The organism is Sutterella sp. KLE1602 (assembly GCF_001578585.1).
GTDB classification, from domain to species: Bacteria; Pseudomonadota; Gammaproteobacteria; order Burkholderiales; family Burkholderiaceae_F; genus Sutterella; species Sutterella wadsworthensis_A.
The window spans coordinates 1-56,907 of the sequence record NZ_KQ968496.1 but is presented as its reverse complement, the minus strand read 5'-3'; the positions used below and the strand labels follow the sequence as shown (position 1 = coordinate 56,907).

General features: G+C 61.0%; 51 protein-coding genes (1 of these 51 only partly in view). 31 read left to right on the top strand and 20 right to left on the bottom strand.

The genetic code is table 11. The annotated features are described in order from the left end of the window. The 3 genes in view from dapF to HMPREF3036_RS02000 are tightly spaced (at most 25 nt apart) and all read right to left on the bottom strand, a layout consistent with a single transcriptional unit that may run on beyond the window. Positions 1 to 492 carry the 5' portion of a diaminopimelate epimerase gene (gene dapF, locus HMPREF3036_RS02010; RefSeq protein WP_005434026.1) on the bottom strand. Its footprint begins 384 nt before the window's first position, so 492 of the gene's 876 nt are visible here — the first part of the coding sequence; it begins with the start codon at positions 490 to 492; its stop codon lies beyond the left edge, outside the window. 25 nt (positions 493 to 517) lie between these two features. Next, on the bottom strand, positions 518 to 1,396 hold the full coding sequence (locus HMPREF3036_RS02005; protein WP_005434027.1) for a lysophospholipid acyltransferase family protein: 879 nt from the start codon (positions 1,394 to 1,396) through the stop codon (positions 518 to 520). After that, positions 1,393 to 2,334 (bottom strand): lysophospholipid acyltransferase family protein, encoded by a 942-nt coding sequence (locus HMPREF3036_RS02000; protein WP_231853549.1) that lies wholly within the window; start codon positions 2,332 to 2,334, stop codon positions 1,393 to 1,395. The genes HMPREF3036_RS02005 and HMPREF3036_RS02000 overlap by 4 nt, the downstream gene beginning before the upstream one ends. A gap of 626 nt (positions 2,335 to 2,960) precedes the next feature. Between HMPREF3036_RS02000 and metK the strand changes: the two genes are divergently transcribed. Together metK and HMPREF3036_RS01990 are read left to right on the top strand one after the other, a co-directional pair. Next, positions 2,961 to 4,142, top strand: a complete 1,182-nt coding sequence (gene metK / locus HMPREF3036_RS01995; RefSeq protein ID WP_005434033.1) for a methionine adenosyltransferase — start codon at positions 2,961 to 2,963, stop codon at positions 4,140 to 4,142. Positions 4,143 to 4,292: 150 nt separating this feature from the next. Beyond that, positions 4,293 to 5,591 (top strand): tryptophan--tRNA ligase, encoded by a 1,299-nt coding sequence (locus HMPREF3036_RS01990; RefSeq protein WP_062331117.1) that lies wholly within the window; start codon positions 4,293 to 4,295, stop codon positions 5,589 to 5,591. 43 nt (positions 5,592 to 5,634) lie between these two features. Here the strand turns inward: HMPREF3036_RS01990 and HMPREF3036_RS01985 are convergent, their stop codons facing one another. Next, complete coding sequence (locus HMPREF3036_RS01985) at positions 5,635 to 6,222, bottom strand: 5-formyltetrahydrofolate cyclo-ligase (protein WP_062331114.1); 588 nt, start codon at positions 6,220 to 6,222, stop codon at positions 5,635 to 5,637. 47 nt (positions 6,223 to 6,269) lie between these two features. Between HMPREF3036_RS01985 and HMPREF3036_RS01980 the strand changes: the two genes are divergently transcribed. Both HMPREF3036_RS01980 and HMPREF3036_RS01975 read left to right on the top strand, forming a co-directional pair. After that, positions 6,270 to 8,315, top strand: coding sequence for a lytic transglycosylase domain-containing protein (locus HMPREF3036_RS01980; protein ID WP_062331111.1), 2,046 nt, complete (start codon positions 6,270 to 6,272; stop codon positions 8,313 to 8,315). Between the two features lie 32 nt (positions 8,316 to 8,347). After that, the gene (locus HMPREF3036_RS01975) at positions 8,348 to 9,481 is read left to right on the top strand and encodes a CCA tRNA nucleotidyltransferase (protein WP_062331108.1); all 1,134 of its coding nucleotides are present in this window, start codon (positions 8,348 to 8,350) and stop codon (positions 9,479 to 9,481) included. Here HMPREF3036_RS01975 and HMPREF3036_RS01970 read toward each other — a convergent pair. Next, the gene (locus tag HMPREF3036_RS01970; RefSeq protein ID WP_005434053.1) at positions 9,440 to 9,631 is read right to left on the bottom strand and encodes a DUF2905 domain-containing protein; all 192 of its coding nucleotides are present in this window, start codon (positions 9,629 to 9,631) and stop codon (positions 9,440 to 9,442) included. The genes HMPREF3036_RS01975 and HMPREF3036_RS01970 overlap by 42 nt on opposite strands. A 51-nt stretch (positions 9,632 to 9,682) precedes the next feature. Here HMPREF3036_RS01970 and HMPREF3036_RS01965 point away from each other — a divergent pair, with 51 nt between their 5' ends. From HMPREF3036_RS01965 to HMPREF3036_RS01955, 3 genes are all read left to right on the top strand, one after another. Next, positions 9,683 to 10,084, top strand: coding sequence for a dihydroneopterin aldolase (locus tag HMPREF3036_RS01965; RefSeq protein ID WP_005434055.1), 402 nt, complete (start codon positions 9,683 to 9,685; stop codon positions 10,082 to 10,084). Positions 10,085 to 10,088: 4 nt separating this feature from the next. After that, the gene (ttcA, locus tag HMPREF3036_RS01960) at positions 10,089 to 11,036 is read left to right on the top strand and encodes a tRNA 2-thiocytidine(32) synthetase TtcA (RefSeq protein ID WP_038006336.1); all 948 of its coding nucleotides are present in this window, start codon (positions 10,089 to 10,091) and stop codon (positions 11,034 to 11,036) included. A 108-nt stretch (positions 11,037 to 11,144) separates the two neighbouring features. Then, entirely contained in the window at positions 11,145 to 11,591 is a 447-nt protein-coding gene (locus tag HMPREF3036_RS01955; protein ID WP_005434060.1) for a CBS domain-containing protein, read from the top strand. Between the two features lie 255 nt (positions 11,592 to 11,846). Here HMPREF3036_RS01955 and rsmI read toward each other — a convergent pair whose 3' ends face one another. Further along, entirely contained in the window at positions 11,847 to 12,746 is a 900-nt protein-coding gene (gene rsmI, locus HMPREF3036_RS01950) for a 16S rRNA (cytidine(1402)-2'-O)-methyltransferase (RefSeq protein WP_005434062.1), read from the bottom strand. Between the two features lie 196 nt (positions 12,747 to 12,942). On the opposite strand from rsmI, the gene HMPREF3036_RS01945 reads away from it, so the two are divergent. The 8 genes from HMPREF3036_RS01945 to hydF all read left to right on the top strand — a co-directional run bounded on the left by HMPREF3036_RS01945 (position 12,943) and on the right by hydF (position 23,686). After that, complete coding sequence (locus HMPREF3036_RS01945) at positions 12,943 to 14,199, top strand: penicillin-binding protein activator (protein WP_231853548.1); 1,257 nt, start codon at positions 12,943 to 12,945, stop codon at positions 14,197 to 14,199. A 16-nt stretch (positions 14,200 to 14,215) separates the two neighbouring features. Next, positions 14,216 to 16,042, top strand: a complete 1,827-nt coding sequence (locus tag HMPREF3036_RS01940; protein WP_062331105.1) for an ATP-binding cassette domain-containing protein — start codon at positions 14,216 to 14,218, stop codon at positions 16,040 to 16,042. 159 nt (positions 16,043 to 16,201) lie between these two features. Then, positions 16,202 to 18,031, top strand: a complete 1,830-nt coding sequence (locus HMPREF3036_RS01935; protein ID WP_062331102.1) for an AMP-dependent synthetase/ligase — start codon at positions 16,202 to 16,204, stop codon at positions 18,029 to 18,031. Positions 18,032 to 18,109: 78 nt separating this feature from the next. Further along, complete coding sequence (locus HMPREF3036_RS01930) at positions 18,110 to 19,462, top strand: coproporphyrinogen III oxidase family protein (RefSeq protein WP_369818380.1); 1,353 nt, start codon at positions 18,110 to 18,112, stop codon at positions 19,460 to 19,462. Positions 19,463 to 19,926: 464 nt separating this feature from the next. Next, positions 19,927 to 21,285 (top strand): [Fe-Fe] hydrogenase large subunit C-terminal domain-containing protein, encoded by a 1,359-nt coding sequence (locus tag HMPREF3036_RS01925; protein WP_005434075.1) that lies wholly within the window; start codon positions 19,927 to 19,929, stop codon positions 21,283 to 21,285. 22 nt (positions 21,286 to 21,307) lie between these two features. Then, positions 21,308 to 21,664 (top strand): iron hydrogenase small subunit, encoded by a 357-nt coding sequence (locus HMPREF3036_RS01920; RefSeq protein ID WP_005434077.1) that lies wholly within the window; start codon positions 21,308 to 21,310, stop codon positions 21,662 to 21,664. Beyond that, positions 21,657 to 22,325 (top strand): cytochrome b/b6 domain-containing protein, encoded by a 669-nt coding sequence (locus tag HMPREF3036_RS01915; RefSeq protein WP_005434078.1) that lies wholly within the window; start codon positions 21,657 to 21,659, stop codon positions 22,323 to 22,325. The genes HMPREF3036_RS01920 and HMPREF3036_RS01915 overlap by 8 nt, the downstream gene beginning before the upstream one ends. Before the next feature lie 128 nt (positions 22,326 to 22,453). Then, entirely contained in the window at positions 22,454 to 23,686 is a 1,233-nt protein-coding gene (hydF, locus tag HMPREF3036_RS01910; RefSeq protein WP_038006338.1) for a [FeFe] hydrogenase H-cluster maturation GTPase HydF, read from the top strand. Positions 23,687 to 23,757: 71 nt separating this feature from the next. Here hydF and HMPREF3036_RS01905 read toward each other — a convergent pair whose 3' ends face one another. The 6 genes from HMPREF3036_RS01905 to HMPREF3036_RS01880 form a co-directional block, all read right to left on the bottom strand. Continuing rightward, positions 23,758 to 25,362: a peptide chain release factor 3 gene (locus tag HMPREF3036_RS01905; RefSeq protein ID WP_005434082.1), complete on the bottom strand. Its 1,605-nt coding sequence runs from the start codon at positions 25,360 to 25,362 to the stop codon at positions 23,758 to 23,760. Between the two features lie 125 nt (positions 25,363 to 25,487). Continuing rightward, positions 25,488 to 27,749 (bottom strand): Tex family protein, encoded by a 2,262-nt coding sequence (locus HMPREF3036_RS01900; RefSeq protein ID WP_005434083.1) that lies wholly within the window; start codon positions 27,747 to 27,749, stop codon positions 25,488 to 25,490. 60 nt (positions 27,750 to 27,809) lie between these two features. Then, positions 27,810 to 28,274, bottom strand: a complete 465-nt coding sequence (locus tag HMPREF3036_RS01895) for an AtaL-like protein (protein WP_062331099.1) — start codon at positions 28,272 to 28,274, stop codon at positions 27,810 to 27,812. A 42-nt stretch (positions 28,275 to 28,316) separates the two neighbouring features. Beyond that, a complete protein-coding gene (locus HMPREF3036_RS01890) occupies positions 28,317 to 29,411 on the bottom strand; it encodes an amino acid ABC transporter permease (protein WP_062331097.1) in 1,095 nt (364 codons plus the stop codon). A gap of 10 nt (positions 29,412 to 29,421) precedes the next feature. Beyond that, the gene (locus tag HMPREF3036_RS01885; protein WP_005434086.1) at positions 29,422 to 30,597 is read right to left on the bottom strand and encodes an amino acid ABC transporter permease; all 1,176 of its coding nucleotides are present in this window, start codon (positions 30,595 to 30,597) and stop codon (positions 29,422 to 29,424) included. 91 nt (positions 30,598 to 30,688) lie between these two features. Next, the gene (locus HMPREF3036_RS01880) at positions 30,689 to 31,711 is read right to left on the bottom strand and encodes an amino acid ABC transporter substrate-binding protein (RefSeq protein WP_005434087.1); all 1,023 of its coding nucleotides are present in this window, start codon (positions 31,709 to 31,711) and stop codon (positions 30,689 to 30,691) included. Positions 31,712 to 32,005: 294 nt separating this feature from the next. On the opposite strand from HMPREF3036_RS01880, the gene HMPREF3036_RS01875 reads away from it, so the two are divergent. Further along, complete coding sequence (locus HMPREF3036_RS01875) at positions 32,006 to 33,337, top strand: polyamine export protein PaeA (protein ID WP_005434088.1); 1,332 nt, start codon at positions 32,006 to 32,008, stop codon at positions 33,335 to 33,337. Between the two features lie 79 nt (positions 33,338 to 33,416). Here HMPREF3036_RS01875 and HMPREF3036_RS01870 read toward each other — a convergent pair whose 3' ends face one another. Together HMPREF3036_RS01870 and HMPREF3036_RS01865 are read right to left on the bottom strand one after the other, a co-directional pair. After that, entirely contained in the window at positions 33,417 to 35,975 is a 2,559-nt protein-coding gene (locus HMPREF3036_RS01870) for a DNA topoisomerase III (RefSeq protein WP_005434089.1), read from the bottom strand. A gap of 165 nt (positions 35,976 to 36,140) precedes the next feature. Beyond that, complete coding sequence (locus tag HMPREF3036_RS01865) at positions 36,141 to 37,037, bottom strand: DNA-processing protein DprA (protein ID WP_005434090.1); 897 nt, start codon at positions 37,035 to 37,037, stop codon at positions 36,141 to 36,143. A 101-nt stretch (positions 37,038 to 37,138) separates the two neighbouring features. Here HMPREF3036_RS01865 and def point away from each other — a divergent pair, with 101 nt between their 5' ends. After that, a complete protein-coding gene (def, locus tag HMPREF3036_RS01860; RefSeq protein ID WP_005434091.1) occupies positions 37,139 to 37,651 on the top strand; it encodes a peptide deformylase in 513 nt (170 codons plus the stop codon). A gap of 21 nt (positions 37,652 to 37,672) precedes the next feature. Here def and HMPREF3036_RS01855 read toward each other — a convergent pair whose 3' ends face one another. Next, positions 37,673 to 38,572 carry an alpha/beta fold hydrolase gene (locus tag HMPREF3036_RS01855; RefSeq protein ID WP_005434092.1) on the bottom strand — a complete coding sequence of 300 codons (900 nt, stop codon included), beginning with the start codon at positions 38,570 to 38,572 and terminating at the stop codon, positions 37,673 to 37,675. Between the two features lie 109 nt (positions 38,573 to 38,681). Here HMPREF3036_RS01855 and fmt point away from each other — a divergent pair, with 109 nt between their 5' ends. From fmt to HMPREF3036_RS01820, 7 genes are read left to right on the top strand one after another with little or no spacing between them, the layout of a single operon-like run. Next, entirely contained in the window at positions 38,682 to 39,638 is a 957-nt protein-coding gene (gene fmt, locus HMPREF3036_RS01850; RefSeq protein WP_005434093.1) for a methionyl-tRNA formyltransferase, read from the top strand. Next, positions 39,635 to 40,975: a 16S rRNA (cytosine(967)-C(5))-methyltransferase RsmB gene (rsmB, locus tag HMPREF3036_RS01845; protein WP_062331095.1), complete on the top strand. Its 1,341-nt coding sequence runs from the start codon at positions 39,635 to 39,637 to the stop codon at positions 40,973 to 40,975. Before fmt ends, rsmB begins: the two co-directional genes overlap by 4 nt. Before the next feature lies 1 nt (position 40,976). After that, positions 40,977 to 41,582 (top strand): DUF4390 domain-containing protein, encoded by a 606-nt coding sequence (locus HMPREF3036_RS01840; protein ID WP_005434095.1) that lies wholly within the window; start codon positions 40,977 to 40,979, stop codon positions 41,580 to 41,582. Between the two features lie 9 nt (positions 41,583 to 41,591). Beyond that, the gene (locus HMPREF3036_RS01835; RefSeq protein WP_062331091.1) at positions 41,592 to 43,853 is read left to right on the top strand and encodes a HAMP domain-containing histidine kinase; all 2,262 of its coding nucleotides are present in this window, start codon (positions 41,592 to 41,594) and stop codon (positions 43,851 to 43,853) included. 8 nt (positions 43,854 to 43,861) lie between these two features. Next, positions 43,862 to 44,770, top strand: coding sequence for a response regulator (locus HMPREF3036_RS01830; RefSeq protein WP_062331088.1), 909 nt, complete (start codon positions 43,862 to 43,864; stop codon positions 44,768 to 44,770). Then, on the top strand, positions 44,767 to 46,176 hold the full coding sequence (gene trkA / locus HMPREF3036_RS01825) for a Trk system potassium transporter TrkA (protein WP_005434098.1): 1,410 nt from the start codon (positions 44,767 to 44,769) through the stop codon (positions 46,174 to 46,176). The genes HMPREF3036_RS01830 and trkA overlap by 4 nt, the downstream gene beginning before the upstream one ends. A gap of 14 nt (positions 46,177 to 46,190) precedes the next feature. Then, the gene (locus tag HMPREF3036_RS01820) at positions 46,191 to 47,663 is read left to right on the top strand and encodes a TrkH family potassium uptake protein (protein ID WP_005434099.1); all 1,473 of its coding nucleotides are present in this window, start codon (positions 46,191 to 46,193) and stop codon (positions 47,661 to 47,663) included. Between the two features lie 33 nt (positions 47,664 to 47,696). Here HMPREF3036_RS01820 and HMPREF3036_RS01815 read toward each other — a convergent pair whose 3' ends face one another. Continuing rightward, entirely contained in the window at positions 47,697 to 48,077 is a 381-nt protein-coding gene (locus tag HMPREF3036_RS01815) for a DUF1840 domain-containing protein (RefSeq protein WP_005434100.1), read from the bottom strand. Between the two features lie 85 nt (positions 48,078 to 48,162). Here HMPREF3036_RS01815 and HMPREF3036_RS01810 point away from each other — a divergent pair, with 85 nt between their 5' ends. From HMPREF3036_RS01810 to HMPREF3036_RS01795, 4 genes are read left to right on the top strand one after another with little or no spacing between them, the layout of a single operon-like run. Beyond that, complete coding sequence (locus HMPREF3036_RS01810) at positions 48,163 to 48,600, top strand: PTS sugar transporter subunit IIA (RefSeq protein ID WP_062331085.1); 438 nt, start codon at positions 48,163 to 48,165, stop codon at positions 48,598 to 48,600. Next, the gene (locus tag HMPREF3036_RS01805) at positions 48,590 to 48,859 is read left to right on the top strand and encodes an HPr family phosphocarrier protein (protein WP_005434102.1); all 270 of its coding nucleotides are present in this window, start codon (positions 48,590 to 48,592) and stop codon (positions 48,857 to 48,859) included. The genes HMPREF3036_RS01810 and HMPREF3036_RS01805 overlap by 11 nt, the downstream gene beginning before the upstream one ends. A gap of 15 nt (positions 48,860 to 48,874) precedes the next feature. Beyond that, positions 48,875 to 50,737, top strand: coding sequence for a phosphoenolpyruvate--protein phosphotransferase (gene ptsP, locus HMPREF3036_RS01800; RefSeq protein ID WP_005434103.1), 1,863 nt, complete (start codon positions 48,875 to 48,877; stop codon positions 50,735 to 50,737). Next, the gene (locus HMPREF3036_RS01795) at positions 50,734 to 51,426 is read left to right on the top strand and encodes a YecA/YgfB family protein (RefSeq protein ID WP_005434104.1); all 693 of its coding nucleotides are present in this window, start codon (positions 50,734 to 50,736) and stop codon (positions 51,424 to 51,426) included. The genes ptsP and HMPREF3036_RS01795 overlap by 4 nt, the downstream gene beginning before the upstream one ends. 9 nt (positions 51,427 to 51,435) lie before the next feature. On the opposite strand, the gene HMPREF3036_RS01790 is transcribed toward HMPREF3036_RS01795, so the two are convergent. From HMPREF3036_RS01790 to HMPREF3036_RS01780, 3 genes are read right to left on the bottom strand one after another with little or no spacing between them, the layout of a single operon-like run. Next, positions 51,436 to 52,773, bottom strand: coding sequence for an AmpG family muropeptide MFS transporter (locus tag HMPREF3036_RS01790; protein ID WP_062331082.1), 1,338 nt, complete (start codon positions 52,771 to 52,773; stop codon positions 51,436 to 51,438). Beyond that, positions 52,774 to 53,463, bottom strand: coding sequence for a 16S rRNA pseudouridine(516) synthase (locus HMPREF3036_RS01785; protein WP_005434106.1), 690 nt, complete (start codon positions 53,461 to 53,463; stop codon positions 52,774 to 52,776). 3 nt (positions 53,464 to 53,466) lie between these two features. Then, positions 53,467 to 54,249 carry an exodeoxyribonuclease III gene (locus HMPREF3036_RS01780; RefSeq protein WP_005434107.1) on the bottom strand — a complete coding sequence of 261 codons (783 nt, stop codon included), beginning with the start codon at positions 54,247 to 54,249 and terminating at the stop codon, positions 53,467 to 53,469. A 114-nt stretch (positions 54,250 to 54,363) separates the two neighbouring features. On the opposite strand from HMPREF3036_RS01780, the gene pyrE reads away from it, so the two are divergent. Further along, a complete protein-coding gene (gene pyrE / locus HMPREF3036_RS01775; RefSeq protein ID WP_038006341.1) occupies positions 54,364 to 55,041 on the top strand; it encodes an orotate phosphoribosyltransferase in 678 nt (225 codons plus the stop codon). A 166-nt stretch (positions 55,042 to 55,207) separates the two neighbouring features. On the opposite strand, the gene HMPREF3036_RS11805 is transcribed toward pyrE, so the two are convergent. Beyond that, positions 55,208 to 55,543 (bottom strand): hypothetical protein, encoded by a 336-nt coding sequence (locus HMPREF3036_RS11805; RefSeq protein WP_156469715.1) that lies wholly within the window; start codon positions 55,541 to 55,543, stop codon positions 55,208 to 55,210. Between HMPREF3036_RS11805 and HMPREF3036_RS01770 the strand changes: the two genes are divergently transcribed. Both HMPREF3036_RS01770 and HMPREF3036_RS01765 read left to right on the top strand, forming a co-directional pair. Then, on the top strand, positions 55,542 to 56,453 hold the full coding sequence (locus HMPREF3036_RS01770) for a LysR family transcriptional regulator (RefSeq protein ID WP_062331079.1): 912 nt from the start codon (positions 55,542 to 55,544) through the stop codon (positions 56,451 to 56,453). The genes HMPREF3036_RS11805 and HMPREF3036_RS01770 overlap by 2 nt on opposite strands. Before the next feature lie 149 nt (positions 56,454 to 56,602). Beyond that, positions 56,603 to 56,896: a hypothetical protein gene (locus HMPREF3036_RS01765; protein WP_062331077.1), complete on the top strand. Its 294-nt coding sequence runs from the start codon at positions 56,603 to 56,605 to the stop codon at positions 56,894 to 56,896. The last annotated feature ends 11 nt before the right edge of the window (positions 56,897 to 56,907 follow it).

Below are 56,907 nucleotides of genomic sequence, written 5' to 3'. Positions count from 1 at the left end.
CGACAAGGCGGAAAACCAGACGTCGGAACAGGAGAGATGCGCATGATAAATCCTCGAGGCACCTTCCGTGCCGGATTCGAGGCCTTCGGGAACAAAGGGCAACACTTCCGGCGCCTTGCGGGCAGGCCCCATGTTCACCGTCACACGGCCATCAGGCCTCACTTCGGGCTCGATGACGGCCTTCATCGTCTCAACGCGAATGCTCGTCTTGTCGGTGAGCCCCTCTTCACGAACAAAGACGGCGAAACAGCGGGCGCCATTGCCGCACTGTTCGACCTCGTCCCCGTCGCAGTTGAAGATGCGATAGCGGAAATCAACACCGGGAAGCCTGGCACGCTCGACCATCAGCACCTGATCAGCCCCAATGCCGAAGCGACGGTCGGCCAGATAGCGGATGAGTGCAGGCGTAGGCTCGATGTCCTGTCGGATGCCGTCAAGCATCACGAAGTCATTGCCGGCACCCTGCATTTTCGTAAACTTCAGCGTTCTCATTTCAGGTATTCTTTTCAGTCGTTTTTTAATAGAGTGACTGCTCGCCCTCAGGTCGAGTCTTGAAGCGGCGGTGGACCCAGAGGTACTGGTCGGGATATGCACGAATCCATTCCTCGAGTTCGGCATTGAGCCTTCGGGTATCCGCTTCGAAGTCGGCCGTCGGGAAGTTCTCCCACGGCTTGGAGATGATGACGTGGTAGCCCTCTTCGGTCATCGTGGCAATGCACCAGAGGACCTTTGCCCTCGTCACTCGCGCAAGACGCGAGACCATCGGCAGCGTGGCTGCCTGTACGCCGAAGAACGGCACGAAAATCGAGTTCTTGATTCCGTGGTCCATGTCGGGCAGGTAATAGAAGGGAAGCCCCTCCTTGATGGCGCGCAACACGGGGCGCAGATCGCTCTCGTTGCTTTTGGCGATGAGGACAGGGTCGGAGAAGCGCTTGCGCCCTGCGAGCACTGCCTCATCCCAGGCAGGATTGCTCTGCTTCTGATAAAGCGACACACCGCGCACGTAGGTGTTGAGCGCAATGCCTGCAGCGTCGAGACCTGCGAAATGCGGTGCCACAACAATGATGGGCTCACCCTTGTTTTCAAGCAGGTTTTCAAGCCCCTCAAAGGTCACGAACTTCTGAATCGTCTCCTTGTCGGATTCCCAAAGCGTGCCGTGATCGACGGCAGCGCGCGCAAGGCGGACATAGACACGATGTGCCAGCGAGCGACGCTCGGACTCGGAAAGCTCGGGAAAGCAGAGCCTCAGGTTCGTCTCGATGACATGGCGACGCTTCGGAATGGCGAGCCAGAGGATTCTGGCAATGACTTTCGCAAGAGCTTCGCGCACGGACATCGGCAGATTCTTCATCGACCGAACCACACGGATCCAGAACTTGGCAAAGAAAACGTTCACTTTTTGTCTCCGGCCTGCTTGGGATGCGCTCCTGCAGGGGTCTTGTAGCGGTTGTAGCTCCAGGCATACTGCTCAGGCATGCGACGAATGACGGCCTCGATCTGGCGGTTCATCGCCTCGGCGTCCTTTTCGGTGTCGCCTGTAAGCGGTTCATCCCACTTCACAGCCTCAATGCGCCAGCCGTCGCCGCTTCTCACGCCCCAGACGAAGAAGCGATCAGCCTTGAACTGATGCGCGACACGCACAGGAAGCGTCATCGTGTAGGCAGGCCTGCCGAAAAAGTCGGCCCAGACGCCCTCCCCCTTGGAAGGAACCTGATCAGGCAACGCACCGAATGTATGTCCCTGCTTCAGGTTGCGGATCATCTTCTTGACACCCGCAATCGTCGTCGGGCAAGCCTGAATGCCGGGAGCCTGACGCGCCTCGCCCACGATCTTTCTGAGAAGACTCACCTTGGGCGGGCGGTAAAGAATGGAAATGCCGCGCCCCGTCCTTGCAAAAAACGTGGCGGCAAACCACACGGGAAGCACCTCAAAGCAACCGACGTGTGGCGTCAGAAAAACAATCGGGCGACCACTGTCAACGGCCTCGCGCACCATTGCCTCGGCTTCCGGCGCGATATGAACACGCTTGAGCACAGTCTCGGCAGGACGGTACCAAACCCAAAGGCTCTCCATGGCCTGTCGGCCCGCATTGCGACCGACTCGTTCATACAGATGAGGATCGTCATAACCAGCCAGCTTCAGATTCTCCATAGCCCGGGCCCTGGTGGCTAGGGACAGCTTGAAGGTCAGGCCTCCGATGCCCGCCCCCACGACCTGCAAAAAACGCAGAGGGAGCTTTGAAAAAAGCTTCAGCAACCAGTCCATGTCTTGCGTCCATTCGAGAGAAGTAATCCAAACAATTAATTTTATCGGATTTAGTCCCAGTCCCGACATGAACCCAATGGGCCTCCACCGCCCATGCAGCCATCATCACCCAGTGCAGACTTTCCATGAAATCAGTGACGACAAGTTCATCTCGCCCGAGGCACGGATGAACATCAACTTCGTCTCACAGGGACTCCGCCGCACGGCGGAACCCGATTCTCAAGCACGTGAACAGGTCGAACCCAAGCACATGAGCCGTCGTCCTTCGACACGATCACGCCACCGGGACTAGGCTGCGAGGCGGTGCCCGATTCCCAAAAACGTGACGGTCTGAACCAAATATAGAGTGCGAAGCTCGCCCGGATGTACCTTGACTGTCGGGAACATACAATCGGGCAACCTCCACGAGGAGAGTATTCCTGCAGGCAGAGAAAAGAACCTGACGACCTTCAGCCAGACAAAAGAAAGCAGATTCACAATAAGGACACGTCACGAACGATGCCACGCTCAGATTCATTCGTGCCTTCAGTGGCACGGAAATCCTGATGGTTGTATTATTCGACGTTCGCCGAGTTAACAAAGACAACTTGCGGGGCGATGACAAATACCGCTAAAGCGTCTTGCGCAATCGACTGGCAGTCGACATACCTCATTGCGTTAGGCGCTGTCCTTCTCATTCCTAATGGAGTATGGCAATGGCCAGCGAATATCTTTTTACTTCCGAATCCGTCAGTGAAGGTCATCCCGACAAGGTCGCGGACCAGATCTCTGACGCCGTCCTCGACGCCTGTCTCGAACAGGATCCCATGAGCCGCGTTGCCGCGGAAACCCTCTGCACCACGGGCCTCGTCGTTCTCGCTGGTGAAATCACCACGGGTGCCAACGTCGATTACATCGGCCTCACCCGCGACGTTCTCAAGCGCATCGGCTATGACAACACCGAATACGGCATCGACCATAAGGGTTGCTCCGTCCTCGTTGGTTACGACAAGCAGTCTCAGGACATCGCTCAGGGTGTCGACAGCGCCGCCGACGACGAACTCAACCTCGGTGCTGGCGACCAGGGCCTGATGTTCGGCTACGCCTGCGACGAAACGCCGACCCTCATGCCCGCACCGATCTACTACGCCCACCGTCTCGTCGAGCGTCAGAGCATTGTGCGCAAGAACGGCTCCTTCCCGACGCTGCGCCCTGACGCCAAGAGCCAGGTGACGCTCCGCTATCGCGACGGCAAGCCGATCGGTTGCGACACGATCGTGCTCTCCACGCAGCATGCCCCTGAAATGTCCGAGGGCAAGCACATGAAGGCTGAGTTCATTGACGAAGTCATTGAAAAGATCATCCGTCCTGTCATGCCTGCCGAATGGCTCAAGGACACCCGCTTCCTCATCAACCCGACCGGCCGCTTCGTGGTTGGCGGTCCGCAGGGTGACTGCGGTCTGACCGGTCGCAAGATCATCGTCGACACGTACGGCGGCTACTGCCCGCACGGCGGCGGCGCCTTCTCTGGCAAGGATCCGACGAAGGTTGACCGCTCCGCAGCCTATGCCTGCCGCTATGTCGCCAAGAACATCGTTGCCGCCGGTCTCGCCTCTCAGTGTCAGGTTCAGGTCGCCTACGCCATCGGCGTTGCCGAACCGATGAACATCACCGTGTTCACGAACGGCACCGGCGTGATCCCCGACGAACAGATCGCCAAGCTCGTGCGCGCTCACTTCGACCTGCGTCCGCGCGGCATCATCCAGATGCTCGACCTGCGCCGTCCGATCTACTCGAAGACCGCCGCCTACGGCCACTTCGGTCGCGAAGAACCGGAATTCACGTGGGAAAAGACCGACAAGGCCGCCACCCTGCGCGATGCCGCTGGTCTCCACTAATCAGCTGACTCCGCAATACTGAAAACCGGCCTGCAGAATTCTGCAGGTCGTTTTTTTATTAGCAGACAAACGCGTATCATTGAAAGACTGCCTTGACGGCGCCCTCCCGAGAGGCGCGTCCGTCCAACCAACCTGATGGAACACACAGACATGAAAAAGCGAGTTCTGACCGGCATCAACACGACCGGCACCCTCCACATCGGCAATTACGTCGGCGCCATTCGCCCGGCCATCCAGGACAGCAAGAATCCGGACGTGCAGAGCTTCTTCTTCATGGCTGACCTTCACGCCCTCATCAAGTGCCAGGACCCTGACCGCATCGAACGCAGCCGCATGCAGATCGCCGCTACGTGGCTTGCCGCAGGCCTCGATCCTGAACGCGTCGTGTTCTATCGACAGAGCGACATTCCTGAAATTCCGCTCCTCAACTGGATGCTGACCTGCTGCACGAGCAAGGGTCAGATGAACCGTGCTCATGCCTACAAGGCTGCAACCGACGCTGCCGTTGCCGCAGGCAAGGATCCTGATGCCGACGTCTCGATGGGCCTGTTCTGCTACCCCATCCTCATGGCCGCCGACATCCTCATGTTCAACGCCAACGAAGTGCCCGTCGGTCACGACCAGATCCAACACCTTGAAATGGCCCGTGACGTCGCCACGCGCTTCAACAATCTCTACGCCAAGCCCGACGAGTCCTTCTTTGTGCTTCCGCAGGCCACGGGCGGCTCTGCCATTGAAGTCCTCCCCGGTCTCGACGGCCGCAAGATGAGCAAGTCCTACAACAACGTGATCCCGCTCTTTGAGGGCGGCCGCAAGGCGCTTGACGAAGCGATCTCCCGCATCGTCACCGACAGCCGTCTGCCCGGTGAGCCCAAGGATCCCGACAGCACCTCGCTCACCGTCATTTACGACGCCTTCGCCACCGAAGAAGAATCCGCCGCCTTCCGTCAGGAACTCCGTGACGGTCTTGGCTGGGGTGAGGCCAAGAAGCGCCTCGCCGACAAGATCGACACCGAAATCGGCCCGATGCGCCAACGCTACGAAGATCTGATGGCTCATCCCGAACAGATCGAGGCCATTCTTCAGCAGGGCGCAGCCCGTGCCCGCGTCTACGCAACGGATCTCATCGCCAAGCTCCGTTACGCTGTCGGCCTGCGCTCCTTCCAGAAACTCGAGACGGCTAGTGCCACCAAGGCTCAAAAGAAGAAGGCGCCTGCCACGCTCTTCAAGCAGTACCGTGAAAGCGACGGCCTCTTCTACTTCAAGCTCACGCACGAAGGCTCCGAACTGCTCGTTTCCGACGGCCTCGAATCCGGCCGCGACGCAGGCCAGTGGGTCGGCCGCCTCAAGAAGGACCCCGCCTCTCTCGCCGAGGCTCCTGTTCACTTCGCTGAAGGCGTTGCCGCCGACAACGTTGTCGCCCTTCTGAAGTCTCTTGCCGAAGACTAAGCTCCGTCCTTGAGCTTCGACGCCTCAAGCGCCGCCGTGCATGTCACAGCGGCGCTGTTGCTTTTAGGATGATCCTTCGCTCCGTTACAACTGCATCAAGCGGCTCGTCAAATGACTCGAAGATCTCTTCGGGCACCCGAAGCTCATCAAAGGCAACTCCAACCGCCAGTGGACGCTGATTGCCGTAGGAGGCCAGATACCTGTCGAAATAGCCTCCGCCATACCCGAGCCGCCTGCACGACTCCGCATAACCCACGCACGGCGCCACAACCATGGCAGGAGGCTTGGAAGCCTCCTCTCCCTGCGGGTACGGAATGCCCGCGCAGTCCTTTCGAAGCTCAGCACCTTCATGCCAAAGCCTGTAGATCATGCAATCCGGACGAGTTTCAGGCAGGTAGATCAGTCCGCCCGTCCGCTTCAGCCAATCCCGAGCAACACTCAGCAATCCGGGCTCCGAACGGATCGGCCAGAAAAGCCCGACGCTTTTGGGACGAGCAAGTTCCAGCATTTCCAAAAACCGCTCTGCAAGCCCGTTGTCGAGCGCAAGAGATTCAAACAATTGTTTCCGTCTCGCCAAAAGAGAAGCGCGGAGGCCTTTCTTGGTTAACATTGCTGTAGTCTCTTCTGTCATTTATACGTCTCCTTCCCTTTGTTCCGCTTTTTACGGAGCTCTTGAAAATGTCGTCTGATGCCTTCAATCCGAAACTTCTGCTTTCAAGCTTGTTCCTGACGGGATATCTTGCCTGCATGACTCCCGGATTTGCAACCGAAGCTCCGCAGACACCGACCGAACAGGAAGCGGCGCTCCTTCTGGCTGCCGATGCAGAAGCCAACAAGCGCTTCAATGAGGCCTGGCAGGCTTACAGGAAGGGCAGGATTGCTACGCTTGAAAACCTTGGCGCCACGCTTGAGGCTCACCCCTTGGGCGACTATCCGAAACTCTGGCAGCTTCTGCTCGAATTCCGTCGCAACAAAGACGATCCGGACACCAACCTGCGCTTCATCAAGTTCATCGAGCGCCATCAGGGGCAGTACCTTGGAGAACAATCCGCATCCGACTATCTGATGACCGCTGCCGATCGAATCAATCCGGTGCTCTTCAATCGCCTCTACAGCCTGCTGCAATGGAACCAGGAAGAGCCGGACATTCTTGCCTGGCACCACTGGTACAACTTCGAGACTACTCCCCGAAAGACGATCGAAGCCTTTGTGCGTGACTCCAAGGTGAAGGGCCGCCCGCTTCGAATGCTGACCGACCGCCTGATAGAACAGAATCCGTCGTGGGCCTGGTCCGCCGTTTTGATCCAGCTGCAGAACCGTCGCTGGCAGGAGGTGCGCTACGTCGTCGAACATGCGCCCGACAAGACCATGCCCGCCTCGGCAAAGACTCTGACCGCGATCCTGAACAATCCGCAGCGCTGGTACAAGAAGAACGCCAAGAACTTCGACAAGCTTCCCGCACGTGTGCAGATCTTCTTCATCATGCGTATGCGAGGCATCGACTTCAAGATGTCGCAGAAGCTCGCAGAAAAGCTCTCTCCCAAGCTCTCCTCTGAATGGCAGAGCTTCCTCTGGGGACAGCTCGCCTACGAAGCCGCCGTCAGCCAGACGGGCGACGGTGCCGCTCTCTTCTCTCGTGCAGGGAATCGCGTCTACAAGAACCCGGTCGTCGTTCAGCCCGACCTGATGGCAGGATGGGCCGCTCGCGCCTACATGCGTGACGGAGACTGGAAAAACGTCGAGAAGGCCATTAGCCGCATGTCCGCCGATGCCCGCGAAAACGAGACCTGGACCTACTGGCTTGCGCGTGCTCATGCCGAACAAGGCCGTCCAGCCAAGGCCAAGCCGCTTTACGAGGCCATCTCGAAAAACCGAACCTTCTACGGAAAGCTTGCCTGTGACGAACTCGGCAAGCCCTATGCAGTTGAAACCTCTTCCGCAGCAGTCACTGAAGAGGAAATCCGTCGCTGGACCTCCGATCCGAGCATCCGAAGAGCCATCGCCTTTTACCAGAACAACTTCTATTTCCTTGGACACGCCGAATGGAACTGGGCTCTACGCAATCAGAAGCCCAGGGAGCTCTATGCCGCCGCAACATTTGCGAAGCAGCAAGGTCTCTTCCACCGCATGATCAACACGGGACAGAAGGCCAGCAAGGACTTCTTTGAACCCGAGCTGCTCTATCCCACGCCTCACAAGGAGCTCATCACGTCGATGAGCGCCCGTCACGGTCTTCCCGACGCCTGGGTCTACGGCCTCATTCGTCAGGAATCCCGCTTCATGTCCGGCGTAAGTTCCGGCGTTGGCGCTCAGGGGCTCATGCAGGTTATGCCGAAAACCGCCAAGTGGCTCATCCGCAAGCTCGATCTCAAAGAACTCAAGGGAAAGCCACTCGTCGATCCCAACACCAACGTTGCACTGGGCACCGCCTACCTGAACATGCTTCGCGAGGACTTCGACGGTAGCTTCGCGCTTTCCAGCGCTGCCTACAACGCAGGTCCCGTCCGTGCGCGCATCTGGCGAAAGACGCTGGAAAAGCCCATGGAGGGCGCCGTCTTCATCGAGTCCATCCCCTATTTCGAAACCCGCGACTACGTAAAGAACGTGCTCTCGAACACATTCATGTATGCTCATCGGCTGAAGGAGGATCTCGGCTCCTTCAAGTCGTTCGTGGGCACGGTGACGCCTTCGGACCCGACGGCCAAGGAGGCCGATCTTCCCTGATCGGGATTTTCTGACCGGACAAGCTTCAACTTATGCAGATTTATACCGTCGGCGGATACGTGCGTGACATGCTTCTTCGTCAGGCGGGCCATGACGTGCCCGCAGGCGGAGACCGTGACTGGGTCGTCGTGGGCTCCACGCCCGAGGAAATGCTTGAAAAGGGCTTCACCCCCGTCGGCGCGGACTTCCCTGTATTTCTTCACCCGAAGACGCATGAGGAATATGCGCTCGCCCGTACTGAGCGAAAAACCGCCCGCGGCTACCATGGGTTTGTATTTCACACAGATCCCGGCGTGACGCTCGAGGAGGACCTCAAGCGGCGTGACCTGACGATCAACGCCATGGCCATGGACGACAGCGGTCGAATCGTCGACCCGTACGGCGGCATGGAGGATCTTCGGAACCACGTTCTTCGTCACGTAAGCGAAGCATTTTCCGAGGATCCCGTCCGCATTCTTCGCGTAGCCCGCTTCAGCGCCAAACTCTGCGACTTCCGCATCGCCGAGGAAACCATGGCGCTCATGACGCTCATGGTCGAGAACGGCGAGGCGGATGCACTGGTGCCCGAACGAATCTGGGCGGAAGTGAGCCGCGGCTTTGCATCGCGCCATCCCCTCAACATGATTGACGCGCTTTCCCGCTGCGGCTTGTGGACGAAGCTCTTTCCTGTAGACCCGGACAACTCCGCCATGCGCGAAGTCCTCTCCAAAGCCGTGTCTGAAGACCTGTGCCTTGATGCGCGCTTTGCCCTCATGACGGCCTTCTGCCGAAATGCAGAAGAAGCTCAGCAAACGGCGGCCAACCTTCGAACCCCCGTCGCCCTGCAGCAGCTTTGCAGCTGCTTCCGCACCTTGCTTCCGCTCTTTGCCGAAGCAGTTGATGCTCAGACTGCAGGGGCTCTGCTTGAGCGCGGTGATGCACTTCGCAGACCTGAACGCATGGCCCTCATGATCCGCATGTGGGAAGTGCTGTCCCCAAAAAACGTGGAGAAACTCCTGAAGGCGTCAGAGCTTTGGTGCGGCGTGAACGCGGGGGCCGTTGCCAAGGCTCAGACCAACCCCAGACTCATTCCCGCCGCCGTGCGTGCCGCCCGCATTGAAGCGCTGCAGCCGCTCTTTGCCGCCTCAGAGAAGACGGGCAACCACGGCCACGATGGCAGTCAGTAAAATCGTGCTCATCAAGGGGATCTCAACCTTGCGGCCCATGACCGTGAAGTTGATGTCCCCGGGAAGGCGTCCAAGCCCCCATCGTCTGAGCGTCGGCACGCACGAGAGCACGACGACAAGCAAGACGAAAATACAGATAATCCATCGCATCAGCGCGTTTCCTTTCAGCTCAAGCTGCCTACAACGGCCGGCCGTTGCACCATGAACAGCCATATTACAGACTTTCTGACCTTCCAATGTCGCAAGATTTTCGTTCGAGGCCTTGTGCTTGACTGCCACATCGGCGCATACGAGCATGAAAAGCACCGCACCCAGAAGGTCACCTTTGAATGCGACGTCTGGATTCCGCTTCAGGACTCCACGAGCAGCTGCGATGAACTTCAGGATGTGCTCAACTACGACCTGATCGTCGGTACCATCTCGGACATCGCACAGTCCGCTCACTTCAACCTGCAAGAAACTCTCGTGGACGCCATTGCCGACAAGCTGGCGACACTGCCCGGCGTACAGTTGCTCCGCGTTTCCTCCGCCAAGACCGAAGCCTACGAACATGTCGACGCCGTCGGCATCGAAGTCTGGCGCCGACGCCCCTCACTCCCTTAAGATCATGAACAACGACAGCAAGAACAGCATCCCCATCATCCCCGTCTCCGACGTCCCCTCTCGTCCTCTCAACGAAGACAACGAGATCTTCCAGAACAGCAAGGACGGCGTCAACATGGGTCCCAGCAACCGCAATAAGAAGTCGGTTGCCGTCAAAAAGCTTGAGAAGCGAATCATCCGCCTCACAGCCCAGGCCATCACCGACTTCGGCATGATTGAGGACGGTGACCGCGTCATGGTCGCCATGAGCGGCGGCAAGGACAGCTTCGTGCTTCTCGATGCCCTCCGGACGCTCCAGAAGCGCGCGCCGATCAAGTTCGATCTCGTTGCCGTCAATGTCGACCAGCACATCCCCAACTTCCCCCGTGAAGCACTCGAGCAGTACTTCAAGGACATCGACGTCGAATACCACATCGAGGATCAGGACACCTACTCCATCATCCAGCGCCTGATCCCTGAAGGCCGCAACGTCTGCTCGCTCTGCGCCCGTCTCCGCCGCGGCATTCTCTACCGCGTCGCAGGCGAAATGAAGTGCAACAAGATCGCCCTCGGCCATCACATGGACGACATTGTCGGCACGCTGCTGCTCAATCTCTTCTACGGCGGCCGCATGAAGGCCATGCCGCCCATTCTGCGAAGCGACGACAAGCGCAACGTCGTCATCCGCCCGCTTGCCTACGTACGCGAAAGCGAAACGGAGAAGTTTGCCAAGATCCGCCAGTACCCCCTCACCTCAAAGGGCATCTGCGGAGCGGGTGAAAACCTCAAGCGTCAGGAAGTGAAGGAACTCATCAAGGCCTGGGACCGTGAGTTCCCCGGCCGCATCTACAACCTCTTCATGAGCCTGCAACGCGTCTCTCCGTCGCACTTGATGGACAAGCGCCTGTACGACTTTCACAACTTTGTCCCACTTCTGCCTGCGGCTTCTGCCGACGAGGGTGAGGACGAATAAATTCAAGCCCTCCTCCAAGCCGAGCACCAACCGTTTGGTTAGAATTTATTCATTACGCAAAGCAGAAAGCGTCCCAGGAAAAAGGTAGAAAACATGAGAACTCGCTCTATGAAAGTCATCGACATGGCCGTGCATGAGGTCGCCACGATCACGGCTGACAAGACCATCTGCGACTGTGCAAGGCAGATGCGCCTTGAGCATGTCGGCAGCCTTGTTGTTGTCAATGACGATCAGACGCCCCTCGGCATGATCACGGACCGCGACATCGCCATCGAAGTCGTCGCCCGCAATCTGGATCCGATGAAGCTCACCGTCCGCGACGTCATGACGACTCCCGTCGTCACTGCGGGCCCCAGCGAAAGCATGGTCGTGGCACTTGCCCGCATGCGTGAATTCGGCGTCCGCCGCCTGCCCATCGTTGATGAGGAAGGCAAGCTCGTCGGCGTGATCTCCAACTCCAATCTCGTCGAAGAGCTCTCCTCGCTGCTCGACAGCCTGGTGCGCAATATTCACTCCTCGAAGACTCGAGAAGTCGCCCTTCGCTCTGACGAATGATGTTCCCGTGGAACATCATCGAAGATGATCCCTGTCGGTTCCGAACGTTGTTCGGAACCGTTTTTTTTTCGATCCAGGATGTTTCACATGGAACAATCCTGCGTGAATCCTGCAGAAGTCTCCCTCTCCTTCATTTTCCATGACGATGTTCCACGTGGAACATTGTCCTGAGAGCAGACCGCAGGCATGAAAAAACGCTCAGCGAAGAATACCTTCACGGACCGTTTCCTTAAGGACGGGGCGAGTTGAAGCCGATCAGTTCTTGTGCTCGCAAAGCCACTGGTAGATTTCATCACGCGGCTTGCCCGTCACCTTGGCGGCGACGGCGGCCAGCTTCGAACTCGGAAGCTCGCTCATCATTGCACGAAGCCATCGGATGTCATCCTCGGAGAGGGCATTGTCCTTTGCGGGCGCCTCGTCCACAAGAATGACGTACTCCCCGCGGGGCTCGTGCAAAGCGGCCCATTCCGCGAGTTCGGCCCCTGTAAGACTGGAGAAGGTCTCGAACTTCTTCGTGATCTCACGTGCCACCACGACTCTGCGCTCGGGCTCCATGGCCGCAGCCAGATCTTCAAGCAGATCCACGACACGATGCGGCGCCTCATAGAGAACAAAGGGCTCAGGACGTGCCAGCCAGTAGGCAAGCGCATTGCGGCGCGCCTTGGACTGCGGCGGGACGAAACCCACGAACGTAAAGCCCGAGCCGTCGAGGCCGGCCCCGGAAAGCGCCGTCACGACGGCGGAGGCGCCGGGAACGGGAATGACGCGGAACCCTGCCTCGCGAACGGCCTTGACCGCACGGGCGCCCGGATCGGACACGCAGGGCGTGCCCGCATCGGTAACGAGCGTCACCTTTTTGCCTTCCTGAAGAAGCTCGATGATCTGCTCGGCACCATGCCTTTCGTTGTGCTCCCTAACCGACAGAAGTTTTACACTAATGCCAAATTTATCCAGAAGCTTGCGGGTTTCGCGTGTATCCTCAGCGGCGACAACATCAGCCAGAGCGAGTATCCAGAGCGCCCGCAGTGTAATATCTCCAAGATTGCCGATAGGCAGCCCGACGATGTAAAGCGTGCTGTCGGGGCAGTTCTGCCCAGGCAGGCCCGCCGCCTGAATCAAAGCGTTAGATGTCCATAAATCATTGAGGGAATTCATCGTGTCCGTCCTTCCATTTGCCCGACAGTTGTTCAGAACTTTAATCATAAGCTTACCGATTGTAAGCGTTGCTGCGACGACTTCGGTTGATGCTACGGATTCCGGGGTGGTCGTCCTTCCTCTGGGCCCTGCATACGCCACCGAAACGGCCGACACCCGGGTTCCTGCCGAACCCGTCGAAAGCACGGCACCCGTCATGACAGAAGGCGAGGCCACCCGCCCCGTCACCATCGCCATGCTGATGCCGTCCGACGAATCTCCGTTCCTTCCCGCCGCACGCATTGTGGGCAACGGTCTGCTTACGGCAAGCCGTGTCAGCGGCCGCAACGCCAACATCATGTTGATCGAAGCGCCTGAAAGCGTTCCCATCAACGAGATGATAGACACCGCCGTCTTCTCCGGCGCCGACGTCGTCGTCGGACCGCTCCAGAAGGATCAGGTGGAACAGCTCTCCAGGGAAAAGAATCTTCCGATTCCCATCGTAACCCTCAACTATGCCGCGACGCCCGACGAAGAGATTTCGCCCAACATGCTGATGCTCTCCGTCGCGACTGACCTTGAAGCCGAGTACATCGCACGTCAGGCTGTGAAGGCGCTGCCTGAAGAGACAGCCGCAGGCCTGCCCCCGAAGGTGCTCATCCTCACGACGGACAAGCCGTGGGAAAAGCGCCTGAGCGAAGCGTACATGAAGGTTCTGAATCTTTCCGGCGTCCAGTATGAGGTCTTCACGGTCACGATGGATAACCTGCAGGATCTCCAGGACAAGTGCCGTCCCGAACTGAGCCAGGAGGAACGCTACAAGTTCAACCGCATGGCTGCAACGGCCGACAGCGAAAGAGCCCGCAAGCAGGTCCACGAGGCGCAGCGTGCCCACGCGGCCGTTGCCGCCCCCCCGTATCACTCCGTCCTGCTCGCACTCGACGCCAGGGATGCCGGTCTGGTTCGCAGTCGTTTACCCTTGCGCACAAGCGTTTGGGCGACATCGACCACCAATCCCGGTGATCCGAAGACAAGTTCGAGCGCTTCTGCGCTTGCCTTTGACCTGAACCACGTTGTTTTTGCAGAATGTCCCTTTATTTTGCGCTATGACAACGAGAGCTTTGAGGCCAAATTTCAGACCGCCCTGCCCTATTCCATGCCCGCCAAGCGTCTCTTCGCACTCGGGCTTGACGCCTATCAGGTTGCTGAAGACTGGGCTCATGGCAGGAAGGCTTTCGAAATCAGCGGCGAAACCGGCCAGCTGACCGTCCACCGCGACCTCAGCGCCCAGGTCGTTCGCACCCCCGCCTCCTTCGAGATCCGCTCAGGCGAGCTGGTCGACACTGCCGTCGATTCCGAAGTCCCGGATGAAACGGCCGCCGAAGGAGAAGTGGAGCCTAACATGGGAGCGCCTGAACCCATCGAGCCCGAAGTGCTTCAGGAAGACGACACGACGCAGAACAGCAATATTTAAATAGAACAAACGGAAAATGCCGCTTATCACCCTGATGAACGCCCACGCCGCCTGGGGCGACCTTCCACTTCTTGACGATGCGGACCTCTCCATCGAACCCGGCGAACGCGTCGGTCTGATCGGCCGCAACGGCACGGGCAAGAGCACCCTGCTCTCCATCCTTGCGGGCCACACGCATCTCGACGACGGCGAACTGCGCGTGCAGGACGGCCTGCGCGTGCTGTACGTCGAGCAGGAGCCCGTCCTGCCTGAGGCAGCCAATGTCAAGGAAAGCCTCATCCTGCGCGGGAAGCTTGACAAGATCGAGGATGAGCGCGAGCACTGGCGTCGTCTGGCCAAGCTGGACGAGTGCCTGATGAAGTTCGAGCTCGATCCCGAGCGCTCGGTCGCCCGCGTGAGCGGCGGCGAGCGCAAGCGTGCGGCTCTGGCGCTCGCCTTTGCCCTCGAGCCAGATCTTCTGCTTCTCGACGAGCCGACGAACCATCTGGACATCGTCGCCATCACGACGCTCGAAAACCTCGTCAACGCGGAATTCCGCACCCAGCGCTCGCTTGTCGTCATCACTCACGACCGTCAGTTCCTCGACAACGTCTCGAGCCGCATCATCGAGCTTGACCGAGGCGTCCTCCGCTCCTATCCCGGCAAGTTTTCCGAATACGAAAGCCGCAAGCAGGAAGAGCTTCAGGCCGAAGAGCTGGCCAACCGCCGCTTCGACAAGTTCTGGGCTCAGGAGGAAGTCTGGATCCGCAAGGGCATCGAAGCACGCCGCACCCGCAATGAGGGCCGCGTGCGACGCCTCGAAGAACTCCGCCGACAGCGTGCCGCCCGCCGCGACCGCATGGGCAGCGTCAACCTCAAGATCGACGCAGGCGAGAAGAGCGGCAAGATCGTCTGCGAAACGACGGACCTCTGCAAGTCCTTTGACGAACGCTCGATCGTCAGCAACCTCAACTTCAAGCTCATGCGCGGCGACCGCCTCGGCCTGATCGGTCACAACGGCGTCGGCAAGAGCACGCTGATCAAGCTCCTGCTCGGCAAGATCGAGCCTGATTCGGGCTCCATCAAGCTCGGCACGAACCTGCAGGTCGCTTATTTCGACCAACTGAGGGAACAACTCGACTTAAGCAAGACCGTCGCCGAAACGATCTCCCCAGGTTCCGAGTGGGTGGAAATCGGCGGCCAGAAGAAGCACATCATCGCCTACATGGGTGACTTCCTTTTCCCGCCGCGACGCGTGAACGTGCCCGTGAGCTCGCTCTCCGGCGGCGAACGCAACCGCCTGCTGCTCGCCCGCCTGTTCGCCCTGCCCGCCAATCTCCTCGTGCTCGACGAGCCGACGAACGACCTCGACATCGACTCTCTGGAGATGCTCGAACAGACGCTTGCGACCTACCCCGGCACGATCATTCTCGTCAGCCATGACCGCCGCTTCCTCGACAACGTCGTGACAGAGGTGCTCGCCCCTGAAGGCAACGGCCTCTGGCGCGAATACGTCGGCGGCTATTCGGACTGGCTTCAGCAACGTCCCGAACCCGTCGAACCTGCCGCACCCGCCGCTCCGCAGCCCAAGGCCGCAGCCAAGCCGCGCCCGCGCGACAACAAGATTCGAATGAGCTACAAGGAAACGCAGGAGCTCGAACGCCTGCCCAAGCTCATTGAAGACCTTGAGGCCGAACAGGCCGCCCTGATGGAGGCGATGAGCGCCCCCGACTACCACACGAAGTCCGTTGAGGAGCTTCGCAAGGACGCCGAACGCGCCAAGGCGATCGAGGATGAAATCGCTTCCAGTTACGAGCGCTGGGAGGCGCTCGAGGAAAAGCGCCAGCTCGCAGAGAATCAATAACGGACGATCCGCTTCGCCGCACGATTGCCAACGCCCCATTAATCTAAGGGTTACCCCTTAAATTAATGGGGCGTTTTCGTGCGTCCGCTTTGATATTTTTAGGGGTGCGATTTTTTTTCAGACCTCACCTGAGAGGCCGTCCATCAGGAGAAAGCCATCGTGCCCGAACAATCGTCTGCCAAGCCGTCCTTTGGCCTTGAGAACTTCACCACGCTCCCCCAGCTTCTGGTCAACAGCGTGGAGCGATACGGCGAGCGGGAGGCCCTCCGACAATTCGACAAGGAAACCAAAAGCTGGCACAGCCTGAGCTACGCCCAGCTGATGGTCCGCGTCATGGAGTGGCGCAGAGCCTACGCCGCCATGAACCTTGAGCGCGGCACCCGCATCGGCATCCTGATGCCCAACAGCATCGACCATGCCTGCGCCGATCAGGCGGCTCTGGCCAACGGCCTCGTTCCCGTGCCCCTGCACGCTATCGACACGCCGGGCGCCAGCGCCTTCATTCTTTCCGACAGCAGGGCGAAGGTCCTCGTCACGAACAAGCTGACGCGCTGGAAGCAGATCAAGGCCGCAGGCGGCGACCTTCAGGACCTGACGGCCGTGATCATCACCGAAAACGAGGTCGACGACGAGACCGGCATGGTCAGAGGCCTCTCCGAGTGGCTTGCCGCAGGCACGCACGTCGTCGAGCTGCCTGAAGGCCCGAAGGAGGACGACCTCGCGGGCATCGTCTACACGTCGGGCACCACGGGCCGCCCCAAGGGCGTCATGCTCACGCACGGCAACATCGTGAGCAACGTGAAGGCCACGCTCGAGTGCGTCTTCCCGCAGGTGGGCGACATCTTCCTCTCCTTTCTGCCGCTTTCTCACACGTTCGAGCGAACGGCAGGCTACTATCTCGCGCTTGCCACGGGCTGCACCATCGCCTACAACCGCTCGGTCCTGCTTCTGGCCGACGATCTCAAGACGATCCGCCCGACGGTGATCATCTCCGTGCCCCGCGTCTACGAGCGCATCTTCGCTCGCGTTCATGACAAGCTCAAGAAGTCCAGGCCTGCGGCCCGCTACCTCTTCGACTGGGCCGTTGAAATCGGCTGGCGCGACTTCTGCCGCCGCAATCATCTTCCCGTGGAGCACACGGGCAGGGCCTGGCTCGACGGCCTGATGCGTCCTCTCGTGCGCAAGGTCTCGTCCACGCTGCTCGACCAATTCGGCGGGAGGCTCCGCATTGCCATTTCCGGCGGCGCCGCCCTCAGCAGCAAGGTCGCCCGCACGTTCTGCGGCCTCGGCCTTCCCATCATTCAGGGCTACGGCATGACGGAAGCGAGCCCGATCATCGCGGGCAACAACCGCACGCTCAATCAGCCCAACACTGTGGGCAAGCCCTTCAACAACGTCGAGGTTCGCCTCGGCGAGGGGGATGAGATCCAGATCAAGGGGCCGAGCATCACTCGCGGCTACTGGAACCGACCCGATGCCACCGCCGACGCCTTTACGGAAGACGGCTGGTTCCGTACGGGCGACGTGGGCGGCTTCAATGAACTCGGCCTTCTGAGCATCAAGGGACGCATCAAGGAAATCATCGTGACGAGTACGGGCGAAAAGGTGCCGCCCGCCGACCTTGAGGCCGCGATCGAAACCGATCCCCTCTTCTCCCAGTGCTACGTCATCGGCGAAAACCGTCCGTACCTGAGCCTCATCACCGTCGTGAATCCCGATGAATGGGCCTCGTTTGCGAAGTCCTGCGGCGTCGATCCCGCCGATCCCGCCAGCCTCGACAATCCTTCCGTGAAGACTGCGGCCCTCAAGCGCGCCAAGACGGCGGCGGGCGAATTCCCGCATTACGCGCTGCCGCGCGCCGTCGTGCTCACGCAGGAGCCTTGGACGATCGAAAACGGCCTCATCACGCCGACTCTCAAGCTCAAACGCGGTCCGCTCTCAAAGAAATTCGCGAACGTCATCGCGCAGCTCTACGCCACGCACGGCTGATCCTGCAGACGGCAGCAGTCGGGAGGCGTGCTTTGCAGGCACGCCTCTTAAGCCTGCGCCCTCCCCGCCTCTTGTACAATGGCGCAACCAAAGTTTTCAGCTATTCCCACACACATGAGCACGACAAGCTACAAACCCCAGCCCAGGGAACTTCTGCCGGAATGGATGATCGGCATGACGGACCGCATCATGGACTTCTACACGAAGCGCTACCTGCACTGCGACCCCGTCATTCTCAAGAATCCGCCACCTCCACAGGACGGACACAAGTACCTGCTGTACGCACACATTCCGTTCTGCCACACCCTGTGCTCGTACTGCACCTTCCACCGCTTCCTCTTCAAGGAGCATGTGGCGCGCGCGTACTTCGTGAATCTTCGCAAGGAAATGGACTACGTCAAGGCCCTCGGCTATGACTTCCATTCCATGTACGTCGGCGGCGGCACGACCACCATCATCGAGGAAGAGCTCATCAAGACGCTCGAGCACGCCCGCAAGCTTTTCCCGTCGATCAAGGAAATTTCCTGCGAAACCGACCCTCAGATCATCACGACGCCGCAGTTCCGCAACCTGAAGGGCCTCGTCGACCGCATGTCGATCGGCGTGCAGAGCTTCAACGACGACCTGCTCAAGCTTTCCGAACGCTATGAGAAGTTCGGCTCAGGCGAACAGATCTTCGAGCGCCTGCAGTATGCCCAGGAACTCTTCCCGACCTGCAACATCGACATGATGTTCGGCTTCCGCGGCCAGACGCTCGACATGCTGCACGAAGACATGGAGAAGATCTGGAAGCTCAATCCGCGTCAGGTCACGACCTACCCGCTCATGGTCACGTCCCAGACCCGCAAGAGCGTGAAGAACGTCATCGCCGCCAGCGGCAACCAGCTTGCCGACCAGTACCGCGTCATTCTCGACACGCTCGGCTCGCGCTACAACCACCTGACGTCCTGGACGTTCGGCCGTACGCACGACGAAGGCTTCGACGAATACGTGGTCGACTATGACGAGTACCTCGGCGTGGGTTCCGGCGCGTTCAGCTTCCTCAACGACAGCCTCTACGTCAATACGTTCAGCCTGCGCCGCTACAACGAGCGAATCGCCGCCGGCAACACGGGCGTGGAACGCCGCCGCCAGTTCGACAAGCACGCGATCCTCCAGTACCGACTGATGCTCGGCTTGTTCTCCCACCGCTTGTCCCGCAAGTACTTCCGCGAAGTGCACGGCGTGAATCTCGACCGTACGCTCATGAAGGAAATGCTCGCGCTGCGCGTGGCGGGCGCCATCAAGGACGACCCGAACGATCCGGACAACATCATCGTGACCGACGGCGGCAAGTTCCTCGGCCTCGTCATGATGAAGGCCTTCTACTCGGCCATGGACAACGTTCGCGCCGAACTGCGCCAGCCCCTGAAGGAAGAGGACTACTCCTGATCCGGCTGAATCGGCCGCCCTCAGAGCCCGATCTTCGCGAATCCCTTTGAACAAAGGCCCCGAAGGATGAAAATCCCTCGGGGCCTTTCTGTTTCAAACGACCGAAAGCTCCACGGCACAGGCCTCTTGAAGGCTTAAATTAGACTGAGTGTAAGCAAGACCGAACGCCGATTGACAAATGTTAACGATTTGCGGTTTTTCCTACGTTTTCGTCAAAAACTACCCTATCAGGATTAGCGACTACTACTTTTAGGTAGATTACATTAGCGGTTAACCCCTTAAAATGCGAAGCGTGTTTCACCGTGAGCGCCCGGGTCTTGCTGTACCCGTCGCTTTCGTTTCAAAAAATTCAGCACGCCCGAAACCGTTCTTGTCATCCCCCGAGCACTGCGTCTCACAGTCTCTGGCAAGGACGTGCAAGGCAAGGAGCTTCCTGAGTTCCGCTGATTCTGGAGAGTTTTTCAATGTCCAACAATACGATCAAGGTTCGTACGTTCAACCCCGGCGCCGGCGCCTACGGGGAGGACGGACCCGCCTACCAGGGTAATCTCCGAAAGGGAGAACTCCGCGGCATCATCCACATCAACAAGGAACACTGCGTCGGCTGCGACACGTGCTCCAAGTTCTGCCCTGTCAACGCCATTGAAGGCGGCCTCGGTGCCAAGCACCACATCATCGAAGACGCCTGCCTTTACTGCGGCCAGTGCCTGATCGCCTGCCCGTTCGACGCCATCGAACAGATGAGCTTTGTCGACCAGGTCGAAAAGGTTCTCGCCGACAAGTCCCGCCTCTGCGTCGCCCATCCGTCTCCCGCCGTCCGCGTCTCCATCTGCGAAGAATTCGGCGGCAAGCCCGGCGAACTCACTACGGAACAGCTTTCCAACGCCCTCGAAGCCGTCGGCTTCCAGGTCTACGACTGCAACAGCACGGCTGACCAGACGATCCTTGAAGAAGGTACGGAATTCGTCAAGAAGGCCCGCTACTGGCTCCTCGGCGAACGCAGCGAAGAAGTGAACGAAATGGCCGAACATCCGTTCCCGCACTTCACGTCCTGCTGCCCGGCTTGGGTCAAGAACATGGAAACGAACCATGCCGACCTGATCCCGCACGTCTCCACCGCCAAGTCCCCGCTCCAGATGGGCGGCGCCCTTGCCAAGACCTGGGGTGCCAAGTTCCTCTGGAAGTGCGACCCGCGCAAGATCTTCTTCGTCTCCGTCACGCCGTGCACGGCCAAGATCTTCGAAGCCGCTCGTCCGGAAATGAACCAGGGCTGGCACTGGGCCAAGGAACAGGGCATGATCCCGGCCGACGCTCCGTCCTATCAGGACATCGACGCCTGCCTTACGGCTCGTGATCTCGCCGAACTCTTCCGTCGCAAGGGCGTCAACCCGCTCAAGATGGACAAGAAGCGCGAACGCGGCACGCTCGAAATCTACACCGGCGCCGGCACGATCTTCGGCGTTTCCGGCGGCGTTATGGAAGCTGCCCTGCGTACGGCCTACTTCGTCCTCTCCGGCGAAGAGCTCAAGAACGCCGACATCGAAATCGTCCGCGGCCACAACAACGCCATCGTTGAAGCCACGATCCCCGTTCCCATCAAGGCCAAGGGCGGCCAGACCGTCGACATCCGCATCTGCGTTGTCAACGGCGCCAACCAGGGTCTCGAGGAAGTCCTCCATCGCGTTCGCCTCGACAAGAACCGCTACCACTTCATCGAAGTGATGAACTGCCCGGGCGGCTGTGTCAACGGCGGCGGCCAACCGGTCCAGCCGGTCGGCACCGCTTGGCTCAACCCGACGCTTCCGCTCCCGCTGCGTGCCTAATTTTTTCGCAAGGAATTAGATAATGTTCTCTGAAAATTACGACTACGCCGAGCGTCCTGCTGCCTTGATCCTGGGTCGCCGCGGTTTTCTTAAGGTCACCGGTCTCTGCGTTGCCGCCGTTGCTGTCTGCGGCTACGCCATCGGCGACCTCGTTGCCCGTCGTGGTGTGATCATCAAGGCCCGTCAGGCTGGTCTCTACAAGGACGACAAGCTCTGCCAGGCTCTCGGTCTGACGTCCTCCCACCAGAACCCGACCGTGATGCAGATCTACAAGGACTTCGGTGCCAAGCCCACCGATCACCACATGCACGAACTGCTCCACACCCATTACTATCCGCGCACGATGCTCGCGTCCCTGACGGAGGCCAACCATGGCTAACAATCGCATTCTTCGTTTCCACGCCCCTGACAAGGTGTTCCACTCGGTCAACGCGATCACGTGGTTCGCCCTTCTCTTCACCGGCGTTTACGTCTACTTCTGCGAACCGGAAGCCGCCTGCGCTGAAGCCACGATGCTCGCTCACCTGATCCTGGGCGTCGTGTTCACGTTCAACCTTCTGGGCTTCATCGTGCTCGCTCCGGACCGTTTTGCCCTCATTCTCCGCGCCTGCCTTGAATGGGACCGCAACACGATCTTCTGGTTCCGCAACTTCGGCGGCTATCCGCGCCGCTTCTTCAAGATCCCGTTCGGCCCGGTGGAAGTTCCGCCGCAGGGTCGCTACAACGGCGGTCAGAAGGCTTCCTACCTCCTGTTCATGGGCATGATTGCCGCCCTGACGGTCACGGGCTGGATGCTCTGGATCGGTGCTCCGCTCCTCGGCAAGGCCGTGTTCCTCTGGACGTTCTACTTCCATGTCTGGGGTTCCATCATCGTCTCCGTGCTGGTCGTCTGCGCCCACATCCCGCTTGCTCTGCTCTCCATGGAGCACTTCAAGGGCATCTGGCGCCTCGGCCCGGGCACCATCTCTGTTGAAGCTGCTGAACATCACGCTCCGCTCTGGTTCGAACGTGACGTCATCCGCACCAACATTGAAAAGTAAAAATCACGCGGATCGCCTGATCTGCAATGTGATATAACGGAAGGCAGTCCTCCGGACTGCTTCTCCGACAAGACCGGATAAGCATGCTTGTCCGGTCTTTTTTTGCCCCTGCGGACTTGAAAAAAATCATGGTTGAAACCCCCAAAGGCCTTCGCCTTCACATCGGCCTCTTCGGCAAGCGCAATGCCGGCAAGAGCTCTCTCATCAACGCACTGACCAACCAGAAGATCTCTATCGTCTCCGAAGTCGCCGGCACCACGACCGACCCCGTTGAAAAGGCGTGCGAACTCGCGCCGATCGGTCCCGTCGTCTTCATCGACACGGCGGGCGTCGACGATGTCGGCGCTCTCGGACTCGCCCGAGTCGAACGCACCAGGGCCGTGCTCGAATGGGTCGACATCGCGCTTGTCGTCGCCAACGCCAGGGACTTCGATGAGTGTGAGAGCGACCTTGTCGAACACCTGCGCAAGCTCGGCACACCCGCCGTCCTCGTCATCAACAAGAGCGACCTCCACCCTGCCGATGAAGCCTTCATGACGCGCATGCGCGCCTACGGCATCCCCGTCGTGCTGACCGACGCTGAAACGAAAGCAGGCATCGCGGACCTCCGCAAGGCCATCATCGACCTCGCCGCAAACCGCATTCCCAAAGACCGCGCCCTCGTGGGCGACCTCGTTCAGGCGGGCGACACCGTCGTTCTCGTCACGCCGATCGACACAGGCGCCCCCAAGGGCCGTCTGATCCTGCCGCAGGTGCAGGCTATCCGCGAGCTTCTCGACGCTCATGCCAAGTGCCTCGTCGTACAGCAAGACCGCGTGGCCGAAAGCATCGCCGAGCTCCGCCACCCGCCCAAGCTCGTCATGGCGGACTCCCAGGTCATCATGGACGTCGCCGCACAGACGCCGGAGGACATTCCGCTCACCACCTTCTCGATCCAGATGGCCTACTCCAAGGCCGACGTCATCGAAATGGCCCGCGGCACCGCCGCGCTTGCCTCGCTTGAAGACGGAGACCGCGTGCTCATCTGCGAAACCTGCAGCCATCACCCGCAGAAGGACGACATCGGCCGCATCAAGATTCCCCGCTGGCTTCGCCAGAAAACGGGCAAGGACCTCCAGATCGAAGTGGCCGTCGGCAAGGACTTCCCCGTCGACCTGACGCCCTACAAGGTCCTCATCCAGTGCGGTGGCTGCGTCGTCACGCGACGCCACATGCTCATGCGTCTGCGCGCCGCACATGCACAGAACGTGCCCATGACGAACTACGGCCTCACCATTTCGTACCTGCAGGGCGTGCTCGAGCGCGTGCTGCTCTGCCACCCCGAAGCCCTCAAGGCCTACAGGGACGCGCTCACGAAGTAAGGCACCGCAGAAAAACAAACGGCATCCGAATGCATTCGGATGCCGTTTTGTTTTTCAAGTGCCTATCAGACTCAGTCGAACGTCTGCTGCATTTCGCGCGTGGTGTGGAACACCACCTGCGGCCAATGCTTCATCGTCGTCTCAAGGTTGTAGATCGACGTGGCAAGGTACACCGTGTTGCCGTTGACGTCGGTCGCAAGACGGGCGTCCTGCTCCTTGCAGAAGTCCTTGCGGGTCTGCTCGTCGGGGAACGAGAGCCAGCGGGCCGTGGAGACGTCGGTCGACTCGTAGATGGCGTCAACCTTGTACTCCGTGGCAAGGCGCTGGGCCACGATTTCAAACTGAAGCTGACCGACGGCACCCAGAAGGATGTTGCCGAACTCGCCGGTGAAGACCTGAATGGCGCCTTCTTCGCCGAGTTCCTGCAGGCCCTTCTGAAGCTGCTTGGCCTTGAACGGGTCTTTGCTTCGGGCGGCGCGGAAGAGTTCCGGCGCAAAGCTCGGGATGCCCGTGAAGCCGAGCTTCTCGCCTTCGGTAAGTGTATCGCCGATGTGGAGCTGGCCGTGGTTGTAGATGCCGATGATGTCGCCTGCAACGGCGTCCGTCATCACGACGCGGTCCTGAGCCATGAAGGTCAGGGCGTTCGGGATCTTCATGTCGCGATTCTCGCGCACGTGGAAGACCTTCATGCCCTGCGAATAGCGGCCCGAGCAGACACGGAAGAACGCAATGCGGTCGCGGTGACGCGGGTCCATATTGGCTTGAATCTTGAAGACGAAGCCCGAGAACGGCGCCTCGGTCGGCTCGATCTTGCGGACGCCGGCATCACGCGGCTGCGGCGGCGGAGCCCACTGCACGAGAGCGTCAAGAACGTCCTGCACGCCGAAGTTGTTCACACCGGAACCGAAGAAGACGGGGCTCTGCTCGCCCGCAAGGAACTTCTCGATGTCGAACGGTTCGGTCGCACCCTGAACGAGTTCGACGGACTCGCGCACGTACGGCATTTCCATCGGGAAGAGACGGTCAAGCTCGGGATTGTCGAGCCCTTCGATCATCTCCTGATCACGCGAGAGACGCTCCTCGCCGGCCGTAAAGCGCACAAGACGGTTCTTCAGCAGCGAGAAGACGCCGCGGAAGGTCTTGCCCATGCCAATGGGCCAGGTGATGGGCACGCACTGGAGCTTGAGCACGTTCTCGATTTCGCCGATCACGTCGAGCGGATCGCGCACTTCGCGGTCGAGCTTGTTGATGAACGTGATGATCGGCGTCTTGCGCATGCGGCAGACTTCGAGAAGCTTGATCGTCTGGGCTTCCACGCCCTTGGCGGCATCGATCACCATCACGGCGGCATCGACGGCGGTCAGCACTCGGTACGTGTCTTCAGAGAAGTCCTCATGGCCCGGGGTGTCGAGCAGGTTGATGACGTGATTGTCATAGTGGAACTGCATCACCGAACTCGTCACGGAAATGCCGCGCTGCTTTTCGACTTCCATCCAGTCGGACGTGGCGTGACGGGCAGCCTTGCGGCCCTTGACGGCGCCGGCCATCTGAATGGCGCCGCCGAACAGAAGGAGCTTTTCCGTGAGCGTCGTCTTGCCGGCGTCAGGATGGGAAATGATGGCAAAGGTGCGGCGCATTTCGACGTCGCTGACCAATGCGGGGTTGGGACTCGTCATAACAGAGAACGTTCTCTTAACGTAAATTCAATGAAAATCGGCTCTTCCGCCGAACTGTTCGACGGAAAAGCCGATCATTTTAACAGAGAGCAGAGGATGCTTCAGCCGAATTGCGGCCAGAACCTCTACCTGCGGAGCTTGGCAAACGCAGCGGCCATGGCGCCCTGCGATGGCGCGGCGGAGCGCGTGTCCCGACGGGCTGCGGGCGCCTGCCTGCGCGCCCCCTCGCTGCGCATGCTGAGGCTGATGCGCTGGCGTGCAAGGTCCACCTCGAGAACCCTGACCTTGACGATGTCGCCCACCTTCACCACATCACGCGGATCGGACACGCGCCGATCGGCTAGATGAGAGATGTGCACAAGACCGTCCTGATGCACGCCGACGTCCACGAAGGCGCCGAAGGCGGCCACGTTGGTCACCACTCCCTCGAGCACCATGCCGGGCTGCAGGTCCTTCATCTCCTTGATGCCGTCGGCGAACTTCGCCGTGCGGAATTCGGGACGGGGATCACGACCGGGCTTCAGAAGTTCGCCAAGAATGTCCGTCACGGTCGGAATGCCGAAGTGTTCGTCCACGAAGTCGCGGGCATGGAGCGAACGAAGCACCGCCGCATTGCCGATCAGCGCCTTGATGTCCAGCCCCGTCTTCTTCAGGATGCGAAGCACAACGGGATAGGCCTCGGGATGCACGGCGGAGGCGTCAAGCGGATCGTCGCCGTCGGGAATGCGAAGGAAGCCCGCCGCCTGCTCGAAGGTCTTGGCGCCCAGCCTGGGCACGGCCAGAAGATCGCGACGGGTGCGGAAGGCGCCGTTGGCGCTGCGGAAGCTGACAATGGCGTTGGCGCGTGCGGGCGAAAGGCCGGCAACGCGGCACAGAAGCGCGGAGCTGGCCGTATTGACGTCGACGCCGACGGCGTTGACGCAGTCCTCGACGACCGCGTCGAGGCGATGCGCCAGCTTCTGTTGGTCAACGTCGTGCTGATACTGACCCACGCCGATCGCCTTGGGCTCGATCTTGACGAGTTCCGCGAGCGGATCCTGCAGACGGCGCGCGATGGAGACGGCGCCGCGGTAGCTCACGTCAAGATCAGGGAACTCGGCCGCAGCGAGCTCGGAAGCCGAATAGACGGACGCTCCCGCCTCGCTCACGACCACGTGCGTGAAGTCAAGCCCCGGATGAAGACGCTTGACCTCCTCGACGAACTCGACCGTCTCGCGGCTTGCCGTGCCGTTGCCGATTGAGACAAGCGTGAGCCGGTGCTGGCGGATGAGTCGTGCAATCGTTGCAACCGCATCCGAACGACGCTCATTGGAGCCGAACGGGAATACAACCGCCGTCGCAAGCAGCTTGCCCGTCTCGTCGATCGCAGCCGTCTTGACGCCCGTGCGAATGCCGGGGTCAAGCCCAAGCACGCGCTTGTGGCCTGCAGGCGCCGCAAGAAGCAGATCGCGCAGATTGGTGCCGAAGACGTCGATGGCCGCGCCCTCGGCAGCCTCGCGCAGCCTGTCAAAAACCTCGGCCTCGAGACTGGCGCGGAGCTTGACGCGCCAGGTCCAGCGGCAGCACTGCCAGAGCCAGGCGTCGGCCGGACGCCTCTGGGTTCCCACGTTGAAGTAGGCGGCCGTGCGCTCCACAGGCTGGTCGGGACGCTCTGCGTCAACTTCGAGACCCAGCGTGAGAACGCCCTCCGCCTGACCTCGGAAGGCGGCGAGCGCCCTGTGAGACGGCATTCTGGCAATCGGCTCGCGATAGTCGAAGTAGTCGCGGAACTTGGCGCCCGTCTCTTCCATCCCTTCGACGACACGGCTCGTCATGGCGCCCTCATTCCAAAGCCAGGCGCGCATGTCGGCGAGCAGCACGGAGTCCTCGCTCATCTTCTCGGCAAGGATGTCGCGGGCGCCGTTGAGCGCAGCCTTGACGTCGGGAACATTCTTCTCGGGGCTGACGAAAGCGACAGCCTCGGTTTCGGGATCCAGTCCGGGGTTCTCGAAAAGCTTGAGCGCCAGCGGCTCGAGCCCCGCCTCACGCGCAATGGCGGCAAGCGTGCGGCGCTTCGGACGGTAAGGGAGATAAAGGTCCTCGAGTCCCTGCTTCGTGTCCGCGGCGACGATCTTCGCCTCAAGCTCGGGCGTGAGCTTGCCCTGGTCGCGAATGCTGCCGAGAATCACCTCGCGACGCTTTTCAAGCTCGCGCAGATAACCAAGGCGTTCCTCGAGAAGTCGAAGCTGCGTGTCGTCGAGGCCGCCCGTCACTTCCTTGCGGTAGCGAGCGACGAAGGGCACCGTGCAGCCGTCGTCAAGCAGGCCGACGGCCGCCGCAACCTGAGCGGGACGCGCCTGAATGTCGGCGGCGATGATCTCGAAAATTATCTGTTCAGTCGTGGTCATGGCTTTCCATGCAAAACAACGGGGACGCCGCGGCGTCCCCGGGAAGCGGATCTCACAATTTTAGGAGAGTTCGCCCTGCGGAATGTTCTTGAGGACCTGCTCGATCAGGGCCCTGTCCTTGGCCTCATAGGCCTGACGGCGCAGCTGTTCGATCATCGGGTTGAGCGCCTCTTCGGGTTCATCGGCTTCATAGATGAAGCGCACGAAAAGGCTGCCCGCCTCGGGCTCCTCGATCTTCATGAGAAAGGTGGATGCGGGCCAGGACTCCCCTGCCTCGACCACGGTCGTCACCGACTCGCCCTCCCTGAGGATCACCTTGTCGCGAAGGCGGAAGCCGCCGCCGAAGCTCACCTCCCGGCCAAGATGCCTCGCCCCCTCAATGAGCCTCTCGCTGAGGAGCTCGCAGCCCTCCATGTGCTCAACAAACCTGTCGGGATGACGGGCGGCCTTCTCAAGACCGTTCCAGAGCTGGTCCCGCGTCACGAACGGCGGGATTTGGATGATGTGTTCATGTACCTTGCGCATGCTGTCTGCCTTTGTTTTTTGATTTTCCGGTTTCGCCGGGGATCACTCGGCGGCGTGTCCGCGGTCCTTTTCGCCCGTCAGATAGACTTCGAGCCACTGGCTGTATCGCGACACGATGAAGCTGAAGAAGAAGTACACGAGGGCGATGAAGACATAGCCCTCAATGAAGTAGCCGCGCCAGAGCGCGTCGCCCAGAGCGAGGCGCAGGCTGCCCGTCAGGTCGTACATCGAGACGACCGTCACCAGAGACGTGTCCATGAAGCACGAGAGCAGGCTGTTGACGAAGGCCGGAATGATGGCCACGAGCGCCTGCGGCAGGATCACCGCCGTATAGACCTGTCGCTGGGAAAGGCCGAGCGAGGCGGCCGCGTCGAACTGGCTGCGGGGAATCGTCTGAAGGCCGCCGCGAACGATCTCCGCCATGTAGGCCGCCTGAAAGAGCGCAATGGCGACGGAGATGCGCCAGAACGGATCAATGCGAACGCCTGCAGGCAGGAGAAGCGGGAAGATGAAGGCGGCAACGAAAAGCACCGTAATGAGCGGCACCCCGCGCACGAGCTCGATGTAGCCCGTGGACACGGAGGCAACGGCCGGCATCTTGCTGCGTCGCCCGAGCGCGAGCAGAATGCCGAGCGGCACGGATGCTCCCATGCCCACCAGCGTAAGCACAATCGTAAGCGGCAGGCCGCCCCACATGTCGGTGGAGATGCTCTCAAGCCCGAACACGCCGCCGAGCATCAGAATGAAGAAGAAGACGACGGCGGCGCTCCAGAGCATGCCGAGCGTGCGCAGATAGGGCTTGCGCCACATGAACGGAAAGGAGCTCACCACAAGCATGGCAAGCACAATCCCCGTTGCAGCGGCGGCACGCCACTGAAGGTGGTACGGATAGCGTCCGAAGATGATGAGGCGCCACTTCTCGGCGACGAAGCCCCAGCAGGCGCCGCTGCTCTGGCCGCAGGCCTGCACGTCCGGCGTCCAGACGGCGTTGACGAGCCCCCAGAGCACGAGCTTGCCGACTATGAACGCAATGACGGCCGATACGACGACGGTGAACAGGGACGCCATGGGCGAATAGAAGTAACGGCGGCGGATGCGCTGGGAAAGGGAGCCGCTGAACGAACTTTCGGTGATCATGCCGGCCTCCTTACTGCGGGGCCCGCATGATGCGGGCGTTGAGCGCATTCATCACAACCGAGATGACGAGATTGAGCGTCAGGTAGACGGCCATGATGATGCAGATGACCTCAAGCGCCTGAGCGCTCACGTTGATCACGGTGTTGCCGATGTTGACGAGGTCGGGATAGCCGACCATCACCGCAAGGGACGAATTCTTGGTGAGGTTCATGTACTGGCTTGCAAGCGGCGGAATCACCAGTCGCATGGACTGCGGGAAGATCACGTAGCTCACGGTCTCGGTCATCGTCATGCCGAGCGCAAGCCCTGCGTCCCACTGGCCTGCCTTGACGGCCAGAACGCCTGCGCGGACGATCTCCGCAATGGAGGCCGACGTGAAGAGCGTGAGGCCGAGCGAGAGCGCGAGGAATTCAGGAGAGATCTGGCTGCCGCCCCTGAGCGCGAAGCGCGTCTGCACGGGATGATCCCATCCCGAGACGACGCCGCAGAGCACCCAGGCGACGATGAAGACGCCTGCGAACACGGCAATGCCGGTCGTGTTGGCCATCAGTCCCGTCATGCGTCTGCGGGCGAAGAAGGCCGATGCGAAGCCGCATGCGGCGCCCGCACCTGCGGCGATCCACATGGCCCATCCGCCCATCAGGGGGGATGCGTACTGAAGGCCGCTCTTCGAGAGGAAGACCCAGTCCCCCACGTGCAGGGCCGTGCGGCCGGCAGGCAGGAGTTCCGTCACGGCTAGATAGACGGCAAGGAGCAGGACCAGAAGCGGAATGTTGCGGTAGAACTCGACGTGCGCCGTGCCCAGAAAGCGGAGCATCGGATGGCGCGAGAGGCGCATGAGGCCCACGACGACGCCGAGCACGGTCGCCGCGATGATGGAGACTGCGGAGACCTTGATCGTGTTGAGCATGCCCACCAGGAAGGCTCTGGACATGTGATCCGTATTGGTGAATGGGATCAGCGCCTCACCGATGTCGAATCCGGCGGGATTGCCGAGGAAGGCAAAGCCGCTGTTGATGTGGCGTTCTGCAAGATTGTCCGCCACGTTCATCGAGACGGCGGCAAGGAAGCCCACGAGGATGAGGATCAGCACGGCCTGAATCGTATATTCGCGGCGCTTTCTGGCCTTCTCGCGCTCCTTCCAAGCAGCGTCGCCGTAGATACCAAAAGATTCCCTGGATAGCATGATTTTTTTTGACTGACAAAAGGCCCCAGAGCGTCCTCTGGAGCCTTCTGTACTAAACAACGGGCTGCCGGTCGGCAGCCGAGGATGCGGATCAGCGGATCGGCATAGCGTACATCAGGCCGCCGTCCGTCCACAAGCGGTTCAGACCGCGGGGCAGGTTGAGCGGTGTCTTCGGACCGAAGAACTCGGTCCAGGACTCGCCGTAGTTGCCGACCTGCTTAATGATACGGTACGACCATTCCTTGTCGAGACCGATCAGCTTACCCATGTCGTCGCTCTGACCAAGCAGGCGCTGGAGGTTCGGATTGGCGCTCGTCTTGCGCAGTTCGTCGGCATTGGCCTTCGTGATGCCGAGTTCTTCGGCCTCGACCATCGTGTTGAAGGACCAGCGGACGATCTGGAACCATTCGTCGTCACCGCGGCGGACGGCCGGGCCGAGAGGCTCCTTGGAGATCACTTCGGAAAGAATCTCGTACTTGGACGGATCCTGAGCGAGCGTACGCATGCCTGCGAGGTCGGACATGTCGGTCGTGTAGACCTGGCAGCGGCCAGACAGGAAGGCGGACTGAGTGGCTTCGGTCGTGTCGAACACCACCGTCTTGTAGCTCATCTTGTGGGAGTTGAAGTAGTCGGCCAGCGTCTTTTCGGAGGACGTGCCGGACTGGACGCAGACCGTGGCGCCGTCAAGCTCCTTGGCGGTCTTGATGCCGAATTCCTTCGGAACGATGAAGCCCTGGCCGTCATAGTAGGACACGGCCACGAATACGGAACCCTGGCTGGCGTCGCGCGTCATCGTCCAAGTGGTGTTGCGGGCGAGCACGTCGATTTCGCCGGACTGCAGGGCGGTGAAGCGTTGCGGAGAGCTGAGCGGAACGTACTTGACCTTGTCGGCGTCGCCGAGAACGGCGGCGGCCACGGAGCGGCAGATGTTGACGTCGAGGCCGCGCCACTTGCCCTGGCTGTCGGCGCTGGAAAAGCCCGGAGCGGACGTGTTGACGCCGCAGAGCACGTGGCCGCGCTTCTTGACGTTGTCAAGCGTGACGCCAGCGACGGCAGGCATGGCAACGGCACCTGCGGCAAGCAGTGCTGCAACGAACAAAAGCTTCATCTTCATTTCGAGTTCCTTCCTTTCGGGATCGAGTTGTTCTGCCTGTGTCCCGGCACTTCGAGGGAAAGTCGCGGCAGGGCTTCGGGCGTCAATGACCTTAAGTTTACAGACACTCCTGCAAACGCCAAGCAAAATTTGTCCCACATCGAATCATGAACAACCCACCTATTTCGTTCTGCCTAGAAACGCATCTCAAAATGTCGCCAAATCACGCGTTCGCTCACAAAAAGCCTGTAAAGCACAGGGTTTGGCAAATCCTCGTGTTACAATGGCAGACTCTTCAAACTCCCGCTCCGACTTATGTCCGTTTACACAGAGCTGTTTTCCCTTTTCATCCTCGTCTGTCTCAGCGCCTTTCTGAGTTGCGCTGAAATCTCCCTCGCCTCCGCCCGCCGCTCCAGACTCAACGTACTTGCGGACGACGGCGACCGCCGCGCCCGACTCGTCCTCGACCTGCAGGAACATCCCGGCCAGTTCTTCTCCGCCATCCAGATCGGCACGAACGCCCTCGCCCTTCTCGGCGGCGTCGTCGGCGAAGCCGCCTTCTCGCCGTTCTTCAAGTGGTGCCTCTCGTTCGTGTTCACCCCCGAACAGATTCACGGCGTCGACTTCGTCATCTCCTTCGTACTCGCCACGCTTCTCTTCGTGATCTTCGCGGACCTGCTCCCGAAGCGCCTTGCCGTCGCCAAGCCCGAGGAAACGGCCATGACCGTCGTCCGTCCGACCTTCGTCATGATCAAGCTCCTGCGCCCGCTCGTCTTCGTGCTTGAAAAGTTCTCCGACGCGCTGATGCGCTCGCTCGGCTTCTCGACGAAGCGTCAGGACACAATCACGTCCGAGGACATTCTCGCGAGCGTCGGCGCCGCCACGGCCGCCGGCGTGCTTGCTCCGCAGGAGGAAGCCGTCATCCAGAACGTGTTCGACCTTGAAAGCCGCCTCGTGCCCTCGGCCATGACGCCGCGCGAGAACATCGTCTTCTTCACGCTCGACGACCCCGAGGAGGAGGTACGCGTCAAGATCTCCTCCGTCCCGTACAACCGCTTCCTCATCTGCGACAAGGACCTCGACCACATCATCGGCTACGTCGACAGCATGCACATCCTGCGACAGGTCCTCAACAACAAGCCGATCTCCTTCAAGGAGCCCGGCGTCGTCCAGACCTGCCCCTTCATTCCGGACAGCCTGACGCTTTCCGAAGTGCTCGACGTCTTCCAGCGCTCCCGCGCCGACTTCGCCGTCATTCTCAACGAGTACGCCCTGGTCGTCGGCGTCATCACGATCAACGACGTGATGAGCACCGTGATGGGCGAGCTCGTCGTCAACGCTGACGAACTTCAGATCGTCGAGCGTGAGGACGGCACGTGGCTTGTCGACGGCTCCACGCCGATCGACGACCTCGAGCATGCGCTCGACATCGACGAGTTCCCCGAGGACACGACCTACGAGACGGTCGCGGGCTTCATGATGTACATGCTGCGCAAGATCCCCAAGAGGACCGACAAGGTCGTCTGGGCTGGCTACACCTTCGAGGTGATCGACGTCGACAACAACAAGATCGACCAGATCCTCGTGACACGCAACAAGCGCCCCGCGCCCGTCGCCGACGCGGAAGAGCCTGCCAAGGCCGACTGAGGCGCCATTCGTTCCGCCTGAAAAGAAAGAGGAGCCCTGATCGGGGCTCCTCTTTCTTTTTCTTCAGACGGGTCCGGACTTATTCGGCCGCCGTCTTCTTTTTGGTCGTCCTACGGGTCGTCTTGCGGGGCTTGGCCTCGGAGTTCTCCTCGCCGGATTCGGTCGCCTCGGCGTCCTTCTTGCTCGGCTGGAACTCAAACGCGATGCTGCCGTTGCCCTTCACGATGAGGAAGGCCTTGAAGGCGCGCTTGCTCTTCTTCGAGATGAAGCCCGAGAGCAACTGCGTGCGCTTGTTGGCAAGGAGTTCCGTGACCTCCTCGGACGTGATGTCGCGGGAAAGGATGGTCTTGCTGATGCGGAACGTGCACTTCTTTTCGCCGCGAATGTTCTTCTCGCACTGGTAGGCTGCGGGCATTTCAAGCACGCGGGCGCCGCAGCACGGGCAGACGCCGACGACGGGAGCGCTTTCGATCTCCTCGTCCGTCACCTCGGCCTTTTCCTCCTCGCCGAAGTCGAACTGCATCTTCCAGAGGCCGTCGGTCTCGTCCTTTTTGAGAATCAGTTCGGCCTCAAACGGGAAGCCGCGCTTGCTGATGAAGCCGGAAAGCGGTCCCACGCGCCCCGTGTTGAGGAGCTCTTCAACCTCAGCCTGTTCGAGCATGCGGCCCGAAGGATGCTTGGCAATCGAGAACTCGCAGCCGGGCGTCGTGCAGGCGAAGCGGCGGTAGTTTTCGACGATCTCGCCGCCGCACTGCGGACAGGGCGCCTCAATGCGGCGCGGATTTTCAAGCGGCACGCTGTTGCCCTCGTACTGCTTGGCCATGTTGACGACATTCTCCGTCAGGCGTCGGATCTCGCGCATGAACTCGTCGCTCTGGAACTTGCCCTCCTCGATGAGGCGCAGCTTTTGCTCCCACTCGGCGGTGAGGCGCGGCTCGCTCAGTTCGGCGATCTTGAGCCCCTTGAGCAGCGTGATGAGCTGGAAGGCCTTAGCCATCGGATGCAGATCGCGCTCCTCACGGCGCATGTACTTCTGCTCAATCAGGCCCTCGATGATCGAGGCGCGGGTGGCAGGTGTGCCCAGGCCCTTGTCGGCCATGGCGCCGCGCAGTTCGTCGTCCTCAAGCTTCTTGCCTGCGGTCTCCATAGCGCTCAGGAGCGTGGCTTCCGTGTAGCGGGCGGGAGCCTTGGTCTGCATGGTGGAAACGACGACGTCCTTCACGGCGGCCGGTTCGCCGGGCTTGACGGGAGTAAGCGCCTCGCGCTGGGTACGGCCCTTGCCGGCCACTTCGAGCCAGCCGGGCTCGGCAAGCACCTTGCCCTCGGTCTTGAACTGGTGGGCGCCGACGGTCGTGATGCGGACCGTCACGTCATACTCGGCCGCAGGATAGAAGACGGCCAGAAAGCGGCGCACGACCAGATCGAAGATCTTCTGCTCGACCTCATTGAGAGTCTTCGGAAGCTGCCCCGTCGGAATGATGGCGAAGTGGTCGCTGATCTTCGTGTTGTCGAAGATGCGCTTGTCCGGACGAACCCAGTTCTGCGTCAGGATCTTGGACGAGAAGGCTGCGTAGTCCGTGAGGCCGCCCAGTGCGTTGAGCGTGTCGCGCACGGTCGGCATGTAGTCTTCGGGAAGCGCGCGGGCGTCGGTTCGCGGATAGGTGAGAACCTTGTGCTTTTCATAGAGCGCCTGCGCGATGGAAAGCGTCGTCTTGGCGGAATAGCCGAAGCGGCTGTTGGCCTCGCGCTGCAGGCTCGTCAGGTCGAAGAGCAGGGGCGAAAGCTGACGGGAACGCTTCGAGGTCTCCTCGATCTTGCCCATGCCGTTGCGGCAGGCCGCGGCAATCCTGCGGGCCTCGTCCTCCGTCCAGAGGCGCTCGGCCTTGCGGTCGGGATCATCCTTGTCCTTGCGGAAGTTCGGGTCGATCCAGATGCCCTCGTATTCGCCCGCGGAGACGCCGAACACGGCGGAAACCTCCCAGTAGCCCTTGGGCACGAAGGCATTGATCTCCTCCTCACGCTTGACGACGATCGCGAGCGTCGGCGTCTGAACACGGCCGACGGTCGTCAGGAAGAAGCCGCCTTCCTTGGAGTTAAAGGCGGTCATGGCGCGCGTGCCGTTGATGCCGACAAGCCAGTCGGCTTCGGATCGGCAGCGGGCGGCGGCCTCAAGGGGCTTCATCTCATCATCGGTGCGCAGATGACGGAAGCCCTCCTGAATGGCGTTCTTCGTCATGGACTGGAGCCAGAGACGCTTGACGGGCTTCTTGCTGCCGCAGGACTGCATGATGTAGCGGAAGATCAGTTCACCCTCGCGTCCCGCGTCGCATGCGTTGATGACTTCGGTCACGGCACGGCTTCGGATCTTCTTCGACAAAGCCTTGAGCTTCTCTTCGGACTTCTTGATCGGCTTGAGATCGAAGTAGGGCGGCAACACGGGAAGGTTCTTGAAGGTCCAGCGGCCGCGCTTGACATCAAACTCTTCGGGCGCAGTAATTTCGAGCAGATGACCGACGGCGGAGCCGATCACCATGTCGTCACGGACCCAGAAGTCGCCGTCGCGCGTGAAGCCCCCGAGAGCTCGCGCAATATCGCCTGCAACGGAAGGCTTCTCAGCAATGACAAGAGATAAGGACATACGATGCATCTCCATGACCGCAGTTATCGTGGAACCGGCGGGCACAGCAAACTGAAAACAAATGAATGGCGGCATGCGCCTGCGTTGGACATCATTATGCAACAGACGCCGCAGGGAATGCCCTCGTGCAAATATTCATAGCGTACCAACTACAGGCAGCCGGACTCAACTCCCTGCCAGACGCAGCTCGGCAAGAATGTCGTCCGAAGACTCGACAAGCCTCGCTCCCTGACGGATCAGCCTGTGACATCCCCTGGCGAAGGGAGAGTGGATGGACCCCGGCACGGCCATGACGTCCCTGCCCCAGTCGGCCGCCGTTCTCGCGAGGCTGAAGAGATGGGAGCCCGTGCCTGCATTGAGCGCCAGAAGCGCCTGCGCGGAGGCCATGCGGCAACACGTCTGCAGCTCCCGCCCCTCGGGCGAGAATCCGAACCCCGGCGCAACGGCGGTCATGATGAGGCCTCCCTTGTCCAGAAGCTCGTGGAGAAGATCTCGTCCCTCGGACGGCCAGACCCTGTCGGGTCCGCAGGGCTGCCAGACGAGCGCCCTGCCGCCTGTGCGGAGCACGCTTGCGAGAAACACCGTCTCCGTTCCGGGAAAGTGCCCCGTCGAGAGCAGAAGCTCGTTGCGGGTTCCGAGCGCCTCGCCGAAAACCTCCGCATTGTACAGAGCCTCCCTGTCGGGGTGCGTGCTGCCGCCCACCGTAAGCACGGGCTTGGCGAGAAGGCCCGCGTCACCGCGGTACCAGAGAAGCACGGGCGCGGCGCCCGCCTCGATCATGAGGCGGGGATAGCGGGGATCGGCCAGCGTGATGAAGCCGACTCCCTTCGTTTCGGACAGCCACGACAGGATGCGTTCCGCCTCTCCGCTCGAATTAACCTCGCGGATCTCGCGCGCCGCCGTCTCGCCGGCAAGCTTCGTCAGGGTTCCCGACGAGGCGTCGAAAAGCGCCTCGACGCCGCCCGTCTGCTGCAGGAGCCTGAGGATCTCAGGCACCGAAAGCACAGTAAGCAGAGAAAGCTTGATCCAACATTCGGCCTCGCGGCCCGTTTCAGGCGTCATGTCCCTTCCCGTGGTGAATCCGCCCGCCCTCTTGAGTCCGGACGGCAGTTCTGATCTAAAATAGACGGTTTTACAAGTTCAACTCTTTCTAGGAGCGTCTCGTGGCTCTTCTGCCCATTATCCAATATCCCGATCCCGTTCTGGCTGCCAAGGCCGAGCCCGTCACCGAGTTCAACGACGAGCTCCGCAAGCTTGCCGCCGACATGGCCGAAACCATGTATGCGGCCCCCGGCGTCGGGCTCGCGGCCAATCAGGTGGGCAGCCTCAAGCGCATCGTGGTCATCGACATCACCGACGAGAAGAACAACCTTCTCGTCCTCGTCAATCCCTACATCAAGTCCCACACGGAGGAGCTTGCCGAATTCGAAGAAGGCTGCCTTTCCCTCAAGGGACTTTATGAAAAGGTGAGCCGCCCCGATGGCGTCACCGTGTGCGCCCAAGACCTTGACGGCAAACCTTTCGAAATCGAGGCCACCGGCCTTCTCGCCGTTTGCCTGCAGCATGAGCTTGACCACCTTGACGGCACGGTCTTCATCGACCATCTCAGCCGCCTCAAGAAGGACCGCGCCAAGACGAAGTTGCGCAAGCTTCGCAAGAACGACAAGCAGGCCTGAGCCTGAGCGGCGCAGGCCGCGTCAGGCAGGATGCCTGTGGCAGTGCTCCGCGATGAGCGCGCCAAGTTCGGGCACCAGAGCCTCGGGGAGCTGATGCCCCATGCCCTCGATCACCTCGAAGCGTGCGTTGGGAATCAGATCTGCGGTCTCCCTGCCTGCCGCAAGCGGCAGAAGCGGATCCGCCGTGCCGTGAATGATCAGCGAGGGCGCCGCCAGACGCCTGAGCTGCCAGGACCTGTCCCCACTCGCCAGAATGGCCAGCAGCTGCCGCGCCGTTCCGTCAGGATCGTAGTGCAGGCTCCCCAGCATGCCCAGCATGCTCTCGAGTTCCTCGCCCGACGGCTTGTACGCCGGCCCTGAAAGGGTGGTGAACACGCGGGCGAAGTAATCCCTCAGTCCTTCCTCCGTATTCAGATTGTCGGGCTTTCTCAGAAGAGTCCAGACCGCATTGAGACGACCGAATCCCGTTCTCGGGTTGCCCGAAGCGGAGGCGATCGACGTGAGCGATGCCACGCGATTGGGGGATTGCACGGCCGCCACCTGTGCGATCATGCCGCCCATGGAGATGCCGACGATGTGCGCCCTGCGTATCGACAGGTGATTGAGGAGGCGCTCCACGTCGAGCGCCATGTCCTCAAGCGCGTAGGCGCTCGTCACCTTTCGGCGCAGAAGCGCCTGCGCCACGGCTGAGGCCACGTTTCTTCCGTCCGCCTTCATGTCCGTGCAGCGGGAGCTCTCCCCGCAGTCGCGGTTGTCGGGCGTGATGACCTGAAAGCCTTCCCGCACAAGGTGTGCGATGAGGCTTGTCGGCCAAGCGGCGCTCGACATGCCAAGGCCCATGATCAGCACGACGGCGGGCGCATCCGAGGCGCCATAGCGCCGGTAGGCCAGCTTGAATCCGTTGTAATAAAGTGCGTCCACGTCGTTTCTCTCTTTGCGCCTCTCTGCCTAAAGTACCGTACACTAGTACCATCATTGTATTTTGACACTTGAAAACGCTCCCCATCCAGCGTCGCCGGAGTCCAAACGTATGAAGATCATTTTTGCAGGCACGCCCGACTTCGCGGCCGTCGCGCTCAAGCACCTCATTGACGCGGGACACGAGATCGCCCTCGTTCTCTCGCAGCCCGACCGCCCGAGCGGCCGCGGCATGAAGCTCACTCCCTCGCCCGTCAAGAAGCTCGCCCTTGAGCACGGCATTCCCGTCATCACGCCGGTCACGCTGAGCCTGAAGAAGGCACCCGAAGAGTCCGCCCGCATTCACGCGGACCTCAAGGCCGTCGGCGCCGACCTGCTCGTCGTGGCCGCATACGGCCTCATTCTTCCGCAGGCTGTTCTCGACTGCGCCAAGGGCATCGGCCGCAACGGCGACATCCGCGCCATCAACATCCACGGCAGCCTTCTGCCCCGCTGGCGCGGCGCCGCGCCCGTTGCGCGCGCCATCGAGTCCGGAGATGCGGAAAGCGGCGTCGTGCTCATGAAGATGGAGCTGGGCCTTGACACGGGTCCGATGATCCGCACCGTGCGCACGCCCATCACGCAGGAGGACACCTCCGACACGCTCATGATGCGCCTGGCCGAACTCGGCGCAGAGCTCCTCGTCGAATCCCTCAGGACGCCGGACGAACTCGACTGGACGCCCCAGCCCGAGGAAGGCGTCACCTATGCCGAGAAGCTTCTGAAGACGGAAGCCGTCATCGACTGGACCCTTCCCGCAAAAGTCCTCGCCAACAAGGTTCGCGCATTCAATCCCTTCCCGGGAACTGTATTCGACAAGGACGGCGTCCCCGTCAAGATCTGGCAGGCCGAAGCGCTCGAGCTCTCTGGTCATCCCGGCGAAGTGCTCGACACGACGAATGGTCTTGTGATCGCCTGCGGCGAAGGCGCTCTTCGCGCCACGGTTCTGCAGAAGCCCGGCAAGCCCAAGATGGCCTTCGGTCCCTTCCTTCAGAGCCTGCCCTTTACCGTTGGTGAGGTCGTCAAGTGAGCATCGCCGCGTCCGCGCCGCACAAGCAGGCGCCTTTTTCCAAAATCGTGAGCGCCGTCGCCTCCGCACGCACGCAGCTGCGCGCAGGCGCCTCGCTCAACTCCGTCATCCGACCTGCGCTTCTCAACGTCCCGCTGGAAAGCCGTCCCGCCGCACAGGCGCTCATCTATGAGAGCGTGCGCCGCTGCGCGAGAACGACCGCACTCGTCGGACTGCTTTGCAGCCGCCAGCCCTCGGCCGAGGTGCTCTCCGTGCTCGAGACCGCCTTCGCCGCCTTCTCGCTCGGCAGGCTCGCAGTCTTCACCGTCGTGTCCGAAACGGTCACGGCGGCCAAGGCGAACCCGCAGACCCGTGCCGCCTCAGGCTTCATCAACGCCGTGCTCCGCCGCTATCTGCGCGAGAAGGATGAACTGGAAAAGAAGATCGCCTCCCGCGACGAGGTCCGCTTCAATGCTCCCGCTTGGTGGATTGGCCGCATCCGCACGATTTATCCAAAGGATGCGGACCGCATTCTGGAGCTGGGCACGCGTCATCCTCCGATGACGCTGCGCGTCAACGTCCGCCTCATGACCGTCGAAGACTATCTTGACCGGCTGAAGGCCGCAGGGCTTGAAGCCCGCCGAGTCGGCCCCGAGGCCATCGAACTCGTCACGCCCGTCCCCGTCGACCGCATTCCCGGCTTTGCCGACGGGCTGAGTTCCGTTCAAGATGCAGGAACGCAGCTTGCTGCGCATCTGTTGCCCGTGAAGGCGGGCGACCGGGTGCTGGACGCCTGCTCGGCTCCCGGCGGCAAGACCGCCCACATTCTCGAGCGCGCGGACTGCGCCATGACTGCGCTGGAGATCGATCCCGCCCGAGCCGTCAAGGTTCGCGAGACTCTCGACCGACTCAAACTCAAGGCCGACATTCGAACGGCTGACGCCGGCGACACGGCAAGCTGGTGGGACGGCAAGCCCTTCGACGCCATTCTGCTTGACGCGCCGTGCACGGCAAGCGGCGTGGTGCGCCGCCAGCCCGACACGCCGTGGCTCCGTCGCCCCGACGACATCAAGAAGCTCGCCTCAGAACAGAAGAGGCTCCTCAAGACGCTCTGGCCCCTGCTCCGCAAGGGCGGCAGGATGCTCTACGCCACGTGCTCGATCTTCCCCGAAGAAGGCACGGGACAGATGAAGGCATTCCTGGCCGCAACGCCCGACGCCCGTCTCGTCCCCCTGTTTGCAGGCAATGACGGCATGCTGACTCTTCTGCCCGAGGAATCGGGAGAATGGCGCTCCGACGCCCAGCTGCCCACCGTGCATGACGGCTTCTTCTATGCCCTTTTGGAAAAGCAAGCCTGACATGTACAAAGCGACCCGACGCCAGACCCTGAAACTTGCGCTGCTCGCGGCGCTCGGCGCTTCGTCCATGACCGCGCCCGAGGCGCGGGCGGCCGACGCGACCTTCATGCGCGCCGCGCTCACGCTTGACGAACCTGGCGAGCGGTCGGGCCTCTTCCTGAGCTCCTCCTTTGAGTTTGACCTGCCTCAGGCGCTCTCCGAGGCGCTTCACAGGGGCATTGCGCTCTATTTCGTTCACGAATTCAGGCTCTACAAGGAGCGGTGGTACTGGATCGACAAGGCCACGATCCGCTGCCGCTTCATGATCCGTCTGGCGTTCGATCCGCTCACGCGCCGTTACCGCCTCTCCTACAACGGGCTTTCGCTCTCCTTCGACACGCTTGAACAGGCCCTGCCCTACATCAAGAACATCAGGCGCTGGCGCGTCGGTCCCTCGAACGCCGTGCGCAATGCGGAGGACTACGCGGCCGAACTGCGCTTCTATCTGGACACGGACAAGCTTCCCAAGCCGATGCAGGTCGTCAACACGGGCAGTAGCGACTGGACGCTCACCAGCGACTGGATAGAACTTCCGATTCCTGCGGAAGTCATCGCTCCCGCGGAGTAAGAGACAGCCATGCCCCGCTGGTTACGCTACAGCACCCTGATCGCCATCTCCTTTGCGAGCATCGCCATGCTCGGGCTGGCGATCAGTCTCTTCAATCCCAAGCTGTTCGACAGGTACTTCCCGTTCCTGCTCGTCCTGAACGCCGTCATCGCCGCCGTCCTTTTTTGCGTCGTGACGACGCTGTGCCTGCGTCTGGCAAGACGCCAGCGCTCAAAGCAGTACGGCTCGCACATGACGGCGAAGCTTGCGCTCACGACGGCCCTCATCAGCGTGGTGCCGACGCTGACTGTCTATGCGATCTCCACGGCCTTCATCAGCCGCTCGCTTCAGGACTCCTTCTCTCCACGCGTGGAGGCCTCGCTCGACGCAGGCGTTCGCATCACGCAGGAGATGCTCGCCAAGCAGGAACAGTCCACGCAGGAGCTGGCACGTGACTTCGCGGATGCACTCGCCGGGACGCCCGACTCCCTGATGCTACACGACCTGCTCAAGCTTCTGGAGCCGCATTCGGGAACCGAGGCTCTTGTCCTCACAAGCACGGGCTCCGCCGTGGCGGCTGCAGGCTCCCGCATCAACGTGCTGATGCCCGACCTGCCCTCGCAGCTCCAGCTCAAGACCGCCAAGACGACGGGCATCTACAGCATCGTCGACGGCGACACGCTTTTCGAGGCTCCTGAAGCGACAGGCGGCTCAAGCGACCTACGCATACGCGTCATCATCCCCATTTCGACGCTGCACGCTCCGTCCCTCTCCGACTTCAAGACCACGGGACTGCTTGCCAAGACCGCCAGCAGCCAGCAGCTCTTCCTGCAACTGACCCAGCCCGTCGACAAGACGATCGGGCTTCATGCGGCCACGCTCGTCGCAGGCTACCGCGAGTACCAGCAGCTGGCCTACAGCCAGAGCTCCATGGCCACGCTTTACGCGCTGACGCTCTCGCTCATCGTCCTGCTTGCCGTCTTCGCGAGCGTTCTCGCTGCGCTGTCCTTTGCACGCAGGACGACGTCGCCCGTCATGCAACTTGCCGAAGGCACCAGACGCGTGGCCACGGGCGACTTCATGCCGATCCGCGAGTTCCAGGGCGGCGACGAAATCAACGTGCTGACCCGCTCCTTCAACTCGATGATCAAGGAAGTGTCCGAAGCCAGACGCGGCCTCGAGCTGCAGCGCCTGCAGGCCGAGCAGGCCCAGGCGTTTCTGGAGCGCGTGCTCGGCAACATTTCGTCGGGCGTCGTGGTCGTGGACCACTGGTACACGGTCGTCACGGCCAATCAGGCGGCACGCCGCATCATGGGCGAGCAGAACGTGATGACGGGCGCCTCCCTTCGCGATACGCTGCCCGAATTCGTTTCGACCCTCGAGGAATATCAGCACAGGGAGAGCATCGGCACGGCCCCCGAACCCCTCGACTTCGAGCTTGAACAGAACGGCGTGACGATTCCGCTCTACCTGAAAACTACGCCCATGCAACTCGGCACCCAGACGGGGTCCGTGCTCGTCTTCGACGACGTGACCGCCCTCATGAAGGCGCAGCGAGCCACCGCCTGGGGCGAGGTCGCCCGCCGCCTTGCGCACGAGATCAAGAATCCGCTCACGCCCATCAGGCTTTCCGCCGAAAGGCTGGCCTGGAAGCTTCACGCCAAGCTGACCGAGGAAAAGGACCTGCAGCTTCTCCAGAGGACGACCAACACCATCATCGAGCAGGTCGACACGCTCAGGCAGATGGTCAACGACTTCAGGGAGTACGCGCGCATGCCCGCCGCATCCCTTGTCCCGCTGAACCTCAACGAGTTCATGGAAACCGTCCTGCAGCTTTACCACGATGCAGGTCACGCCATCAGCTTCGTCCCCGGAGAGGGGCTGCCGGAGATCGACGCGGACCCCGCCCAACTCAGGCAGGTGTTCCACAATTTGATTTCCAACAGCCTCGAGGCCGTGACGGAAGGTGAGCTCGTTCGCATTTCGATCAGAACGGAAGCGCTGGAATCCCAATACCATGCAGGCGCAATCGGCGCTGTTAAACTCTCTATTGAGGATAATGGGCCCGGCTTTACGGATAAAATCCTGAATGCTGCCTTTGACCCCTATGTGACAACCAAGCCGACGGGAACGGGGCTCGGCCTGCCGATCGTGAAGAAGATCCTTGACGACCACGGCGCCGCCATCAAGCTCAAGAACCGCAGCAACGAAGAAACCGGCGAGATTCTCGGCGCATCTGTCGAAATTGTCTTCAAAGTCTCTCGACTAGAGCACAACCCAATTTCCAACTGAGCCACAACATGCATACAGTCTTGATCGTTGACGATGAATACGGTATCCGCGAGCTCCTTTCAGAGATTCTGGAGGACGAGGGCTACCAAGTCCTGACCGCAGAAAATGCCAAAATCGCTCAGAGCCTAGTTGGCAAGCACGACTTCGACCTGATTCTCCTTGACATCTGGATGCCCGACATGGACGGCATTTCCCTGCTCAAGGAGTGGTATTCGCATAACACCGTCAGGTGCCCCATCGTGATGATGTCAGGCCACGGCACCATTGAAACCGCAATGGAGGCCACGCGCTTCGGTGCAATGGACTTCCTCGAGAAGCCGATCTCGATGCAGCAGCTTCTGAAGACGTGCAAGCAGATGATCCAGTTCTGGGAGCACGAAAAGGTTTCGCGTCCCCGCGAAAACGAACAGGCCAAGGCCGCCAGCGTCGCTCTGGCGGGCTGGAAAAAAGCTTCCTGCTCCCCTCTGAATGTTTCGCTCGCCAACCTCAACGACAAGTCCAGGTTCTGCGACCACTTCATTCTCACGGACGTGCCGCTTCGCATCGGTCCTCAGGCCCGCCTGCCGATCATCGACGTTCCCGAACTCCATTTCGAGTTCAACCTCAACCTGCCGCTGCGTGAGCTTCGCGACAGTCTTGAACGCGCCTACATCACCCGCGTCGCCCAGTTCTACGGCGGCTCGGTCACGATGCTTGCCAAGCATGCGGGTCTGGAGCGCACTCACCTCTACCGCAAGATTCGCCAGCTCGGCCTGGAGCTCAAGAAAACCACCAGAAAGGATGAATCCGATCACATAGCGGCTGGCGACACGATGGAAGATCTTTCCGAGGAAACCTCGGACACTCCCGACAACAAGAAGTGCTTCCAGATCCATCAGAAAACCACCGACGTGAATAACGGCTCGGACGACTCATGAAAATCCTTATTGTGGGCGCAGGCCGCATCGGCAGCTCGGTCGCCGAGAGTCTGGTCTCCGAAGCCAACGACATCACCGTCGTTGACCAGGACGCCGAGCGCATCGGATCCCTGCAGTCGAGATTCGACCTGCGCGGCGTCGTGGGCAACGCCACCAGCCCGCAGGTGCTGACCGATGCAGGCGCGGCCGATACGGACATGCTGATCGCCGTCACCTCGAGCGACGAGACGAACCTCGTCGTAACGATGCTCTGCGCCCGCATCTTCAACATTCCGACCCGCATCGCCCGCGTCCGCAACAACGAGCTTCGAGACTATCCCCGCATTTTGGGCGAGGAAGGCTTTGAAGCAACGTCCATCATCTGGCCCGAGCAGGCGCTCGTGAGCTATCTCATCAAGCTCATTGACTTTCCCGAAGCCATTCAGGTTCAGGAATTCGGAGAAGGGCTTGCGAGCCTCATCGCCGTGCGCGCCAAGTCGGGCAGTCCGCTGGTGGGCCGCCCGATCCGTGAACTCTTCACGCATCTGCCTCAGGTTCCCGCACGCATCGTGGCCATCTTCCGCCGCAACCGCCGTCTGGAGGTGAACGCCTCCACCATTGTCGAGGCGGGCGACGAGGTCATCTGTCTGTGCGACACCAGACACGCCAGGCGCGTCATGGCGGAGCTGCGCCATCGCGAGCGCCCCGTGCACAGCATCATGATTGCGGGAAAGCCCAGCTTCACCCTCAATCTCGCGCGCATGCTCAAGACCGGCGAAAACCGTCCGGGCGGCAACTTCGACATCAGGATTCTGGAGAATGACCGCAACGTCGTGAAGCGCCTCTCCCGCGAGCTCGGCGATGCCGCCATGCTGATCGAGGGCGACTTCACCAGCGAGGACGTGCTTGACGCCGCAGGCATCGAGACGTGCGACCTGTTCATTGCAGTGTCCGAAAACGACGAGAACAACATCCTCGGCGCCCTTCTGGCCAAGAAGCTCGGCGCAGGCAAGACCATTGCGCTCGTCAACCGCAAGGCCTACGGCGACCTCATGCAGGGCAGCCAGATCGACATCACGCTGTCGACCACCACCGCCGCGCTCGGCGAGCTGATCCGCCACGTGCGCCGCGGCGACGTGGCGGCCGCCTACAGCCTGAGACGCGGCGCGGCCGAAGCGCTCGAAATCGTCGCCCACGGCGACCGCAGAAGCTCCAAGGTCGTCGGCAGGCGCATCGGCAGCATCTCGCTGCCCGAAGGCTGCGCCATCGGAGCCCTGATCCGCGGCAACGATGAAAACGCGCTCGTACTGATGGGCGACAAGGACACCGTCATCGAGGCGGAGGACCACGTGATCGTCTTCGTGCCCTCCAAGAAGCTCATCCCGAAGATCGAACGACTCTTCACGGTCAATGTCGGCTTCTTCTAAGGAGGCCTGACGCCATGTTCAACACGATCCGCTATCTGCTGCTGCCGGTGCTCAATGCCTCTGGGCCCGTCTTCATCTGGCTCGCCGCGGCGCTGCTCATTCCGTTCACGCTCTCCGTCTCAAAGCAGGACGGCGCGGCGGACAGCTTTCTGACGTGTTTTCTCATCACGCTCGCCACGGGCGTGGTCCTGATGCTTCTGACCCGTCGCTGGCGGCGGGAGCTGACTTCAAGGCACGGCTTTCTTCTCGTGACACTGATATGGACCTCCGTGCCGCTCTTCGGCACGATTCCCTTCATCATCGAACGCCCCGACATGAGCTTTGCACAGCTCTACTTCGAGATGATGTCCTGCCTCACGACGACGGGCGCAACGGTCTTCACGGGACTCGACAAGCTTCCCGTATCACTGAACGGCTGGCGCTGCTTCCTCTCGTGGATCGGCGGCATGGGCCTCATCGTGCTGTCCGTGGCCATTCTCCCGCTGCTCGGCGTGGGCGGCTCGCAGATCATCAAGGCCGAGACGACGGGCCCCCTCAAGGAGCACCGCCTGACGCCCCGCATCGCCGACACGGCCAAGGCGCTCTACATCATCTATCTCGGCGTCTCCGTCGCCTGCGCGATCTCCTACCATCTGGCAGGCATGGAATGGGAAGACGCCATCATGCACATGATGACGACCGTCAGCCTCTCGGGCATCGGCACGCATGACGCAAGCTTCGCATACTTCAACAGTCCCGCCGTCGATGCGGTCGCCATCGTCTTCATGCTGATCAGCGGCTTCAACTTCTCCCTCCACTTCATGGTATGGAGGCGCAGGAACTTCCTGATCTACCTGCAGGACGCGGAGGCGAAGGCCTGGATTGCAACGGCCGCCCTGATGTCGGCCCTCACGATCATCGTGCTCGCCGACGCGCACGTCTACGAAACGTCGGCCGAAACCGTGCGCCACGCGCTCTTCTCAGTGGTCTCCGTCATCACGACGACGGGCTACGCAACGGTCGACTACGCCTCCTGGCCGCTCGGCCTGCCCGTCCTCCTGCTGGTCGCCGCAGCGTTCTCGACGTGCGCAGGCTCGACGGGCGGCGGCATCAAGATGGTGCGCCTGCTGATCATCCTCGGCATGATCCGAAGGGAAATGACGAAGCTGCTTTATCCGAAGGCGGTGGTTCCGCTCACGCTCAACAAGACGCCGATCGACGAAAAAGTCTGCATCGCCGTGCTGGCCTACTTCATGGTCTGGCTCACGTCCTTCGTGATCGGCGCAGCCGTTCTGCTTCTGGCGGGACTCCCCCCCGGGGACGCCATCAGCGCCGCATGGGCCATGCTTTCGAACATCGGCCCGGGCCTCGGCGGCGTCGGCCCGACGGGAAACTATGCGGACCTGAGCGACATCCAGCTGTCCGTCTGCTCCTTCCTGATGCTCATCGGGCGCCTGGAGATCTTCACCGTGTTCGCGATCTTCACGCGGAACTTCTGGCGAATCTGATGCAGGCGGTGAGGCCGCCTGCGACGTGCAGTCCTACGGACGGCCCCACATGATGGCGTCGCCGTGCTTGATGGCGCGCTTGATCATCGACTGGAGAGGCACGACGCGCTGAAAGAAATTGATCTTCTCGACGGAGTTCCTCTTCTCCTCCTTCTCCTCCTCGCGCATGCGGAGCTCCTCGTCGTAGGTCGACTCGCGAAGCTTCCTTTCCCGCTCGGCCTCGATCTGCGCAAGGCGCTCCTTGTCCTTGCGGGCCTCCTCATCAAGGATCCTCAGGATTTCGGGCAGCTCGTCGCAGGAGAAGGCGCCTGTTTCGGTCCACGGGCGGCCGAGCACCTTGAAGACCCGCCTGGCCGTTTCCTCGAACATAATGAACGGCCCTGTGGCACGGCATGAAAAAAGCACCAGAGACATAGAAGACACTCCCGATCACAACCTTGGGTTACACTACTTCGCATAACATACCCACTGGATTTTATCGTACCTAACGGAGCCTTCTGTGTCTGCAGGGATCTGCATCATCGCCCACGAGCCGCTGGCCAGCGCATTGAAAAGCTGTGCCCGGCACATCTTCAGCGCCACGGGCGACACCTTCTGCGACTCCATCGCAGTCTTCGACGTGCCCTGCGACGTGGACGCCGAGCAAGGCGAGGCGGAAGCCCGCAGGCTCATCTCGAACTTCCCCGCGAATCAGGACGTGTTGGTCTTCACCGACGTTCTCGGCGCGACGCCTTCCAACATCGCCCATCGTCTTCTGGACAATCCGCAGGTGCGCGTCATCACGGGCGTCAATCTGCCCGCACTCATCACCGCTCTCAGTCATCACGAGGAATGCGCGGCCCGCATTGCCGTCATCGCCGAGGGAGCCGCGCGAGGCGGCATCTCCACGTCCTGCGGCAAGCCTTCCGCCATCAAGGACACTGTCAATGCAGACTAAGCAGCTCACCGTGCTCAACAAGCTCGGGCTCCATGCCCGTCCTTGCGCCCTGCTCGCCAAGACCGCAGGCTTCTTCAAATCCTCCATCACGCTCACGCACAACAACCACAGCGTGGATGCCAAGTCGATTCTCGGCCTCATGACGATGGCCGTGCCCGCAGGCACGACGCTCACCGTCACGGCGGACGGTCCCGACGAAGACAGCGCCATCAAGGACATCACCGCCCTTTTCGACAACAAGTTCGGCGAACAAGCCTAAGACGGAGAATCCACCATGAGTGACGAACCCCTCGTTGCGTCCTCCACAGTCGAAGAACAGGCACCGCCTCCCGAAAAGCTGACGGGCATCAGCGTCTATCCCGGCATCGCCTACGGCCTCTGCCAGCAATTCTCCGCCGGCGATCTGGAGATCCCGCAGTTCGTCATCGAAAAGACCGGAACCCGCGGCGAAATCCAGCGCCTGCGCGCCGCCATCGCCACCGTCGACAAGCAGCTCGGCGCCCTGATCGACTCCGCCGACGAAGACATGCCGGCCGAGGCGGCGGCGTTCATCGACGTGCACCGCACCATCCTTCGAGACCCCACCCTGATCGAGGAGACCGTCGACATCATCAAGGAAAAGCTCGTCAACGCCGAATGGGCGCTGTCGCTGCGCCTTGAAAAGACGCGACGAGACTTCGAGTCCATCGAGGACGACTACATCCGCGAACGCATCAAGGACATCGCGCACGTCGTCCTGCGCGTGCAGCGCGTGCTCACGGGCAGGCGCTCCGCCTCAAGCCTTCTTGAAGCGGAAGGCCTTGACGAGACGATCATTCTCGTGGCCGACCAGCTCGATCCCGCCGACATGCTGCTTCTGCGCGGCCGAGACGACCTCGACATCGCGGGCATCATCCTCGAGGAAGGCAGCATTACGAGTCATGCCGTCATTCTTGCGCGCTCGCTTGAAATTCCGACTCTGGTCGGCGTCAAGGGCGCCTGCGAGATCCTCGAGACCGACGTGCCCGTCCTGCTCAACGCGGACGAAGAGCTCATCGACCTGAGCCCCTCCGCCGAAAAGCGCAGGAACGCACGCCAGCGCATGAAGCTTCTGACCGCCGAGAAGAAGCGCCTCAAGAAGCTCAAGCAGTTTGACGCGGTCACGCTCGACGGACACACGATCAAGCTCTTCGCCAACATCGCGCTCCCCGAGGACGTCAAGGACGTCCATCGCGCGGGTGCGGACGGCGTCGGGCTCTTCCGCACGGAATTCCTCTTCATGAACCGCGACGACCTTCCCTGCGAAGACGAGCAGTACAACGCGTACTGCCGCGTCATCCGCTCGATGAAGGGCCAGCCCGTCGTGATTCGCACGGCCGACCTCGGCGGCGACAAGGTCATGTCGCAGGACGCCCTCGAAAAGCTCACCACCGGACCGCTCGAGGAGCTGAATCCCTCGCTCGGCCTCAGGGGCCTGCGCTTCTGCTTTGCGCATCCGAAGCTCTTCGTCACGCAGCTTCGCGCAATCCTGCGCGCCGCCGCCACGGGGTCGGGCAATGTCAGAATCCTGCTGCCGATGGTCACATCGCCCGAGGACGTCAGCAGGGTGCGCGAATTCATCTCGCTGGCCTGCAGCGAACTTGCCGCCGAAGGCCAGAAGTTCACCGCCGACGTTCCGCTCGGTGGAATGGTCGAGGTTCCCGCCGCCGTCATGATGCTCAAGGACCTGATTCCCGTCCTCGACTTCTTCTCGCTCGGCACCAACGACCTCGTGCAGTACACGCTGGCCGTCGACCGAACGAATGCAGCGGTTTCAAAGTACTACGACGAGTGCCACCCGAGCGTGCTGCGCATGATCGCCACGACGGTCAGACAGGTCCACCAGGCAGGCAAGAGCGTGTCCGTATGCGGTGAAATGGCTGCCCGACCGGAACTCGTCCCCTTCTTCATCGGACTCGGATGCACGCGTCTTTCCATGACGCTCACCCAGATTCCCGCCATCAAGAAGCGAATTCTGAAGACCGACAGGGCCAAGGCCGAAGTCTTCGCAGCCAGCGTGCTGCGACGCCGATCCGCCAAGGCCGTCCATCAATCCTTTATTCAGGAGGAGGAGGCCTTCCAGAACAGGAAGGTCGCCGATCCGTCCACTACCCTATGAGCAATTCCTACGAAAAACCGCTGAACGATGACGAGTTCGTCGAACTCGGCGAACTGCTTGCCGCCATGCCCGAACCGTTCGAGCCGATGGAGCCCGACTACATGGACGGCTTCCTCACCGCGCTTCTGTGCCTGCCCGACGAGCCGTCTCCCGGCGACTGGATGCCCTACATCTTCGACTCCCAGGCCCGTCAGGACGCCGCTCTGGCGGATCCCGACGAACAGGACCGTCTGGAGGAACTCATCTACCGCCGCTACCGCTCCATCGACACGACGCTTGCGCGCTGCCGCCCCATCGATCCGATCATCTACGAGATCGAGGACAACCGCGGCCGTCCCGTGCGGGGCGCCGACAGCGTGGCCGCCGTCATTCCGTTCGCCCTCGGCTTCTCCGAAGTGATCAACCGCTGGGAAGGTCTCAAGGACAGCACGGACGACCGCATCAACGGCGCCCTGCTCGGTATCCTCCGTCATCTGCCCGACGACGTGGCGGGCGACCTTGCGGAAATCAAGGCGGACCTTGATCTGGAAAGCCCGATCGAGAACCTTGACCAGGCGCTTGAAGACATCGCGGAAAGCGTCGCGGAAATCGCAGCCGTCACCCGCGGCTTCGAAAAGAAGGAGGAGCCTCCCAAGAAGAAGCCCGCTCCGAAGGGCCCGCGCCGTCCGCAGGGCGGCCGACGCCACTGAGGCACGAGACTACTTCTCCGCGCGCCCGCCGCTCATCAGCTCCCGGGCGCGCGCCTGCCTGCTCACCCACCAGACAAGCAGGATCACGGGCACGCCCATCGATGCCGTCAGGAGAAAGAAGCCCTGATAGCCGAGGCTCTCGACCATTACGCCCGAAAAGCCTGCGATGAACTTCGGCAGAAGCAGCATCAGGCTGCTGAAGAGCGCGTACTGCGTCGCAGAATAGGCCTTGTTCGTAAGGCTTGAGAGGTACGCGATGAAGGCCGCGCTCGCAAGACCTGCCGCAAGGTTGTCGGCGGACACCGTGAAGATGAGAAATCCTACGTTGTGACCAATGCCGGCCAGTGCGGCGAAGAGAAGGTTCGTCACGGCGGCAAGGACCGCACCGACGGCCATCGTCTTGAGAATTCCCAGACGCATCGTCACGATGCCGCCCACGAAAGCACCCGCGAGCGTCATCACGACGCCGAACACCTTGGAGACCGTCGCGATCTCCTCCTTGGTGAAGCCCGTGTCCGAATAGAAGGGGTTGGCCATCACGCCCATGACGATGTCGGAGATGCGGTAGGTGGCGATCAACAGCAGAATGCCCGCCGCCCCCCAGCCGAAGCGCACGAAGAAGTCCCTGAAGGGCGCGACAACATTGATAGCGAAGCGCTCGAGCCACGAGCGGCTCACGGCTTCTACGGGCCGGACGGGTGCCTCGGGCTCCTTCACGAAGAGCACCGTCAGCACGCCCACGCACATGGACGCCGCCATGCCGAGATAGGCGAACTCCCAGGCATGCGGAAAGTAGCCCGTCTCTCCGCCTGCGCTCCAGGCCGCCAGCGCGAGCGTGCCTGCGCCCGCCCAGATCATGGCCAGCCGATAGCCCGTCTGGTACATGGCGGCGAGCACGGCCTGCAGATTCGAGTCCGCAGACTCGATGCGGTAGGCGTCGAGCGCAATGTCCTGTGTCGCCGAAAAGAACGCGCACATGAGCGCAAAGACCATGATACCCTGCAGGTGATGCAGGGGATCCGACACCGCCATGCCCGCCAACGCCGCAATGACGCCCGCCTGGGACAGCAGGAGCCAGGAGCGACGGCGCCCGAGCAGGCGCCCGAGCACGGGAATGCGCAGACGGTCGACGGCCGGCGCCCACACCCACTTGAAGCCGTAGACGAGTCCGATCCAGCTGAAGAAGCCGATGGTCTTCAGATCAACCCCCGCCTCCCTCAGCCAGAAGCTGAGCGTGCCCAGAATAAGCAGCAGGGGAAGTCCCGAGCTGAAGCCAAGCAGGAACATCCTGACAGGCTGAGGCTGCAGGTAGACACGAAAGTCGGATATCAGCGCCCTGACGTTCATTTAGACCAGATCTTTCTTCGTCAGCCAGACCCATTCGCCCTGCTTGAGCGTCTCGGGCATCACGTAGAGGCCGAAGGCGGAGCGGTGAAGGCCGTCGCAGCGGTTCGAGCACGCTGCGATCATGCGCTTGACCTGATGGTACTTGCCCTGCACGAGCGTCATGCGAAGATGGTGTTCGTCAAGGATCTCCACGTCCTTGGCGGCCACGGGCTTGGGATCGTCGTCGAGCACGACGCCCGCCATGAGCTTTTCGCGAGTCTTCTCATCCACGGGATGCCTGCAGACGACGTCGTAGATCTTCGAGACGTGGCGCTTGGGATGGATGAGACGATGCTGCAGCGCGCCGTCGTCCGTAAAGATCAGCACGCCCGTCGTATCGACATCGAGACGGCCAACGGGCTGCATGTTGCGGCGGCGAAGCGGACTTGGCAGCAGCGTCATGACGGAGGGATGAGCGGAAGGCTTCATCGAGCACTCGTAGCCCGCAGGCTTGTTGAGCGCAATGATCGCCTTCTCAAAGTACGGCCAGTCGGTGCCGAGGCAGCGGAAGACGAGACCTTCGGTCTCGACGTCCTCGTCGGGATCGTCGTGCACTTCGGCTGCGATTTCAACGGCACCGGAGGCCACCATGGCCGCACAGTCATAGCGCGTGCCGAAGCCCTGGGAAAAAAGCACGTCCTTGAGCAGCATTCGTCAGTCCTCGAGAGAAAAGTCGTAGTCGATGGTGAGCGGCGCATGATCCGAGAACTTCTCGTCCGGATAAATCGACGCAGCGCGGGCGGCGGCCGCCACGTTTTCGGTGGCCAGATGATAGTCGATGCGCCAGCCGACGTTCTTGGCACGCGCCTGACCGCGCTGGCTCCACCAGGTGTACTGCTCGGGTCTGGCGTCGACAAGACGAAAGACGTCGCGCCAACCGTGCTTCTCGAACAGATCCGTCAGCCACTGGCGTTCCTCGGGAAGAAAGCCCGAGTTCTTGACGTTGCCCTTCCAGTTCTTGAGGTCGATCTCCTTGTGGGCGATGTTCACGTCGCCGCAGAGAATGACGCGACGGCCGGAGGTCCTGAGCTCGTCCATGTGCTTCAGGAAGGATGCGAGGAAGCGGAACTTCGCCTCCTGACGTTCCTCGGACGAGGAGCCCGATGGGAAATAGCAGGAGATGACGCTGAGATCACCAAAGATCGCCTCAACATAGCGGCCTTCGGCATCAAACTCGGGATCGCCGAATCCGTAGCGGACCTCGTCGGGCTTCCGACGGCACCAGATGCCGCAGCCCGAGTAGCCCTTCTTTTCGGCGCAGTGGAAGAAGGCCTGATAGCCAGGAAGCCCGGCGACCTCGGCAGGGATGTCCTTCTCCTGAGCCTTGAGTTCCTGGATGCAGAGCACGTCCGCGTTCTGGGCCTGAAACCAATTGAAGAAGCCCTTGGTCAGTGCGGAACGCACGCCGTTGGCGTTGAAAGTCACGATACGGAACATCGGAGTCCTCTAGAAACAAGATTCGAATGGTTAAGGATACCGAGGTTTAGCAGTACAATGCCACACGATCCCGCGAGGTCGTGCGACCTCTTTTTCCCTTTTGAAAAAACAGTCATGCAACCGATTCAAGAACAGTTCATCGAATTTGCCCTGGAAGCCGACGTCCTTCGCTTCGGCGAGTTCAAGACCAAGGCCGGCCGTCTCTCTCCGTACTTCTTCAACGCCGGCCTCTTCAACACCGGTGCCTTGCTCGACCGCCTCGGCGAGTTCTATGCGAAGACGCTTCTGGCTGCCCGCGACGCTGGCCGCATCGAGTTCGACATGATCTTCGGTCCCGCCTACAAGGGCATCCCGCTGGCCGCCTCCGTGGCCATGAATCTCTCCCGCCTCGGCTGCGACGTGCCCTGGGCCTTCAACCGCAAGGAAGCCAAGGACCACGGCGAAGGCGGCGTGATCGTCGGCGCCCCGCTCAAGGGCAAGGTCGTGATCATCGACGACGTGATCTCCGCCGGCACCTCCGTGCGCGAATCCGTCAAGATCATCCAGGCCAACGGTGCCGTTCCCTCCGGCGTGCTGATCGCCCTTGACCGTCAGGAACGCGGTGGCAATGCCGTCGAAATGACGGAAACCTCCGCCGTTCAGGACGTCGAAAAGACGCTCGGCATGAACGTCGCCTCGATCATCTGCCTCAACGACCTGCTCGCCTTCATGAACGGCGACACGGACATGGCCAAGGCCGTCTCCTGCCACAAGGAGGCCGTGGCCGCCTACCGCGCCCGCTACGGCGCCTGAGAGGCACGCTGAACTGCGTCGGGCCTGAGGCCCGACAACAAAAAAGGAAGCGTCGAATGACGCTTCCTTTTTTTGTTCGGGAGCGACGAATGCTGTTCGATCGGTGCGAAAGCTTGCGAAGAGGACGCGCCCGCTCGCTTGCTCGGCTTCAACGGTCTATGCCGAACTACTTCCGCCGTCCGTTGGCGATCACGCCGACGGGGTGTCGGGCGGGGACGTTCGCCAAATGATCCTGAATGGGCAGACGTCCTTCTTTCGAAAAGCTTGTGGGATAGTGGTTGGGGAGTGGGCGGGCGCTCGTTTTTTTTTCAGGGCCGTTGCCGTTGAGCATGGCGTCGAGTTCGTTCCATGCGGCCCGAATCGGGCGCTGCGTTGGGTGTGGCTGCAGTCGGATCACGAAATCTGATGAAAGGCGACGGGGAAATACCGTGCTTTGTATGATGGTAAAGGTCGTGCTGATAGAATGAGATAAGGATTTGTAATGATTTTGAGGACGACGCATGCTCAATCTGCAACAGATGAAGACATTTCTCGCGGTGATCAAGTGCGGCAGTTTTACGAGAGCTGCGCACGAACTCAACCTCACGCAGCCGGCCGTGAGCGGGCATATTGCGGCGCTTGAGGAGGAGTTCGGTATGCCGCTCTTCAACCGAACCGGTCGAAAGGTGGTGCTGACCGATGCGGGCGAGATTCTCATGCGCGGTGCTCGCGACATCTTCTATCGCGTCGACGACCTCAAGCGCGAATTGGCAGACCTGCGCGCGCTTCGCGGCGGCATGATCCGCATAGGTGCTTCCAAGATCGTTGGTGTCTACATGCTCCCAAAAATCATGATGGCTTTTCGGGACGAGTTTCCCGACATTGAGCTGCAGATTTCGATTCACTCGGCGCACACCATCGTCGCACAGGTCGAGGATAATGCCTACGATCTTGCCATCGTGGGCGAAGGCGAGCAGATCGCGTCCCGAAACGTAGGAACAAAGGTGATCGGTGAGGATGAGTTCGTCCTCGTGGCTTCTCCCTCGCATCCGCTTGTGCAAACGCCGCTCGTCACGGTGGAGGAGCTCTCCAACGAGCCCTTCATCCTGTCGGGAAGATTGACGGCTTCGCTCATCAGTCTGACGGCTCAGTTGGCGGACATTGGGCTCAACCTGAAGAGTTCCATCGAAATGGATGAGGCGGGCGCCATCAAGCGAGCCGTGGAGGAGGGGGCGGGCCTTGCCATCATTTCCCGCTCGGTCGTGGAGCGCGAGCTAGAGCAGGGACGGCTGTGCGAGCTTCGTCTAGATGCGCCGCCCTTCAAGCGCAACATCCTGATGCTTTGGCGACACGACCGGCGTTTTTCAAAGAACACCGAAGCCTTCATGCGCTTTCTGCAGAAGGCCTTCGCCGAGAACTCGAAGACTTTTTGAAGAAGAAGAGGCGAAAGGAATGTCAACGACCATCCATAAGAAAATCTGATGGTAGGAATAATGATTCTCGATTTTCTACTGCTGTGAAAAGACTACCCTATTTCGCATGGGAGACTCATTCGAGAGCAACAGAATAAAAGGAGAATCTTATGGCAACGCCTTCCGTCAAGCTGACGACTCCGCCGGCGGATCAGCCCTATGATCCGCTCGACATGAACAACTATTCGCTCAACAAGCTTCCGAAGCGTCCGATGGGAGCCTTGGGGCGCTTCTTCTACGCTTGGGGCTTGCCGCTTGCGGCCGTGATCTTTTACCTCACCGCATATGTTTTGGACTTTGCGATCCTCGACGACCGGCAGCAGGTTATGTTCGGCCTCTTCGTGACGGCGCTCTTTTTGTGGATCAGTGAGACCGTGCCGAACTATGGAATAGTTAGAAAATAATCTATACAACT

Coding starts and splice junctions, on each gene's coding strand:
- HMPREF3036_RS02000 (WP_231853549.1), bottom strand. CDS start 2,334: ATGTCGGGACTGGGACTAAATCCGATAAAATTAATTGTTTGGATTACT.
- metK (WP_005434033.1), top strand. CDS start 2,961: ATGGCCAGCGAATATCTTTTTACTTCCGAATCCGTCAGTGAAGGTCAT.
- HMPREF3036_RS01990 (WP_062331117.1), top strand. CDS start 4,293: ATGAAAAAGCGAGTTCTGACCGGCATCAACACGACCGGCACCCTCCAC.
- HMPREF3036_RS01985 (WP_062331114.1), bottom strand. CDS start 6,222: ATGACAGAAGAGACTACAGCAATGTTAACCAAGAAAGGCCTCCGCGCT.
- HMPREF3036_RS01980 (WP_062331111.1), top strand. CDS start 6,270: ATGTCGTCTGATGCCTTCAATCCGAAACTTCTGCTTTCAAGCTTGTTC.
- HMPREF3036_RS01975 (WP_062331108.1), top strand. CDS start 8,348: ATGCAGATTTATACCGTCGGCGGATACGTGCGTGACATGCTTCTTCGT.
- HMPREF3036_RS01970 (WP_005434053.1), bottom strand. CDS start 9,631: ATGCGATGGATTATCTGTATTTTCGTCTTGCTTGTCGTCGTGCTCTCG.
- HMPREF3036_RS01965 (WP_005434055.1), top strand. CDS start 9,683: ATGAACAGCCATATTACAGACTTTCTGACCTTCCAATGTCGCAAGATT.
- ttcA (WP_038006336.1), top strand. CDS start 10,089: ATGAACAACGACAGCAAGAACAGCATCCCCATCATCCCCGTCTCCGAC.
- HMPREF3036_RS01955 (WP_005434060.1), top strand. CDS start 11,145: ATGAAAGTCATCGACATGGCCGTGCATGAGGTCGCCACGATCACGGCT.
- rsmI (WP_005434062.1), bottom strand. CDS start 12,746: ATGAATTCCCTCAATGATTTATGGACATCTAACGCTTTGATTCAGGCG.
- HMPREF3036_RS01945 (WP_231853548.1), top strand. CDS start 12,943: ATGACAGAAGGCGAGGCCACCCGCCCCGTCACCATCGCCATGCTGATG.
- HMPREF3036_RS01940 (WP_062331105.1), top strand. CDS start 14,216: ATGCCGCTTATCACCCTGATGAACGCCCACGCCGCCTGGGGCGACCTT.
- HMPREF3036_RS01930 (WP_369818380.1), top strand. CDS start 18,110: ATGGCGCAACCAAAGTTTTCAGCTATTCCCACACACATGAGCACGACA.
- HMPREF3036_RS01925 (WP_005434075.1), top strand. CDS start 19,927: ATGTCCAACAATACGATCAAGGTTCGTACGTTCAACCCCGGCGCCGGC.
- HMPREF3036_RS01920 (WP_005434077.1), top strand. CDS start 21,308: ATGTTCTCTGAAAATTACGACTACGCCGAGCGTCCTGCTGCCTTGATC.
- HMPREF3036_RS01915 (WP_005434078.1), top strand. CDS start 21,657: ATGGCTAACAATCGCATTCTTCGTTTCCACGCCCCTGACAAGGTGTTC.
- hydF (WP_038006338.1), top strand. CDS start 22,454: ATGGTTGAAACCCCCAAAGGCCTTCGCCTTCACATCGGCCTCTTCGGC.
- HMPREF3036_RS01905 (WP_005434082.1), bottom strand. CDS start 25,362: ATGACGAGTCCCAACCCCGCATTGGTCAGCGACGTCGAAATGCGCCGC.
- HMPREF3036_RS01900 (WP_005434083.1), bottom strand. CDS start 27,749: ATGACCACGACTGAACAGATAATTTTCGAGATCATCGCCGCCGACATT.
- HMPREF3036_RS01895 (WP_062331099.1), bottom strand. CDS start 28,274: ATGCGCAAGGTACATGAACACATCATCCAAATCCCGCCGTTCGTGACG.
- HMPREF3036_RS01890 (WP_062331097.1), bottom strand. CDS start 29,411: ATGATCACCGAAAGTTCGTTCAGCGGCTCCCTTTCCCAGCGCATCCGC.
- HMPREF3036_RS01885 (WP_005434086.1), bottom strand. CDS start 30,597: ATGCTATCCAGGGAATCTTTTGGTATCTACGGCGACGCTGCTTGGAAG.
- HMPREF3036_RS01880 (WP_005434087.1), bottom strand. CDS start 31,711: ATGAAGATGAAGCTTTTGTTCGTTGCAGCACTGCTTGCCGCAGGTGCC.
- HMPREF3036_RS01875 (WP_005434088.1), top strand. CDS start 32,006: ATGTCCGTTTACACAGAGCTGTTTTCCCTTTTCATCCTCGTCTGTCTC.
- HMPREF3036_RS01870 (WP_005434089.1), bottom strand. CDS start 35,975: ATGTCCTTATCTCTTGTCATTGCTGAGAAGCCTTCCGTTGCAGGCGAT.
- HMPREF3036_RS01865 (WP_005434090.1), bottom strand. CDS start 37,037: ATGACGCCTGAAACGGGCCGCGAGGCCGAATGTTGGATCAAGCTTTCT.
- fmt (WP_005434093.1), top strand. CDS start 38,682: ATGAAGATCATTTTTGCAGGCACGCCCGACTTCGCGGCCGTCGCGCTC.
- HMPREF3036_RS01840 (WP_005434095.1), top strand. CDS start 40,977: ATGTACAAAGCGACCCGACGCCAGACCCTGAAACTTGCGCTGCTCGCG.
- HMPREF3036_RS01835 (WP_062331091.1), top strand. CDS start 41,592: ATGCCCCGCTGGTTACGCTACAGCACCCTGATCGCCATCTCCTTTGCG.
- HMPREF3036_RS01830 (WP_062331088.1), top strand. CDS start 43,862: ATGCATACAGTCTTGATCGTTGACGATGAATACGGTATCCGCGAGCTC.
- trkA (WP_005434098.1), top strand. CDS start 44,767: ATGAAAATCCTTATTGTGGGCGCAGGCCGCATCGGCAGCTCGGTCGCC.
- HMPREF3036_RS01820 (WP_005434099.1), top strand. CDS start 46,191: ATGTTCAACACGATCCGCTATCTGCTGCTGCCGGTGCTCAATGCCTCT.
- HMPREF3036_RS01815 (WP_005434100.1), bottom strand. CDS start 48,077: ATGTCTCTGGTGCTTTTTTCATGCCGTGCCACAGGGCCGTTCATTATG.
- HMPREF3036_RS01805 (WP_005434102.1), top strand. CDS start 48,590: ATGCAGACTAAGCAGCTCACCGTGCTCAACAAGCTCGGGCTCCATGCC.
- ptsP (WP_005434103.1), top strand. CDS start 48,875: ATGAGTGACGAACCCCTCGTTGCGTCCTCCACAGTCGAAGAACAGGCA.
- HMPREF3036_RS01795 (WP_005434104.1), top strand. CDS start 50,734: ATGAGCAATTCCTACGAAAAACCGCTGAACGATGACGAGTTCGTCGAA.
- HMPREF3036_RS01790 (WP_062331082.1), bottom strand. CDS start 52,773: ATGAACGTCAGGGCGCTGATATCCGACTTTCGTGTCTACCTGCAGCCT.
- HMPREF3036_RS01785 (WP_005434106.1), bottom strand. CDS start 53,463: ATGCTGCTCAAGGACGTGCTTTTTTCCCAGGGCTTCGGCACGCGCTAT.
- HMPREF3036_RS01780 (WP_005434107.1), bottom strand. CDS start 54,249: ATGTTCCGTATCGTGACTTTCAACGCCAACGGCGTGCGTTCCGCACTG.
- pyrE (WP_038006341.1), top strand. CDS start 54,364: ATGCAACCGATTCAAGAACAGTTCATCGAATTTGCCCTGGAAGCCGAC.
- HMPREF3036_RS01770 (WP_062331079.1), top strand. CDS start 55,542: ATGCTCAATCTGCAACAGATGAAGACATTTCTCGCGGTGATCAAGTGC.
- HMPREF3036_RS11805 (WP_156469715.1), bottom strand. CDS start 55,543: ATGCGTCGTCCTCAAAATCATTACAAATCCTTATCTCATTCTATCAGC.
- HMPREF3036_RS01765 (WP_062331077.1), top strand. CDS start 56,603: ATGGCAACGCCTTCCGTCAAGCTGACGACTCCGCCGGCGGATCAGCCC.